The organism is [Ruminococcus] torques ATCC 27756 (assembly GCF_000153925.1).
Taxonomy (GTDB): domain Bacteria; phylum Bacillota; class Clostridia; order Lachnospirales; family Lachnospiraceae; genus Mediterraneibacter; species Mediterraneibacter torques.
Genome location: NZ_DS264367.1, coordinates 1 through 57,671, shown reverse-complemented (window position 1 = coordinate 57,671; position 57,671 = coordinate 1). Strand labels below are relative to the sequence as shown.

At 40.5% G+C, this 57,671-nt stretch carries 45 protein-coding genes, 1 tRNA gene and 4 pseudogenes (1 of these 50 running past the window's edge); 42 read left to right on the top strand and 8 right to left on the bottom strand.

Annotation, left to right across the window (positions count from 1 at the left end; translation table 11 throughout):
• Together RUMTOR_RS10205 and RUMTOR_RS10200 are read right to left on the bottom strand one after the other, a co-directional pair.
• Positions 1-1,034 carry the 5' portion of a YibE/F family protein gene (locus tag RUMTOR_RS10205; RefSeq protein ID WP_004847666.1) on the bottom strand. Its footprint begins 115 nt before the window's first position, so 1,034 of the gene's 1,149 nt are visible here — the first part of the coding sequence; its start codon is at positions 1,032-1,034; the stop codon falls past the left edge of the window.
• Positions 1,035-1,050: 16 nt separating this feature from the next.
• Positions 1,051-3,450 carry a purple acid phosphatase family protein gene (locus tag RUMTOR_RS10200; protein ID WP_044998228.1) on the bottom strand — a complete coding sequence of 800 codons (2,400 nt, stop codon included), beginning with the start codon at positions 3,448-3,450 and terminating at the stop codon, positions 1,051-1,053.
• Positions 3,451-3,965: 515 nt separating this feature from the next.
• On the opposite strand from RUMTOR_RS10200, the gene RUMTOR_RS10195 reads away from it, so the two are divergent.
• A tRNA-Arg gene (locus RUMTOR_RS10195) sits at positions 3,966-4,039 on the top strand.
• A 184-nt stretch (positions 4,040-4,223) separates the two neighbouring features.
• On the opposite strand, the gene RUMTOR_RS10190 is transcribed toward RUMTOR_RS10195, so the two are convergent.
• Positions 4,224-4,922, bottom strand: a complete 699-nt coding sequence (locus RUMTOR_RS10190; RefSeq protein WP_155236780.1) for a phage integrase SAM-like domain-containing protein — start codon at positions 4,920-4,922, stop codon at positions 4,224-4,226.
• Positions 4,923-5,012: 90 nt separating this feature from the next.
• Here RUMTOR_RS10190 and RUMTOR_RS13325 point away from each other — a divergent pair, with 90 nt between their 5' ends.
• From RUMTOR_RS13325 to RUMTOR_RS10165, 5 genes and pseudogenes are all read left to right on the top strand, one after another.
• Positions 5,013-5,195, top strand: coding sequence for a hypothetical protein (locus RUMTOR_RS13325; RefSeq protein WP_147607168.1), 183 nt, complete (start codon positions 5,013-5,015; stop codon positions 5,193-5,195).
• Positions 5,182-5,673: a Spy0128 family protein gene (locus tag RUMTOR_RS10180; protein ID WP_009320430.1), complete on the top strand. Its 492-nt coding sequence runs from the start codon at positions 5,182-5,184 to the stop codon at positions 5,671-5,673. The genes RUMTOR_RS13325 and RUMTOR_RS10180 overlap by 14 nt, the downstream gene beginning before the upstream one ends.
• Positions 5,661-6,110, top strand: a pseudogene (locus RUMTOR_RS10175) (tyrosine-type recombinase/integrase); the annotation flags it as partial. The gene RUMTOR_RS10180 and the pseudogene RUMTOR_RS10175, both read left to right, overlap by 13 nt.
• Before the next feature lie 183 nt (positions 6,111-6,293).
• On the top strand, positions 6,294-7,547 hold the full coding sequence (locus tag RUMTOR_RS10170; RefSeq protein WP_004847661.1) for an ATP-binding protein: 1,254 nt from the start codon (positions 6,294-6,296) through the stop codon (positions 7,545-7,547).
• A gap of 65 nt (positions 7,548-7,612) precedes the next feature.
• Entirely contained in the window at positions 7,613-7,849 is a 237-nt protein-coding gene (locus RUMTOR_RS10165; RefSeq protein ID WP_004847660.1) for a DUF4869 domain-containing protein, read from the top strand.
• 98 nt (positions 7,850-7,947) lie between these two features.
• Here the strand turns inward: RUMTOR_RS10165 and RUMTOR_RS10160 are convergent, their stop codons facing one another.
• The 3 genes and pseudogenes from RUMTOR_RS10160 to RUMTOR_RS10150 all read right to left on the bottom strand — a co-directional run.
• Positions 7,948-8,151 (bottom strand): helix-turn-helix domain-containing protein, encoded by a 204-nt coding sequence (locus RUMTOR_RS10160; protein ID WP_004847659.1) that lies wholly within the window; start codon positions 8,149-8,151, stop codon positions 7,948-7,950.
• A complete protein-coding gene (locus tag RUMTOR_RS10155; RefSeq protein WP_004847658.1) occupies positions 8,123-8,500 on the bottom strand; it encodes an RNA polymerase sigma factor in 378 nt (125 codons plus the stop codon). Before RUMTOR_RS10155 ends, RUMTOR_RS10160 begins: the two co-directional genes overlap by 29 nt.
• A 1-nt stretch (position 8,501) precedes the next feature.
• Positions 8,502-8,768: pseudogene (locus tag RUMTOR_RS10150) on the bottom strand (VaFE repeat-containing surface-anchored protein); the annotation flags it as partial.
• Positions 8,769-8,970: 202 nt separating this feature from the next.
• Between RUMTOR_RS10150 and RUMTOR_RS10145 the strand changes: the two are divergent.
• The 11 genes and pseudogenes from RUMTOR_RS10145 (at position 8,971) to RUMTOR_RS10105 (ending at position 18,238) form a co-directional block, all read left to right on the top strand.
• Positions 8,971-9,264 (top strand): type II toxin-antitoxin system RelB/DinJ family antitoxin, encoded by a 294-nt coding sequence (locus RUMTOR_RS10145; protein ID WP_004847656.1) that lies wholly within the window; start codon positions 8,971-8,973, stop codon positions 9,262-9,264.
• Positions 9,254-9,568: a type II toxin-antitoxin system RelE/ParE family toxin gene (locus tag RUMTOR_RS10140; protein ID WP_004847655.1), complete on the top strand. Its 315-nt coding sequence runs from the start codon at positions 9,254-9,256 to the stop codon at positions 9,566-9,568. Before RUMTOR_RS10145 ends, RUMTOR_RS10140 begins: the two co-directional genes overlap by 11 nt.
• 334 nt (positions 9,569-9,902) lie before the next feature.
• Entirely contained in the window at positions 9,903-10,076 is a 174-nt protein-coding gene (locus tag RUMTOR_RS13040; protein WP_155234463.1) for a hypothetical protein, read from the top strand.
• Positions 10,077-10,274: 198 nt separating this feature from the next.
• Positions 10,275-11,141, top strand: a complete 867-nt coding sequence (locus RUMTOR_RS10135; protein ID WP_022003029.1) for a PRD domain-containing protein — start codon at positions 10,275-10,277, stop codon at positions 11,139-11,141.
• Positions 11,142-11,155: 14 nt separating this feature from the next.
• On the top strand, positions 11,156-12,544 hold the full coding sequence (locus RUMTOR_RS10130; protein ID WP_004847652.1) for a PTS transporter subunit EIIC: 1,389 nt from the start codon (positions 11,156-11,158) through the stop codon (positions 12,542-12,544).
• A gap of 1 nt (position 12,545) precedes the next feature.
• A complete protein-coding gene (locus tag RUMTOR_RS10125; RefSeq protein ID WP_004847651.1) occupies positions 12,546-13,028 on the top strand; it encodes a PTS sugar transporter subunit IIA in 483 nt (160 codons plus the stop codon).
• A gap of 39 nt (positions 13,029-13,067) precedes the next feature.
• A complete protein-coding gene (locus tag RUMTOR_RS10120; protein WP_004847650.1) occupies positions 13,068-14,546 on the top strand; it encodes a glycoside hydrolase family 1 protein in 1,479 nt (492 codons plus the stop codon).
• A 327-nt stretch (positions 14,547-14,873) separates the two neighbouring features.
• Positions 14,874-15,479: pseudogene (locus RUMTOR_RS10115) on the top strand (ATP-binding protein); the annotation flags it as partial.
• Between the two features lie 467 nt (positions 15,480-15,946).
• Positions 15,947-17,407, top strand: coding sequence for a ribosomal protection-like ABC-F family protein (gene abc-f / locus RUMTOR_RS10110; RefSeq protein WP_044998230.1), 1,461 nt, complete (start codon positions 15,947-15,949; stop codon positions 17,405-17,407).
• A 21-nt stretch (positions 17,408-17,428) separates the two neighbouring features.
• Positions 17,429-17,554: a helix-turn-helix domain-containing protein gene (locus RUMTOR_RS14000; RefSeq protein ID WP_081017363.1), complete on the top strand. Its 126-nt coding sequence runs from the start codon at positions 17,429-17,431 to the stop codon at positions 17,552-17,554.
• Between the two features lie 93 nt (positions 17,555-17,647).
• Positions 17,648-18,238: a sugar O-acetyltransferase gene (locus RUMTOR_RS10105; protein WP_004847645.1), complete on the top strand. Its 591-nt coding sequence runs from the start codon at positions 17,648-17,650 to the stop codon at positions 18,236-18,238.
• 158 nt (positions 18,239-18,396) lie between these two features.
• On the opposite strand, the gene RUMTOR_RS10100 is transcribed toward RUMTOR_RS10105, so the two are convergent.
• On the bottom strand, positions 18,397-19,107 hold the full coding sequence (locus RUMTOR_RS10100) for a GntR family transcriptional regulator (protein WP_009242984.1): 711 nt from the start codon (positions 19,105-19,107) through the stop codon (positions 18,397-18,399).
• 163 nt (positions 19,108-19,270) lie between these two features.
• Here RUMTOR_RS10100 and RUMTOR_RS10095 point away from each other — a divergent pair, with 163 nt between their 5' ends.
• From RUMTOR_RS10095 to RUMTOR_RS10045, 11 genes are all read left to right on the top strand, one after another.
• Positions 19,271-20,281 carry an SIS domain-containing protein gene (locus RUMTOR_RS10095; RefSeq protein WP_004847643.1) on the top strand — a complete coding sequence of 337 codons (1,011 nt, stop codon included), beginning with the start codon at positions 19,271-19,273 and terminating at the stop codon, positions 20,279-20,281.
• Positions 20,282-20,692: 411 nt separating this feature from the next.
• A complete protein-coding gene (locus RUMTOR_RS10090; RefSeq protein ID WP_004847639.1) occupies positions 20,693-22,015 on the top strand; it encodes an anaerobic C4-dicarboxylate transporter family protein in 1,323 nt (440 codons plus the stop codon).
• 133 nt (positions 22,016-22,148) lie between these two features.
• The gene (locus RUMTOR_RS10085; protein ID WP_009242985.1) at positions 22,149-22,964 is read left to right on the top strand and encodes a sugar phosphate isomerase/epimerase family protein; all 816 of its coding nucleotides are present in this window, start codon (positions 22,149-22,151) and stop codon (positions 22,962-22,964) included.
• 72 nt (positions 22,965-23,036) lie between these two features.
• Positions 23,037-23,846: a BtpA/SgcQ family protein gene (locus RUMTOR_RS10080; RefSeq protein ID WP_004847633.1), complete on the top strand. Its 810-nt coding sequence runs from the start codon at positions 23,037-23,039 to the stop codon at positions 23,844-23,846.
• 68 nt (positions 23,847-23,914) lie between these two features.
• Entirely contained in the window at positions 23,915-25,450 is a 1,536-nt protein-coding gene (locus RUMTOR_RS10075) for an FGGY-family carbohydrate kinase (protein WP_009242986.1), read from the top strand.
• A gap of 147 nt (positions 25,451-25,597) precedes the next feature.
• Positions 25,598-26,446 carry an amidohydrolase family protein gene (locus RUMTOR_RS10070; protein ID WP_004847628.1) on the top strand — a complete coding sequence of 283 codons (849 nt, stop codon included), beginning with the start codon at positions 25,598-25,600 and terminating at the stop codon, positions 26,444-26,446.
• 5 nt (positions 26,447-26,451) lie between these two features.
• On the top strand, positions 26,452-26,889 hold the full coding sequence (locus RUMTOR_RS10065) for a secondary thiamine-phosphate synthase enzyme YjbQ (RefSeq protein ID WP_004847626.1): 438 nt from the start codon (positions 26,452-26,454) through the stop codon (positions 26,887-26,889).
• A 7-nt stretch (positions 26,890-26,896) separates the two neighbouring features.
• A complete protein-coding gene (locus tag RUMTOR_RS10060; RefSeq protein ID WP_004847624.1) occupies positions 26,897-27,685 on the top strand; it encodes a PfkB family carbohydrate kinase in 789 nt (262 codons plus the stop codon).
• A gap of 132 nt (positions 27,686-27,817) precedes the next feature.
• Entirely contained in the window at positions 27,818-28,705 is an 888-nt protein-coding gene (locus tag RUMTOR_RS10055; protein ID WP_009242988.1) for a fructoselysine 6-kinase, read from the top strand.
• Between the two features lie 128 nt (positions 28,706-28,833).
• Positions 28,834-29,244 (top strand): hypothetical protein, encoded by a 411-nt coding sequence (locus RUMTOR_RS10050; RefSeq protein WP_004847621.1) that lies wholly within the window; start codon positions 28,834-28,836, stop codon positions 29,242-29,244.
• Positions 29,245-29,307: 63 nt separating this feature from the next.
• The gene (locus tag RUMTOR_RS10045) at positions 29,308-29,946 is read left to right on the top strand and encodes an HAD family hydrolase (protein ID WP_004847620.1); all 639 of its coding nucleotides are present in this window, start codon (positions 29,308-29,310) and stop codon (positions 29,944-29,946) included.
• Here RUMTOR_RS10045 and RUMTOR_RS10040 read toward each other — a convergent pair.
• Positions 29,938-30,777 carry a MerR family transcriptional regulator gene (locus tag RUMTOR_RS10040; protein ID WP_004847619.1) on the bottom strand — a complete coding sequence of 280 codons (840 nt, stop codon included), beginning with the start codon at positions 30,775-30,777 and terminating at the stop codon, positions 29,938-29,940. The genes RUMTOR_RS10045 and RUMTOR_RS10040 overlap by 9 nt on opposite strands.
• Positions 30,778-30,885: 108 nt before the next feature.
• Between RUMTOR_RS10040 and RUMTOR_RS10035 the strand changes: the two genes are divergently transcribed.
• From RUMTOR_RS10035 to RUMTOR_RS09970, 14 genes and pseudogenes are all read left to right on the top strand, one after another.
• A complete protein-coding gene (locus RUMTOR_RS10035; RefSeq protein WP_004847618.1) occupies positions 30,886-32,049 on the top strand; it encodes an iron-containing alcohol dehydrogenase in 1,164 nt (387 codons plus the stop codon).
• Positions 32,050-32,064: 15 nt separating this feature from the next.
• The gene (locus RUMTOR_RS10030; RefSeq protein ID WP_004847617.1) at positions 32,065-32,724 is read left to right on the top strand and encodes a cyclase family protein; all 660 of its coding nucleotides are present in this window, start codon (positions 32,065-32,067) and stop codon (positions 32,722-32,724) included.
• Positions 32,724-33,386, top strand: a complete 663-nt coding sequence (locus RUMTOR_RS10025; RefSeq protein WP_004847616.1) for a DUF6198 family protein — start codon at positions 32,724-32,726, stop codon at positions 33,384-33,386. The genes RUMTOR_RS10030 and RUMTOR_RS10025 overlap by 1 nt, the downstream gene beginning before the upstream one ends.
• Before the next feature lies 1 nt (position 33,387).
• Positions 33,388-34,803: an MFS transporter gene (locus RUMTOR_RS10020; protein ID WP_004847615.1), complete on the top strand. Its 1,416-nt coding sequence runs from the start codon at positions 33,388-33,390 to the stop codon at positions 34,801-34,803.
• Positions 34,804-35,302: 499 nt separating this feature from the next.
• On the top strand, positions 35,303-35,713 hold the full coding sequence (locus RUMTOR_RS10015; RefSeq protein ID WP_004847614.1) for an RrF2 family transcriptional regulator: 411 nt from the start codon (positions 35,303-35,305) through the stop codon (positions 35,711-35,713).
• 10 nt (positions 35,714-35,723) lie between these two features.
• The gene (locus RUMTOR_RS10010) at positions 35,724-43,919 is read left to right on the top strand and encodes a Cna B-type domain-containing protein (protein WP_044998227.1); all 8,196 of its coding nucleotides are present in this window, start codon (positions 35,724-35,726) and stop codon (positions 43,917-43,919) included.
• A gap of 31 nt (positions 43,920-43,950) precedes the next feature.
• On the top strand, positions 43,951-45,489 hold the full coding sequence (locus tag RUMTOR_RS10005) for a SpaH/EbpB family LPXTG-anchored major pilin (RefSeq protein ID WP_004847612.1): 1,539 nt from the start codon (positions 43,951-43,953) through the stop codon (positions 45,487-45,489).
• Positions 45,490-45,575: 86 nt separating this feature from the next.
• On the top strand, positions 45,576-46,484 hold the full coding sequence (locus RUMTOR_RS10000) for a class C sortase (RefSeq protein ID WP_009242995.1): 909 nt from the start codon (positions 45,576-45,578) through the stop codon (positions 46,482-46,484).
• Positions 46,474-47,166 (top strand): LPXTG cell wall anchor domain-containing protein, encoded by a 693-nt coding sequence (locus RUMTOR_RS09995; RefSeq protein ID WP_227077111.1) that lies wholly within the window; start codon positions 46,474-46,476, stop codon positions 47,164-47,166. Before RUMTOR_RS10000 ends, RUMTOR_RS09995 begins: the two co-directional genes overlap by 11 nt.
• 112 nt (positions 47,167-47,278) lie before the next feature.
• Complete coding sequence (gene rbr / locus RUMTOR_RS09990; protein WP_004847609.1) at positions 47,279-47,818, top strand: rubrerythrin; 540 nt, start codon at positions 47,279-47,281, stop codon at positions 47,816-47,818.
• Positions 47,819-47,972: 154 nt separating this feature from the next.
• Positions 47,973-49,517, top strand: a complete 1,545-nt coding sequence (locus tag RUMTOR_RS09985) for a D-alanyl-D-alanine carboxypeptidase family protein (RefSeq protein ID WP_009242997.1) — start codon at positions 47,973-47,975, stop codon at positions 49,515-49,517.
• Positions 49,518-49,601: 84 nt separating this feature from the next.
• The gene (locus RUMTOR_RS09980) at positions 49,602-50,018 is read left to right on the top strand and encodes a NifB/NifX family molybdenum-iron cluster-binding protein (RefSeq protein WP_009242998.1); all 417 of its coding nucleotides are present in this window, start codon (positions 49,602-49,604) and stop codon (positions 50,016-50,018) included.
• 315 nt (positions 50,019-50,333) lie between these two features.
• Positions 50,334-56,072 carry an endo-alpha-N-acetylgalactosaminidase family protein gene (locus RUMTOR_RS09975; protein WP_004847603.1) on the top strand — a complete coding sequence of 1,913 codons (5,739 nt, stop codon included), beginning with the start codon at positions 50,334-50,336 and terminating at the stop codon, positions 56,070-56,072.
• A 134-nt stretch (positions 56,073-56,206) separates the two neighbouring features.
• Positions 56,207-57,036 (top strand): annotated as a pseudogene (locus tag RUMTOR_RS09970) (transposase); the annotation flags it as partial.
• Positions 57,037-57,671 lie beyond the last annotated feature (635 nt).

Genomic DNA, 57,671 nt, shown 5'->3' with positions numbered 1-57,671 from the left:
AGATAATTAGAATTGATAAGTTGGTTAAATTGTACTTGATATGAGAGGAACACAAGTAATGTGATGAATGCACTGCCTGTAAATGCAAGGATCAGTGTATTCGTCATTGTTCCGATCATATCTTTTCCTATTTCTATACCGGATCTGAAAATATCTTTTGCAGTAAGAGTCGGATTATGGTGATAAATTTCGTAAAGTGATGAAACGACAGACATTCCGACATCCATGATCGCACCGAGAGAAGAAATTACAACTCCCGCAAAAAGAACGTCTTTAATCTGTAGACCGGTTTCTTCATGTATTAAAATCAAACCTTCGGCATCTGCCGAACTGAATCCGTCCACATGGATCATGGCAGATGTGATAAGGAAAAGAATAAGCGCAAAAAACATTCCAATCATTGTAGATAAAATCGCGGAAAATGTTTTCCCGCTTTGTCCGTTTAACAGAAGAAGAGTAACTGCCGTGGAGAGTATGGCACATATGATACTGGATGCGATCGGCGGCCATCCTGAGAATACGGCAGGCAGGAGAAATTCAATGATAAGAAGCATAGAATAAAGAAGCCCTGCGATTGATTTTAATCCCTTTCCTCCGCCGATACAAAAGATCGCGGCTGCAAGAACGGCGGCACATGCAAAAAGAGAAAATGTGCGGTCATAATTGTATACAGTATAATATGGCTCAATATTATCAGGCTGATCGATATTGATAATAAGAGGCATATGGATTTTCGCATGAACATTATGTGTTTTCGTTAGATAATTTGTTACTTCTATAATTTTACCTTTTTGAATTCCTTCGGACATTTTTATTTTTAAATCCTGACTGCCGAGGTAAATTTTAAGTTCTTTATCATATTCAATGTCCTCATTAGAAATCTCCACTACGACACCTTTGTCGTAGTGGAGTGTATCTGTGCTGTATCGAGAATAGCTTTTAAACCCGAAATTCTGAAGAATAAGTATAGTGAGGACACTGAGGAAAATAAGTATCAGTACAATATAGTTTTGCTTTATTTTTCTCAACATCATTTTATCCTATCTGATCTTAAGCAGATCTCCTTCTTTTTGTAATAAATGCAATAACGGAAAGTGATGCGGCAAGCAGCAAAGCTATCGGAGCAAAAGTGGTGATATCGCCGGTTTTTGCGGACGGAGCAGAAGTATTTGCTTTATTACTGCTGTTGTTATTGTTGTTGGCATTATTATTGCCGCTGTTATTGCCATTGTTGTTATTGCCATTGTTGTTATTGCCGTTGTTGTTATTGCCGTTATTGTTATTGCCGTTATTGTTATCGCCGTTATTGTTATTACCATTGTTATCATTACCGTTTTGATCATCGGTTTTGACAAGATGCTCGTAAGCTGTCTGAAGATCTAAAAGCGATGCATCCAGCATATCTTGTGTGGCATCAGAATTTTTTAACAGTTCTTCTGCTGATGTAAGAGCATCGGAAAAGGACTTCCAACTGTCTTTTGTATAATCAGACTCCGATAAATTCATATTTTTAAGTTCATTTATCTTATTGAGAAGAGCTGTATTATCCGCTTTGTAGATTGTAAATTCATCTAATAAAGATAGATCATCGGCGTAATAAGTTTTCATTGTGTAAGAAGTATCTGTCACTTTAATATCTGTTACCGTTCTTCTGTAAGATTGATCCATCTTAGCGGAATATTCGGCATTCGGAGCTTTGATATCATAGTATTTACTACCGGAAGCAGAGTTTGCGGTAAGATAAAGAATTCCTGTCGGATTTGTAACGCTGCTCTGAACTCCTTTACTTGTGTCAGGAGTTGTTCCGTCCATCATATAAGTTCTTGTGTAAACATGATCATGTCCCATTAATACAACATCAATATCAAGATCTTTGAAAACTTGAGGAAGTTCATTACGTCTTGTAATGATATCGCCGTCGTCAACATGACTTGCAGTTGAGAAAATAGAATGGTGAAAAACAACTGTTTTCCATTTTACATTCGGATTTGCAGCGATTGCTTCTTCGATAAATGCTTTATGTTCTGCGGTGGATCTGTCATTGGAGTTTAAATTAATGAAAAGTGTATTTTCGTAAACAAACCAGTAGTCGCTTCCGGCAGTTGTCTGTCCTTTGTCAGCGCTTTCGTTTGGCAGGTTAAAATGCTGATTATATGCGGCAGAACCTGAGTCGTGGTTTCCGATTGTCGTAGCGCTCGGAAGGGAAGTAAACAACTCATTTATGTATCCTGTATACTGTGTTTCATTTGAGGCCGTGTTTACCTGATCTCCGCCTGAAAGAAGAAAGTCGGCGTTAAATTTTGAAGAAATAGTTTTCAAAGTTTCATTCCATCCTTCAATATCGCTGTCTGTGCTGCCGGCGCCGATCTGAGGATCTCCTACGAAGGCAAATTCATAAGAACCGTCGTTGTTTCCGGAAGTAAAACTATAAATATCACTGATTGTATCGCCATTTTTTACACGATACACATATTCTTTATCAGGAAGAAGTCCTGTAAGAACCGCTTGATTAGAATAGAATCCTTTTTCGTTTGCAGCTGTTGAAGAAGCGGGTACAGTTAAGTAATTTTCAGGGAATGTATCGCCTGTTTTTACCGCATACTGAACTTCTCCTGCCGTTTCTGTGTCGGCGTACCACGTAATTCCCTGACTTGACGTATCGTTTCCTACAGTTAGAAAAATAGATTTCTGCGTTACTTTTTCATCATTGCTTCCGCTGTTATCGCCGTCTGTATTATTTTCATTATAGTTTAAAGACAAATTCTGAAATTCAAAGTAAATATCAGAACTGGATTCACGGTCTTGATGAAGTTCTACAGAAAGAACGTTTGATCCCTCTTTTAAGATGCTTTTCAGTTGATCTTTTGTAAGAACAACTGAAGCTTCTTTAGGAGCTCCTGCGCTTACTCCTGCATAATAAAGATTATTTTCATGCTTTTCATCCGGCATGTCGGCTGAAGTGATCAACTGTCCGTTTAAGTAAACGGCAACAGCGTCGTCATGGAAAAGAGTTCCTGTGACAGAAGTGATCTGATCAATATTTTGTGCATTAAAAGTTGTACGGAAGAAAAATGTCGGAGTACATTTGCTGTTTTCTTGATCTTGATATTGCTGTAAAAGAACTGTCGGAGTAAATCCGTTAAAAGATGTAAGAGCGCCCCTTTTCGCACCGAATTTTCCGGCGGCAGACTTCCATGCAGAGTCATTAAAATCAGGAGTAGTCCAAGCAGTGAGCGAGGACAGCCCGGATGCCGGATCTGTGTTGTTGTCAAGATATTTCCATGTTGTCTTTTCATTGACTACGGTTACATTTTCCTCGGTATTCTGCTCTTTTGCGTAAGCAGTGACCAAAGCGGCGGAACACGGAAATGCATTTATAACGCTTCCCGTTCCGAGAATTGCTGCAATCGCCGCAGCGCCGATCTGTAATTGAACGATTCGTTTTTTCATAATAACCTCCTGTAAAAGTTCCTGTTTTATTCGTATGATGCCGTGACAGTAAAAGACGGTCACATGCCGATAGTTATCGTAGCATTTGAAAAAAACACATACAATAGACCTTACAGTCATTTAAAATAAATGACAAAGATTTAAAATAGAGAGAAAAACTTAACAAAAATAAAAACCAGAATTTAACGTAAAACTAACAAAAATAAAAATCATGGAAAAAATAGTGGAAGCAAAATGATTTCAGAAAAATACGAAAAACGGTTGTAGCAGACAGATGAAACTGTTATAATAGATGAGGTATTTACAAATATTAAAAAAGTAAAATAATTGTAATTAACAGCTTCAAAAGAGCTGATAATTAAAATAAAGGTTGCCATAACAAAAATCCTGAAAACAGAATGTTTTCAAGGAAAAGCGGCATTTGTCTCGTTAGTTAAATGGATATAACAGGGTCCTCCTAAGCGGTAGATGATTCGAGTCTAAATTTTGCATACAACTTAATATTTTTGATAGATGTCTCAGTAGCTCAGTTGGATAGAGCACACGCCTCCTAAGCGTGGGGTCGGAGGTTCAAATCCTCTCTGGGACGCTGGAAACAACGCTGTAAGCCTTTGTTTTCAAGGGTTTACAGCTTTTTTTGTTTAGCTGTACTCTTTAGACAAAACCATTTTTCTTTTATTGGAGGTTAATGTATGTTTATGAGTTGGAACTTATATTTTGCTAATTGGAAACGAACAGAAACGATGTCCTTGCTAATAAAAATAGCTTCCTTGCTAATAGGCAACTGTCTTAGGCAGCCAGACCTTACGGATGCTGGAATCTGTCTTTGGTTTTTTCAGGATTATCCGGGTGCTGGTATTCGGCATTAACGGAGTAAAGATATGGTAAATGTCTTTTTCTCCTAACGTCTCAATCGCCTGTTTGGACGCTCGTGCCAGTTCTGCTTCTATGTAGATATAAGCATTATCAGTTGCTATGTTTTCATCCTCAATATGAACATTTTTCCAGGTTAGTCCAAGAATCTCCCCCATACGCAAAGAACACGCAAAAGCAAGGTTCATGGCAATATACAGTTTACTGTCGGTACACTGATCCAAAGCAAGACGAATCGTTTCAGCATCCCAAATATCGCGCTTTTTATATTCAGTCTTGGGAAGGACTACATTGTCAAAAGGATTTTTTTCAATCAATTCCCAACGAACAGCTTGCTTAAAAGCACACCGTAGAAGTTTGATGATTTTCTCAATCGTTGAGTTCGTGACAAATTCTGTCCGTGCTTTCCTATTCTTCCGAGAAACAGAAGGCGTCTTTTGAAGTGTTTGAATATACTTATCCACCACGCGGGTAGTAATGTCTTGCACTTCCATATCTCCGATAATCGGATTGATATAGTTGGCAATCAGGGCTGTTTGACTGTCATACATAGACACGCCCCATTTTTTCTCCCCATACGTGGAAACAAAATCATACAGAAAATCTGAAACTTTCTGATTATTCGGAGGAAGGAATGTACCATTGTTCTGTTGGTTTTCAACCTCCGCTTTCCGTTTCAGCGCTTCTTTATGGGTATGCCAGGTTTCCCATTTCTGTTTTGTTTGAAGAAAACATCTTTTGATGATAATGAAAGATATGTAACGCTATCTACTTGTACTTCAGAGAGTACAAACGGCAGACATCTTCTAATTGGAAGAATTTTAGAAAATAATGCTGATGAAAAAGGAGAACCGCAATATGAAGAAAAATAGACAGATACTTGTGTTAGCAGCTCTATTGTTTAGCTTCTTGTGTTTTCCTGCTGATAAAGTTTTAGCTGCATCAAATGTAGTAGAGGTTCCGTTAACAGTTAAGCAAAATTTTGAAGAAAATAGCAATGAAAAAGGAATTGATCTTACTGGAACTTATGAATTTCGTGCATTAGACATAGGCATTCCTATGCCGGGAGATTCTGATAACGACAGACATGTTTTTGTACTGGATGGTAATAATGCGGAAAAGATGATTTCATTGCAGTTCCAGCATGGCGGAGTATACCGTTATCATTTGGTTCAAACAAGTAAGGATAAAGAAAATTATACATATGATAGAAGTTCTTATATTATAGCTGTTTATATCAAAAACGGAGAAAATGGGAAATTGGTTCCACAAGTAATTGCAGAAAAAAATGATGGTAAGAAGTATGGAGAATTAATGTTTTACAATTCATATAATAAGAGGAATATATAGATTATAATCTGGTGATGGCAACGACATTTGGAAATCCAATTGGTACAGGGGCAATCCGGGGACAATTGAAAAAACTGATCGAAGAGCATAATCTTCCTCCGGTTGTCTTCCACAGTTTAAGACATAGCAGTGTAACCTATAAATTAAAACTGAATGGAGGAGACATCAAAGCGGTTCAAGGGGATTCCGGCCATTCACGGGTTGATATGGTAACAGATGTATATTCCCATATTATTGATGAGGATCGAAGACGAAACGCAGAATTATTCGAGGAAGCATTCTATGGGAAGAAAAATCTGGATCCAAAGATGCACGATGAAACAGCAACTCAGACAGTAGATGTGCTGGATGATGTAGATGCAGAGCTGCTTGCAAAAGTATTGGCAAATCCGGAAATGAAAGCATTGCTGGCATCACTGGCGAAGGCAATGAAGTAATGAAAAATAGTGAAAAAATAGTGAAATTTTAGTGGAAAAATTCTGCAGGAAATTATTCAATAGAATTACATAAAAGCGTGTCGATGAACATAAAATAGGAGTAGATATTGAAAATCTGTTTTTTCTGTGGTAGAATTTCATTACTAAAAATTGTGCAAATACATAAAAATGAGGAATTAGATAATGGAAATTAAAAGAGATGCTTACTTACAACAGTTGATAGAGCGAAAAGATAACGGAATGATAAAGGTAATTACTGGGATTCGTAGATGCGGAAAATCATTTTTATTGTTTACCATATTTAAGAGATATTTACTGGAAAATGGTGTTGATACAGATCACATTATTGAAATTGCATTGGACGGTATCGAAAATGAAGAATTGAGAGATCCCAAGGTGTGCTATAAGTTCATTAAAGATGCTATGAAGGATAGTAAGAAGTATTATCTTCTTCTGGATGAAGTACAGTTTATGCCACGATTTGAGGAAGTGTTGAATAGTCTGCTACGTATGAGCAATATAGATGTGTATGTTACTGGAAGTAACTCAAAGTTCCTTTCCAGCGATATTGTGACTGAGTTTCGTGGTAGAGGTGATGAAATCAGAATCTATCCCCTCTCTTTTGCAGAGTTTTATTCTGTTTATAATGGAGACTATGACGATGCATGGGACGATTACATGACTTATGGTGGACTGCCGCAGGTCGTAGGTCTTCAGAGCGAACGACAGAAAGCAGACTATCTAAAGAACATCTTTGCTAATGTATATCTGAAGGACGTTATAGAGCGAAACAAGATTCAGAATGTGGACGAGATCGGTATTTTGGTTGATGTGCTTGCTTCCGCAATTGGCGCACCTACTAATCCAACGAAAATTGCCAACACATTTTCCAGTGAACGTCAGATGAGCTATACCAACAAAACAATCTCCAACCACATAGATTATCTGGCAGAAGCCTTTTTGATTTCTAAGGCTAGCCGTTATGATATTAAAGGCAGAAAGCATATTGGCGCTAATTTGAAATATTACTTTACTGATCTGGGATTGAGAAATGCCCGACTGAATTTCAGACAGCAGGAGCCTACTCACATCATGGAGAATATTGTTTATAATGAGTTGTTGATCCGTGGCTATAATGTTGATGTGGGTGTTGTGGAAGTATTTGACAGGAATAAAGAAGGTAAGCGTGTTCGCAAGCAGTTGGAGGTTGATTTTGTAGTAAATCAAAGCAGTCAAAGATATTATATTCAGGTTGCATACGACATGACCTCGGAAGAAAAGCAGACTCAGGAGTTCAATTCTTTGCGTAATATCCCGGATTCTTTTAAGAAGGTTGTCATTGTAAATGGAAGTAAGAAACCTTGGAGAAATGATGAGGGATTTGTCATTATGGGAATGAAATATTTTCTTTTGAATGCAAATAGTTTGGAATATTAGTTTTGCTTGTTTATAAAGGCGCATATGTAATTTGGAGACTTACAAAGATTAAATAAGAGGTCGTTATGTTAAAAATATATTTAGGAAATATGGAGAAAGCGATTTATCATCCTCCGACTTATTTTGATAATCAATATGAGGATGAATGGATTACAAAAGAATTATCAATCAGGATGATTAAAGAAGTTGATAAATCAGATGTGATAAATTCAAGTCTGATACAGAGTCCGGTATTGGGAACAATTTCTGCGAAAGAACTATCAGGTTCTGTAAAGACATTGATGCTAATGGCATTTAAATAAAGATATATAAAGTAAAGATAAAATAATTACAGATTTAATCAATTACCCATTCCATTCCTTTCCGTCCCTCTTAATTCTTTCTCTGACTTTGCTACTCACTACCTGTCAAAACGGAATTGCAGAATAGCTTTGATAAGCTGTGTTTTCAAACGGTCTTGAATATCGTCGTTAATATATCCTCGATATTTGGACAGATATTTAATGCGTGGACTGTAATGTTGTAAAACAAGTTCAATCGCTTCCGGTTCTCCGGCGACTGCCTTTTCAATGACTTCAAAGGGTATCAGCTTCTTGTTCCTCATGTTCTAATCTCTCCATTTCTTTTCGCAGCTGTTTTAGTGCCGCTAATTTCCAGTAATTTGCTGTACTTCTGTTTCGCCCATACTCTTTTCCGATTTGAGCGTCGGTATAACCGAAGAAAAAGTACAGGAACAAAACATTGCGTCTTTGTTCGGTCAATTTCAATAGTGCGTCGGCTAACCGCTTACTTGCGACAACAATCTCTTGCCCTTTTACAGCAAAGACGGTCGGTTGGTCGTACTGCTCAAAATAGGTATCCGTTGTGAACGGTTCAAGCGGTGTTTCGGATATTAAGTATTCAAGCGATACTTCTCGTTTTTGCTTCCGTCCAAAATCACGATAGGCAGTCATTTGTACCTTTTTTCAGACCGTCTAAAGTAACAGTATCAACAATAGTCACACTTTTACCAGCGACGATTGATTTTTCACCTGTTGCTTTATCGGCAGCAGTCGTATGGATAGTGATTTCTGGTTCGTATTCATCTGTCAGCGTACCTAAGTCAATCACGGTCTTATTTCTTGAAACTACCACATCAAAAGCAGGAATCAGCGTCATTCCCTTATTGGAATCGCAGCGCAATTCCTCAATCGTATAGGTATCGTAAGGCAAAGTTGACCGGGGATGTCGTATTAGACGAAGCTACGCTGACTTTCAAAATTATCTAATCAAAACAGGACGTTCATTTACAAAGTGGGATTCTCGGGTTACTATTTACCCCCTAAAATATGATATAAAAACCAATATAAATGTCATATCATTACAAATGTATTGAATTAGAAATGATTAGGCATTATAATAAACAAAAACGGAGGTGTGAAATATGTCAAGTACAATACAAATTCGAGTCGATGATGAGTTAAAAATGAAATCCGATCAGCTTTTTAAAGATCTTGGGACAGATACAACTACAGCAATTCGGATGTTTTTAACGCAAGCTGTAGCAAATAATGGTTTTCCATTTGAAATTAAAAGAATCGTACGAAGTCCATATAGTCCTATGACGGAAGAGGAGATTTTAGAAAAACTGGAGAAATCCAGAGAGTCAGCAGCAAAGGGAAATCACAAATCAGCGGAAGTGGTTGTTTCAGAACTGAGAGGAAAATATGGATTATAAGGTTGTGGTTACATCAGATGCAGAAGAAGATTTGGATAGATTTCTTCAATATCTTCTCTTTGAAAAGAAAAATGAACCAGCAGCCGGAAATATTCTTGACGATTTTGGAGATACATTAAATTGTTTGAAAAATGTTGCAGGAAGTTTGTCTTTATGTGAGAACCAAAGACTTAGAGCGTTAGGTTATCATAGAATTAATTTTTTAAGACATCGATATTTTATGCTCTATAGAATCGAAGAAAATACGGTGTTCATAGATGACATATTTCATGAACTTCAAGATTACGAAAACAAAATGAAATAAAATCGAGATAACAAAATAAAGGAAAAGTGCATTCACACTTTTGGGAAAAGAGACGATTGATTTTTATAATACTTCTGATACCAGAGGGACAAGCCAATTCTATGGTTTGAATTATCAGAAGACAGGTTTTCTGCAGAGAATGACAAAAGATATACACACGAAGAAGTGTTTGCAAATCTTCGGAGAAAAATAAATGGCTAATACAAATTATGAGTTAAGATATTTTGCTACTATTTTACCGGGATTTGGAGGAAAAAATAGTATATATAGCAGAAACTTTGCAAAATCCCCAGGCAGCAAATAATCTGTTGGATGATGAACCTAATGAGGGGTGGTGTATGATGTTGTTAAAACCTATGTAACTGAAAAAATAGGTGACTTAACTGGTTTGGAGGTTATGGCAACATGTCCGAGAAGTAGTCAAAGTAAAATAAGAAAGAGGAACACCGGAAACGGCGTTTCCTTCGGAATAGTAGATTTGCACAAAGAAGTTGAAAAAAATATATAAAAAATGCTCAAAATACAAAAAAGTGTTGACGAAAAGATTGATTTGTAGTATTCTTTTTGTAAAATAAATACGAAACAGGGAATCATAGGCTTGTTACTTAATCTTGGTTATTAAGGCAAATTCTATAATATGACTGTAAGAGTGAGCAGTCATTTATAAAGTTTGTCTTTTTTGTTGTTTTAGGGAGGAGGTGTGATAGTGAAAGAAGATACAGGGCAAATTTTGATTGTGGATAAGATTGTTAATAATAATATTGTGATAGCGAAAGATTTTCGTGGTCGGGAAGTAGTTGCCATAGGGAAAGGAGTCGGGTTTCGTAAACGTAAGAATGAAGCGGTTCACAGATCTGAGATCATGAAGACATATGTGCTGTTGGACAAAGTTGACAGCGGTGTGCTTACGTTGTTTGAGGAAATACAATTTGAAGTTATTGAAACTTCGCAAAAAATTATTGATTATGCTCAGGAAAAGTTGAACGTTAAATTTAATGTAAATTTGTTAATGAGTCTGTCGGATCATATTAACTTTGCATTAATCCAATACCGGCAGGGAAATCACGTACCCAAACTGGTGAATGAGGAAGTAAAGCGTTTTTATAAAGAAGAATATCATATTGGTGAAATTGCCGTCCAAATGATTAATGAAAGATTTCAGATTCTTTTTCCAAAAGACGAAGCAACGGCTATAGCGTTTCATTTGATTACGGCAACAGAGAACAAGTCGAATCATCAGATGATGATTATCATGAAGGCTGTTTCGGATATTGTAAAAATTGTAGAAGACTATCTGAATGTCTCTTTACATGAAGATACCATTGCTTATTCGAGATTTGTTATTCATCTAAAATTTTTGTTTAAAACTGTTTTGTCAAAGCAGAATGTACCGGAAGTTGCAGGGATGGATTTCATTTTTACTCAGATTAAATCAGAATATAAAAATGTTATAGAGTGTGTGAAGAAAATCGCAGATTATATTATGGAAAAATTTAATTACCGATGTACAGACGGGGACTGCATTTATCTTATGTTACATGTTGTACGATTATATGAAACTACATTGAATTGAATGGAGGATGTGCTATGTCAAAAATTGATTATCAGGATTTATCTGCAAAAATTATGGACAATATCGGCGGAGTAAAAAATGTAAAAACAGTTACGCATTGTGTGACGCGATTGAGGTTTTATTTGCATGATAGAAATATAGCGGAAGATAGTGAAATAAAAAAACTGCCGGGAGTCCTTGGAGTAGTATATGGGAATGGACAATATCAGATTATATTGGGAGAGCATTTATTTAATGTTTACGATAATATCGTAAAAAATTATTCTGTAGAAACAGAGGATGCTATTGATGAAAATCTCGATGAAGATTTAGTGCAAAGCAGTGAAAAGAAGAACTTTAAATATTATTTCAGCAAAGTGATCTTGTTTATGGGACAGGCAATGACTCCGTTTATTACTGTTGTTTACGGAGCCGGAATGTTAAGAGTTGTGCTTTCTCTGGTCAGCTACTTTGCGCCGGCTGCTGCGGAGAGTTCTACATATCAGTTGTTTGATTTTATGTCGCAGGCTCCGTTTTATTTTATGCCGATTCTGGTAGCTTATGGAACATCAAAAGTATTGAAAGCAAACCCCGCTTTTTCAATCGCTATGGCAGCGGCGCTTTTATACCCGAATTTTATCGCTATGATGGAAGCCGGAGAAGCAGTGACAATGATGAAACTTCCGGTTTATTTAACGACATACGGAAGTACGTTGCTTCCGGGAATTTTCTCGGCAATACTGGTAGCCTATCTTGAAAAATTATTTTATAAAATCATACCGGGAATGTTGCGGTCTGTATTTGCACCTTTATGTGTTTTCCTGATCGGATATCCGTTGACAGTTCTCGTACTTGGTCCTGCAGGCGCTGTTGTTGGATCATGGATTGTAAAAGCAATCGTATTTATACAGGCTCATGTGGGAGGATTTGCGCCTGGAATTATTGCGGCAACGCATCCGTTTTTGGTAATGATGGGAGTTAATATGTTGATGGTTGCACCGATGACAGAACTTCTGACGAGGGTAGGAAGTGATAATGTATTCCGCCCGGGATGGATTTTGCATAATATTTCAGAAGGCGGCGCATGTTTTGCAGTAGCTGCCAGAACAAAAGATAAAGATATGCGTATGGCAGCATTGTCCGCAGGGATAGGTGCGATTGTATCAGGAGTTTCAGAGCCTGCTTTATATGGTGTGAATTTGAGACTTCGTAAGCCCATGATCGGACTTGTACTTGGTGGTTTTATCGGTGGATCAGTTGCAGGGTTTATGGGTGCAAAAGCGTTTAGCATGGGATATTCAAGTATATTGGGCGTTGTCATTTTTGAAAAAACGATTGCTGCAATTATAGCAGGTGTAATCGTTTCGTTTCTTGTATCATTTATTGTTACATTTGTTTTATTTAACGGAAAGGAAACAAAGTGATATGTTAGGATTTGGAAAAAGAAAATCTGTTTCACCAGGAAATATTGCAGCCGTTGTCAGTGGACAGATTATCCCCATTGAAAAAGTAAAAGACGAAGCGTTTGCGAAAAAAATGATGGGAGACGGTGTAGCGATTGTTCCGTCAGATGATTATATCGTATCTCCCTGTGATGGAACAGTGTCTATGTTGTATCCGACGCTTCATGCTTTTGCCGTTACAAGTGAAGACGGAATGGACATTTTAATTCATATAGGAATTGATACTGTGAAATTAAAAGGAAAAGGATTTCGGAGTTTTGTAAAGCAAGGGCAGAAAGTTCATGTCGGAGAGCGGATCATAAGAGTGGATTCTTATGACATGAAGAATAAGGGGATAGATCTGACAACTATGATACTGTTCCCTTCAGCCGATAAAAAGATAGCTGTAAAAAAAGAAGGCTATGCAGATCAGGGGAAAACAATAGTTGCATCCTATTCTGTATAGGAAATAAAAATAAAACAAGAAGAAAAGGAGATTTAGATTATGCAGAAATTCAGTAAAGACAGAAAAGTTATGGATAGTTTTCCGGAAGATTTTTTATGGGGAGGGGCTACTGCGGCAAATCAGTATGAGGGAGCATATCTTGAAAATGGAAAATTGCCATCGGTTGCGGATGTTCAGCCACATGGTGTATTTGGATATCCGGATCGCAATGCTAAATTTTATCCGACTCATGAAGGTATTGATTTTTATCATCATTATAAAGAAGATATTGCCGAGTTTGGGGAAATGGGATTCAAAGTATATCGTACAAGTATAGCGTGGACGAGGCTGTTTCCTACAGGGGAGGAAGACCAGCCAAATGAAAAAGGAATGGAATTTTATGACAAGATGTTCTATGAATTGAAGAAAAACGGAATGGAAATTATGATTACGATTTCTCATTACGAAATGCCGCTGAATCTGGCTGACAAATATGGCGGATGGAAGGATCGCCGGATGATTGATTTTTATGTACGTTTTGTTAAAGCTATGGTAAAGCGGTGGAAAGGTGTAGTTAAGTATTGGCTAACATTTAATGAAATCGGAAACAATATACATAAAATGGAGTGGATGACTGCAGGAATCGACCCATTGAACGATACACTTCAGGATGTTTATCAGGCGTCACATTATCAATTCGTAGCAAGTGCTCTGGCTGTCAAAGCAATTCATGAAATCGATCCACAGGCAAAAGTGGGATCTGTGATTGAATATAAGACAATATATCCGATGAGTTGTGATCCAAAGGATTCTCTGGTAGTATGCAGAGAAAAGCAAAGAGGTTACTTTTTCTCGGATGTCCAGGTGCGTGGAAAGTATCCGGGATATGCATGGGAGTATTTTAAAGATAATGATATTAACATTGAATATACGGATGAGGATATGGAACTCATTGCAAAATATCCTGTGGATTTCTTGAGCTTTACTTATTATCGTTCACGAATTGCATCGAAGGATTATGTGGAATCCGTCCAAAAAGAGACAAATAAATCGGATAAGGAAGTAGAAGGCGATACATCATATAGAGGAGATGATAATATCGTCAATACAGGAAAAACGAACCCATACCTGAAAATAACGCCATCCGGCTGGTCGATAGATCCGGATGGACTGTTCCTGGCATTAGAAGATCTTTATAGCAGATATCAGGTTCCGATTTTCATTGCTGAGAATGGTCTTGGCGTAAAAGAAGAATTAGTTGACGGGACAGTTGATGATACATACCGAATGGAATTTTTAAGAGATCATATTATTTCTATGAAAAAGGCGATTAGAAACGGAGTGGATTTATTCGGATATGCGTGGTGGGGACCGATAGATCTTGTATCAAACGGTTCAGGTCAGATGTCTAAACGCTATGGATTTATCTATGTAGATAGAAACGATGCCGGAGAAGGAACTCTGAAACGATATAGAAAAAAATCTTTCTATTGGTACAAAAAAGTAATCGAATCAAACGGAGAAGACTTAAGTATTTAAGATCGGAAAATAAAGATGCAGATTTGGCAATGGGAACATTACCGGGAGTATAAGATTTAGTCTGTACCGGGGATGATTTACACATTAGTAACCGTAAAAATTATTCTACTTTTCGTAAGTAGAAAAAATTTTCCTGTGGCGTATGATGTGACTATAGGAGGTACGAATAGATGAGTCAACATGTTACAGGAGCAGTGATTAAGGCGCTTCGCGAGAAATGTCATTATACACAGGCAGGGCTTGCGATCCATTGATTGTCAGACCTGTACTGGCTGGAGTTTGTGAGATTATTTAATTGCATTACATAAAAATGTGTGAATGCACATTGTGCTTGCATCTGCAATCGGAGCACCGATGAATCCCTCAAAGATTGCTAATACCTTTGCCGGTGAGCGCCAGATGATTTATTCCAATAAAACAATCTCTAATCATATCGACTATTTAGCAGATGCCTTTTTGATTTCCAAGGCAAGTCGATACGATATTAAGGGTAGAAAGTATATCGGTGCAAATCTGAAATACTACTTTGCTGATCTGGGGCTGAGAAATGCTCGTTTGAATTTCAGACAGCAGGAGTCTACTCATATTATGGAAAACATTGTTTATAACGAGCTGTTGATCCGTGGTTACAATGTTGATGTGGGTGTCGTGGAGGTATTCGATAAGGATAAATCGGGTAGGCGTGTCCGTAAGCAGTTGGAGGTTAATTTTGTGGTAAATCAGGGAAACCAGAGATATTACATCCAAGTTGCATACGACATGACTTCCGAAGAAAAGCAAATGCAAGAGTTCAATTCTCTGCGTAATATTCCAGACCCTTTCAAGAAAATTGTCATTGTAAATGGCAGCAAGAAGCCTTGGCGAAATGATGAAGGGTTTGTCATTATGGGAATGAAGTATTTCCTTTTGAACGCAGATAGTTTGGAGTTTTAGTCGAAATACTGTACAGAACAGGCAGTATCGATTATCGGCGGTGCGGATGGCCCGACAAGTATTTTTATTCGGCAGTGGTCTGCGCTTTGAGTGATCTGTGACTTGACAAAGTAAATGATTGTGTTTAAACTCTAGTTAATAAACAGAGAGGGCGCTATTGCGTAAGGTGGGAAAATGATTAACAGATAATTTATTTTAAGTAAAACGCAAAATTGTGATTGGTTGCTGCAAGAGTCAGCTCCTTTTGTGTACGCTTAAATTAGATTATCTTCCACCGTATTTGTTATATGAATTGACGGATATTTTGCGTCAATGTATCTGAACATGGTGATGAGAGGCTTTTTTGCGTATGCAAAAAAGCCTTTTTGATGTCGACAAGACAAAGTCCGGACCTGTCCGGGATCTTGCCGGCCGCTTCCGGTGATTCTGTGCGGCAGATAGATTGTAAAACGGAGGAGGAATTTATTATGTCGATGATCCGTGTTGAAAATATTACGTTTTCATATCCTTCAAGTTTTGATCCTGTTTTTGAAAATGTGAGTTTTCAGATTGATACAGAATGGAAACTCGGACTTGTAGGAAGAAACGGAAGAGGAAAAACAACTTTGCTGAAACTTCTTCTTGGAGAGTATGAGTATAGAGGAAAAATAACAGGCGCTGTTACGTTTGATTATTTTCCATTTCCTGTTTCGGATAAAACGCAGATGACAGAAGATATTTTGCGTCAAGTATGTCCGAATGCCCGGCAATGGGAATTAATAAGAGAACTGTCCTACCTTGGAATAGAGTCTGAAGTGTTATGGAGGCCGTTTGAAACAATGTCAAACGGGGAGCAGACGAAGGCGCTTCTTGCGGCGCTCTTTTTAAAAGAAGAGCATTTTCTGTTGATCGATGAACCTACAAATCATTTAGATGTGGAAGGGCGCAGACAGATGGCAGATTATCTGAAAAGGAAAAGGGGATTTATCCTTGTTTCACATGACCGTTATCTTCTGGACGAGTGTGTGGATCACATTTTGTCATTAAACAGATCAAATATAGAAATACAAAGCGGAAATTTTTCTTCTTGGATGGAGAACTTTAAGAAGAGGCAGAATTTTGAGATAAACAGAAATGAAAGTTTGAAGAAAGATATTCGTCGGATGAAAGAATCTGCAAGGCAGGCAAAAGTATGGTCTGATAAGGTGGAGTCGTCAAAGAGAGGCGCGGCGGATAAAGGGTATGTAGGGCATAAAGCGGCAAAGATGATGAAAAGATCTAAAAATGCCGAGGCAAGAAAAGAAAGAGCAGCCGAAGAAAAATCAAAACTGCTTAATAATGCAGAATATGCAGAAATGTTGAAAATAACTCCGCTTATGTATCATAGTGAAAAACTGGTATCTTTTTCTGATGTAGCGGTTATTTATGAAGGAAATCAAGTGTGTGATGCGGTTACATTTCAGATATGCCGGGGTGAGCGTATTCTTATTCAAGGAAAAAACGGAAGCGGAAAAAGCAGTTTATTGAAATTGCTTTTAAAATATCCGATCGAACATACCGGAACTGTTACGAGTGGATCAGGACTTGTCATTTCTTATGTTCCGCAGGATACGTCACATTTAAAAGGAACATTGACCGAGTTTGCTAAGGTTCATAAAATAGATGAAAGTCTGTTTAAAGCGATATTGAGGAAAATGGATTTTGAACGTGTGCAGTTTGAAAAGGATATGAAAGATTTTTCGGCAGGGCAGAAGAAGAAAGTATTGATTGCCAAAAGTCTTTGTGAACCGGCGCATTTATATGTATGGGATGAACCGTTAAACTATATCGATGTGTATTCAAGAATCCAGATCGAGCAGCTGATCAGGCAGTTTTCTCCTGCAATGCTTCTCGTGGAGCATGATGTTACTTTTCAAAAGGAGATTGATGCTAAAGTGATTACATTGTGAAAATGAAAGGCCATTAAATAACTGCATATCCATCGTAATTCGTTTTTATATCGAATCAATAAAATTGAAGAGATTACCGGCGTCGATCTGCGGGAATATCATACGTTTATACATCTTGCGATCAATATTTACATAGAGGAGATATAGAGAAAAATATTCACCCTATTTTTCACAGGGGCGATAGACATCGAATATAAAAACAGCTATAATTTTTACAGCGATGGGAAGGAGAAGAAGGTAATGACGGAAAAAGAAAAAATGCAGTCTCAAAAACTATATGATGCAAATTATGACTCTGAATTGGAAAGGGAAAGAATAGAGTGTAAGGCGTTATGTCAGGAATATAATCATCTGCCGATAAAAGAGACGGAAAAAAGAAGTCGGTTAATAAAAAAGATCCTGGGAAAAACGGGAGAAAAAATTCACATTGAACCTGACTTTTGGTGCGATTACGGATATTGTATATCGGCAGGTGAAAACTTTTATGCAAATCACGGATTGGTTGTGCTTGATGCAGGCGGAGTTTCTTTCGGGGATAATGTGTTCGTTGCTCCGAATTGCGGATTCCATACATCGGGACATCCGATTGATTTCGAGAGGAGGAATCGGGGTCTGGAATATGCATATCCAATTAAAGTAGGAAATAACGTATGGTTTGGCGCAGGTGTACAGGTGATGCCCGGAGTAACGATAGGAAGCAACGTAGTGATCGGCGCAGGAAGCGTAGTCGTGAAAGATATTCCTTCGGACAGCGTGGCTGTAGGAAATCCATGTAAGGTGATCCGTCCGATTACGGAAGAAGATAAAAAGAAATGTTGGGACAGAACGTAAGTACAGTCATAGAGTGTAAGCATAGTGTACAAATGCGGAAGTCCAAGTGTAAAGTGTAAATAGAAATCAGACATAAGTTAAAAAATGCTCCTCATCAAACAGATTTTTATGATAAGAACTGTTTAATGGGGAGCATAATTAAATGTCCAAATGTAAAGTCAGACAATAAAAGTAAATTTATCACCGATACATAACTGCTGACATAAGTTTGTAATCGTGTTCTCAACATCGTGGATCGTGCTTTTGATCCGAAGAAGCGGATAACCTTTATTAATATTAAGCGCCTTTGCTTCCTGAGGAGAAGCGAAGATGATATCTAAAGTTTTTCGTGAGTGATCTAAAATAATATTATGTTTTTTCAGAACTTCAAACAAAGAAGTATCGTTTAAGTCTTCGCCGAACAGGAAGGAAAATGATTCGGGAAATTTGTTGAGTTCGATAATTACCGGCTCATCATCCATATATCTGATTCTTTCCAATACAAGTATTTTCTCTCCGGGTTTTAAAGACATTTCTTTTATTTCACGTTCGGAAGGCTCTTCTAATGCGATTTTGATCGTTTTTGCTCCGGCAGTGGCGTTCATCATACGGCACATATCAGTAAAGCTGATGACTTCCGTTATACTGCGGTGGAGCTTCTTTTCTGCGACAAAAGTTCCTTTTCCTGATTTGCGGTCGAGATATCCTAATTCGGATAATCCGGCAAGCGCTTTCCGAACAGTAACTCTGCTTACATGGTAAGTTTCGCTTAGTTCGTTTTCTGTGGGGAGGCGGCTTCCGGCAGGGCGTTCGCCTGTCTCGATCTCATGCTGAAGCTTTTCTTCTAATTGTTTGTATAGTGGCGTTGCAATCGTATTATTTAATTCCATAAACAACCTCCCGTATAAAGTATTACTGTTCACATTATAATACATTTGCATAAAAATGTATATAATAAATAGAAAATAAATTATATATTGACAATAAGTATTATATTGTATTACACTCTGGTTAGAAACAAAGAAATACACAACAAGAAGGAGATGTAATACAATGTCATATGTAAGTACAGATATTAAGAAAATCATTGCGGAAATTATCGAAAACAAAAAAGAAAAAGGCGGAGTAAAAAATATTTATTTCGTAGGATGCGGAGGTTCTCTGGGAGCGCTTTATCCGGCAAAGACATTTATGGAAAGAGAGGCGCAGGTACTTCGTTCAGCATGGATCAACAGTAACGAGTTTGTTCATAGTACACCGAAGGATTTCGGAGAAAACTCAATCATATGTCTGGCATGTCATAAAGGAAATACACCTGAGACGATTCAGGCGGCAAAACTCGGAAAAGAAAAAGGCGCCGCAGTTATTATCCTTACATGGCTTGAAGAATCTGAGATCATTGAGTTCGGAGATTACATTATTCGTTATACATTTGATGCAAGTTTGGATCACCTTGCGGGAGACATCGATTATGCAGGAGAAAAAACACAGTGCGCGCTGCTCGTAGCTGTTGAACTGTTAGCGCAGACAGAAGGCTATGAGAACTATGAAAAGTTTTATGAAGGACTTGGCATGATCAGCAACATTATTAAAAATGCCCGCAAACATGTAGCAGAAAGAGCGGAAGCTTTTGCAGAAGAATATAAGAATGATTCGGTAATCTACACAATGGGAAGCGGCGCTTCTTACGGAGCTGCTTATATGGAAAGTATCTGTATTTTTATGGAAATGCAGTGGCTTGATTCAAGCAGCATTCATACAGGAGAGTATTTCCACGGTCCATTTGAGATCACAGATGCAAACCGCCCGTTTATGATCCAGATTTCAGAAGGAACAACGAGAGAATTAGATGAAAGAGCTCTTACATTCCTTAAGAAATACGCAAAACGTATTGAAGTTCTCGACGCAAAAGAACTGGGACTGTCAACAATCGACGCATCTGTTGTCGATTACTTTAATCATGCTTTGTTTAACAATGTATACCCGATCTACAACCATGCTCTTGCGACAAAACGTGAGCACCCGCTTGCAACACGCCGCTATATGTGGAAAGTAGAGTATTAAAAACGGATATAAAAACAAATTATTTATGACCAATTAAGCGATATAACTTATTTTATAAAAGGAGTCTGCACAGTGTGCGGGCTTCTTTTAAATTGGGCGAATAGTAATGCTTATGGTATGAAAAAAATTGGAAAATATAGGTAATACATATAAATAATACAAAATAATAGAAATACAGCATCATGCACAAAAATGTAATTAATATTCATATAAAATACACAAAGTTGCAAAAATAAATTGACAAAACAACAAAACAAATATACTATTGTATCAGATACAAAACAATACAGAACGATACAAAAGAATACAATGCACTGGATTGGTTTGTAGAGTTAAAGAATATGCGCATAGTTCTTTAAAAGGAAAACTCAAAATGAGGGTAAACTAAAGAGTGATTTAGGAGGTTAGCTTATGTTTTGGATAGAATTGATTATCGTTTTGGCGATCATTTTTATCGGAGTTCGTGTGGGAGGTACGTTCCTTGCGATGGCAGGAGGAATCGGAATGTTTATTATGACATTTATTCTCCATGTTACTCCTTCTGATCCGCCGATCACAGTAATTTTGATCATGATAGCAGTTATTTGTGCGGCGGCAACAATGCAGGCTTGCGGAGGTTTGGATTACCTCGTCCGCATAGCGGAGAAAATCCTGAGAAAGAACCCGAAAATGATTACGGTACTGGCTCCGGTTGTAGCATATATCTTTACATTTATGTGTGGTACAGGTCATATCGTTTACAGTCTTCTTCCGGTTATCAACGAAATTGCCATTGAGACAGGCGTTCGTCCGGAAAGACCGATTTCCGCATCGATCGTTTCTTCACAGCAGGCGATCACAGCGTGTCCGATTTCAGCGGCAACAGTCGGAATCCTCGCTTTCATGGCAGAGGCAACAAATTATACGAAAGTAAATATCTTCACATTACTTATTGTTTGTGTTCCGGCTACATTGATCGGAACAGTCATTGCGGCAATCGCAGTAATTAAGAAAGGCAAAGAGCTTGCAGATGATCCTGAATTTCAGGCTCGTGTTGAGGCAGGATTGATCGAGGATTTCTCCAAGAAAGTAAAAGAAGAGAAAAAAGTCAGCAAAGAAGCAAAAATTTCCGTTACGATCTTCCTCATTGCCATGGTGGGAATCGTTCTTCTCGGCGCAGTCAGCGGTTTAGTTCCGACGCTGGCAGACGGAAGCAAACTTCCGCTTACGACAGTAATCGAAATCTTTATGCTCGTAGCTGCGGCGGCTATGATCCTTCTTACAAAACTGGACAGCAACAAAGTTCTTGATCAGCCGGTATTTAGAACAGGTATGTTTGCGGTTGTTCTGGCGTTTGGTCTGTGCTGGCTTGTAAATACATTTATCGGAGATCAGTCGTCATTTATTACAGACAATATGTCGGCGCTGACAAATAAGTATCCGTGGATTTTCATTGTAGCGGTATTTATCGTAGGTGCGATCACAACGAGTCAGTCTTCGACAACAATGATCATGATTCCGATCGGAATCGCTTTAGGACTTCCGGCAAACGTAATCGTGGCAGGTTGGATCGCATGTTCATCTAACTATTTTATTCCGGCTTCGGGACAGTGTGTTGCAGCTCTTGCATTCGACTCGGCGGGAACAACGAAGATCGGTAAATTTGTATTGAACCACAGCTATATGATACCGGGGCTTGTATGTACGGTCGTATCAGTAGTAGTCGCACTTCTTATAGGAGCGGTTGTATTCTAAGAAGTCAGAAGACAATGTGCTGCGGCAATATAGAAAGAAAGCTGAAAAGCAAAAAGAGACTGCAGCCTTGTATCCGTATGGAACGGGCGGCAGTCTTTTCAAATTTTAAGTATTGAAACGGAGGAATATGGCAATGAAATTCGCGCCTATGAATTATCATTATTTAAGATATCCGATCAAAAAATTTCTTGATAAAGTGGAACGCTCACCGTTTAACAGCATCGATTTGTATTGTTCGGCACCGCAGCTTAATCTGTTCGATTATCCGCTTTTAAGATTGATCGAATTGAAAAAGGAGATTGAAGCACATCATTTAAGTGTGATGGCGATGACGCCTGAAAACTGTGTGTATCCGGTTAATTTCTGTACGCAGGATGATCTTACAAGAGAGTCAAGCATTCGGTATTATCAGCGAGCAATCGACACGGCACAGTTTCTTGACTGTCCGTGTGTGCAGATCAGTACCGGATTCGGATACTTCGATCAGCCAAGAGAAGAGGGTTGGAAATACTGCAGAGAATCGTTGTGGACACTGGCGCAGTATTGCGAAAAGAAAGACGTCAGGTTACTTTTGGAAGAGTTAAAAGTAACGACGACAAACGTGCTTATCACAAGCAAAGATATCGCAAAGATGCTGGAAGAGATCGAGTCTCCGTCAATCGTCGGAATGGTTGATATGGATCAGATGACATATGCGAAGGAAACGATCGATGATTATTTTGATAATCTAGGAGATAAACTTCAGCATATTCACTTTAACGACAGAGGTCATACTGTTCCGGGAGACGGAGATTTCCCGATGAAAGAATATTATGATTCGATTAAAAACAGAGGTTATGACGGAACGGTGTCGTTTGAAATATGCGACAGAAGATATTATCGCGATCCTGATAAGGCGATCGATGATATTGTCGCATGGATGAAAGCAAATACGAACGAGTTTGATTAATTATAAATTACAAATCTTGTTATATAAAGGAGAATACAACATAGAAACAAATATTATACGGAGGAAAGTGTTATGTGGACACAAGACATGTTTGGAGTAGAGAAACCGATTATAGCGCTGCTGCATCTTGACGCGCTTCCGGGAGATCCGGGATATTGCGGAGATATGAAAACAGTTACAGAACACGCAAGGAAAGACTTGCTGGCGCTGCAGGACGGAGGCGTTGACGGAATCCTTTTTGCAAACGAATTCAGTTTGCCGTACCAGCCGGTAGCGGATATCGCGGTTGTTTCGGCTATGGCGTATATCATCGGAAAATTAAAAGACGAGATCAGCGTACCGTTTGGCGTTAATGTCGTAAAAAACCCGATTGCAACGATCGATCTCGGAGCTGCAACAGGAGCAAAATTCGGAAGAAGCTGTTTTTCAGGAGCATATATGGGAGAATATGGAGTATATGTCTCGAACAGCGGAGAAGCGATCCGTCACAGAAAAGCGCTCGGAATCGAAGATATGAAACTTCTTTTTAAAGTAAACCCGGAAGCGGATGCTTATCTTGTACAAAGAGACGTTCAGGTTGTTGCAAAATCCATTATGTTCGGCGATTTTGCAGATGGATTATGTGTGTCGGGAGCGGCAGCAGGAGCAGAACCGGACGATGTGATACTATCCAGAGTGCATGAAGTGGCGAAGCCGAGAAAAGTTCCGGTATTCTGTAATACAGGATGCAATCACGGAAATGTCAGAGAGAAACTGGGAAACTGTGACGGCGTCTGCATGGGAACTGCATTTAAAAAAGACGGCGTATTTAACGGCAGGGTAGATAAAGAGCGTGTAAGAGAATTTATGGAGATTGTGGCAGACATAAGAAAAGGATTGTAAGGAAAAATCAATAAAGAAGAATCTTTGATAAGAAAAACAGTGAAAGAAGAGTCTTTGAGGAGAAAACAGTGAAAGAATATTATCTGGGAATAGATATCGGTACATATGAGTCGAGAGGAATGTTGATCGATGAAAATATGATCCCTGTTGCAGATTGTTCGGTAACTCATGGAATGGATCATCCGCAGGAAGGTTGGTTTGAACATGATGCGGACAAAGTCTGGTGGGGAGATTTCTGTAAATTATGCAGGCTTCTTCTTGAAAAGAGTAACATTCGTTCTGACGAGATCAGATGTGTCGGGACGAGCGCTCTTGGTACGGACTGCCTGCCTGTAGATAAAGACTGTAATCCGCTGCGTCCTGCAATATTATACGGGATCGATTCGCGGGCGGAAGAAGAGATTAAGTGGTTGACTCAATATTATGGAGATGACGTCAAAAAAATGTTCGGTCATCCGATCTGTACAGGCGATACGGCGACGAAAATTTTGTGGCTCAAAAACCATGAGCCGGAAGTGTATGAAAAGACATATAAGTTTTTGACGGGAAGTTCATATCTCACTGCAAAATTAACCGGAAAGTATGTGATCGATCAGTTTTTGGCAAAAGGATCGTTTCGTCCGCTTTATAATCGGGACGGCACGATAAATAAAGAAAATTGTAGCTTATATTGTCGGCCGGATCAGATCGCGGAGTGCGCGTATTCTTTTGAAATTGCAGGGACAGTGACGGAAGAGGCGGCAAAAGAGAGTGGTTTGAAAAAAGGTACGCCAGTGATCGTCGGTACAGGAGATTCCACTGCAGAAGCGATCAGCGTAGGATTGGTAGAATCGGGAACTGTATTTTTCCAGTATGGTTCGTCTATGTTTTATTACTACTGTGTTGATCGTTATGTTGATGATTATGTGTCGGCAAACGGAAACGGTTCTTTAAAAGGTGGAAAGGAATTTACGATACCGGGAACATTTTGTATCGGAGACGGAACGAATGCGGCGGGAACGCTGACGAGATGGGTGAGGGATACGTTTTATGAGGAAGAATTGAAGAAGGAACGAGCGGGCGGTGAAAATGCATACGCAGTGATGGCAAGAGAGGCGGCAGAGGTAGAAGCCGGATCGGAAGGGCTGATCATACTTCCTTATATCTATGGAGAGCGCAGCCCGATACAAGATGCGAAAGCATCGGGAATGCTATTCGGTTTAAAAGGAACACATACAAGAAAGCAGATTAACAGAGCCGCGCTTGAAGCGGTCGGATATTCGACTCTTCAGCATATGATCTTGTTTGATGAAATGAACCTTCCGCCGAAATCCGTTATTACGGCAGGGGGCGGCACAAAAAATGCGGCATGGATGCAGATTATATGCGATATGATCGGAAGGCAGATATGTATTCCTAAAAGATATCAGTGTTCGGCATACGGAGATGCTGCAATGGCGGCGCTTGGAGATCGGAGGTTTCGTGATTTTACGGAGCTTAGAGATTCTCTTCCGAAAGGGAAAATACTTGTTCCGAATGAAAAGAACCATATATATTACAAAGAACATTACAAGATGTTCAGAGACTTGTATTTGAATAATAAAGATATGATGCATAGAATTTAAACAATTTCAATATAGAAGAAAACAAATTGAAGCAAAAAAATAAAAAGCAACAAAATGAAGCAAAAGAAATAAGAAACGAGATATATAAAAGAAATGCGGCAAATAAAAGCGAAAAATAAAAGCGAAAAATAAGAGGAAGTGACAAAAATGGTAATAGACACACATATTCGTCCGGCGCTTTTCTCACCAATCTGTGAAAATAAAGAGCGCTTTGAAAAGCGATGCGATCAGATGAACTATCATTTGATGAAGCCGTCAAGTATCGAACTTTTGAAAAAGCAATATGCATTGGCAGGAATTGAAAAAGTATTTCTGCTTCCGTCAGATTGTTCGTTTGAAACGGGAGAACCGGATATATCAAACGACGAGATCGAGAAGATCGTACAATGTGATCCGACGTTTTTTGTCGGGTTTGCGTCTGCAGATCCGAGAAAGGAATCGGCGGCAGAAGAACTGGAAAAGGCGTTTAAGTTCCAAAATCTGGCGGGACTTTATATCAATACGGCAAGATTACATATGTATCCCTGTGATGAAAGATTATTTGTGCTGTATGATATATGTAAGAAATATAAAAGGCCGATCATTTTTCAGGCAGGATTGAGTATGGAAAATAACTCTCTGGCAAAATATTGCCGTCCGATTGAATTTGAGGAGGTTTTAAGTAAATATCCCGAAGTGAACATCTGTCTTTCTCATGTCGGCTGGCCGTGGGTTCAGGAAACGGCGGCGTTGCTTTTGAAATATGAGAATTGCTATACAAATACGGCGCTGATGAATTTTGACGGACCGTATCAGATTTACAAGAAAGTATTTACCGAAGATATGGGAGCGCTTTGGGTAGAACACAATATAGCGGATAAGATTATGTTTGGTTCGGGTTCGCCGAGAATTCGCCCGGTCAGAAGTAAAAGAGGATTGGACAGTCTTGGTTTCTCGGAAGAAACACTTGAAAAAATATATGCAGAAAATGCAGAGCGGTTTCTTGGAAGGGAGTGAGAGAGATGGATTTTATACTAAAAGAAGTTCCGATATGTGCGGATAAAGAATTTGAGATGATCAAGATTACAGATGACGTACGCAAGGTTGTGGAAGAAAGCGGAGTCGAAAAAGGAATTGTCTATGTAATTACAGAGCATACAACGACAGGGATCACTGTAAACGAAAGTCTTCCGTGTGTAGAAAAAGATCTTATGGAATGTCTTGACCGGATCGCGCCTGAAGATTATCCGTATCATCATAATCATTACCTTCCGACTTACGGAACGATCGGAGGAAACGCGCCCGGACATTTGAAATCGCTTCTGACAGGAAATCACTGCGTATTTCCTGTTTTAGACGGCACATTAAAACTCGGACACGCAGTCGATATTTATTTTTGTGAATACGATGGGATAAAAAACAGACGTTATATGGTTTATGTAGTCGGGGAAAGGGGTTAAGATCATTATGAAACGGACACTTGCGATGGCAGATAACTGCATTGACGTTTATTATAAACTAGATCGGTACTATCTGACGGGAAACAGTATTGATTTTGCATTGAATTATAAAGATCTTGGCGGTGATGTCACGGAAATGACGATTCTCGGAAATGATGTGTTTGCCGACGCTTTAGAAGAGAGGTTAAAAGAAAGAGAAATTCCTTTGAGGATACTAAAGCGTACCGACCGCCCTACAGCCGCCGCAAAAATGGATCTTGTTGACGGGGATAAAAAGCATCTGCATTTTGAAGGAAATGCGATGGAAGAGATCGAACTTCAGGACGATGATCTGGAATTTGTAAAACAGTTTGATATTATTTATGCGGAGCGTTGGGCGAAAGTCGGCAGATATATAAAAGAGATCAGGCAGGAAGGGCAGATATGGGTATATGATTTTTCTAAACGTTTGGAACAGGAAAGTAACGACGAGATCATTCCGTATCTTGATTATGCATTCTTTTCTTATGATCGGGATGACGAATATATAAGAAATTTCATGGTGAAGACGAACGAAAAAGGGGCGAAAACAGTCGTTGCCATGCTCGGAGAATACGGAAGCCTTGCTTATGAGAACGGGAAGTTTTATAAGTTGGATGCAGAAAAAGTTGAAGTAGTAAATACGGTAGGAGCAGGTGATTCTTATATCGCGGCTTTTACATACGGAGTCAGCTTGGGAGAAGATATCATGCAGTGCATGCGGCGCGGAAGACAACGTGCGACAGAGATTATACAGCAGTTCAATCCTTATAAGTAGCGAAAGATATCGTGAAATGCCGGAAAACAAAGAAACAAAATACGGCATGAAAAAAGAGTAACAATTCAGCGGTGACAGTTTCGATTAGGCGATCTGTTGCAGAAAATGTCAGAAAAGAAAGGAATCGGAAAGATGGAGCATTGTAAGATTATTGCAGTTGGAGATAACGTATGTGATAAATATTTGTCAAGAGGAAAGATGTATCCGGGCGGACAGTGCGTTAATACATGTGTTTATGTAAAGATGAACAATATGGAGTCTGCGTATCTTGGAAAATACGGAGATGATGAAGTGGCAGCTTGTGTTCAGGATACGTTGAAAGAAATCGGAATTGATGACAGTCACTGCCGTCGTTATGAAGGTGAAAATGGATTCGCTCTTGTAACTTTGAAAGAAACTGACAGAGTATTTTTAGGTTCAAATAAAGGCGGTATCGCAAAAGAGCATGATTTCGGATTTACAAAAGAAGATTTAGAGTATATCAAAGGTTTTCATCTTATTTACACAAATCTGAATTCTTATATTGAAAAAGAACTTCCTGTTTTATATCAGACGGGCGTTCCGGTTGCATATGATTTTTCTACTCGTTGGACAGACGAGTATTTGAAAGAAATATGTCCGTATGTAACAGTTGCGATTATGTCGTGCGCGCATTTGACAGATGAAGAGCGGGAAAAAGAAATGAGAAAAGCACAGTCTTACGGAGTGAAAGTTGTTCTCGGAACGATTGGAGAAGACGGATCTTACGTTCTTTATAATGATAAGATCTTATATGCGCCTGCAGTACACGCCGACGATGTGATCGATACAATGGGAGCAGGAGATTCTTATTTCTCAGCATTTTTATGTTCGCTTCTTGAAACGTCAAAGGAAGGAAAGATCGTTGAGGGAACAGATGAAGAAATGGCAAAAAGACTTCAGACGGCAATGGGAAAAGGCGCGGTATTTGCGGCGAAAGTATGTGCTTTAGAAGGAGCTTTCGGATACGGAGTTCCGATCTTGGGAAAGACAACTGTGTAAAGATCCAAAGGTAAGATACAAAAGGATAAAAGAAAAGATAAAAAGGATAGCTATAAAAAGATAACTGTAAAAGAGAGATCAACCAGTTAAAAATAATGAAAAATATAGTATAATAACGGAGGAAAAAAATGAGACCGAATGTATATGAAAACAAAGAAGAAGGAATCAAATGTGTATATACGAATGAAAAATGGCTTGTAAGCATTAAAAACTGGAAGCCGGATAATGATATCGAAGGACTGAAACACCTGGAGATTCATCATACGACAGATGAACAGTTTATCCTTGTAAACGGAAAAGCGATTCTGATCACGGCAGAAAGAAAGGACGGAAAATTTGAAACAGAACTGACACTTATGGAAAAGGGAAAAGTTTATAATGTTCCGAAAGAATGTTGGTTCTATTCGATCACACAGAAAGATACAAAGATGGTTTATGTTCAGGATTCGGGATGTTCTATGGAAAACAGTGATTTTTGCGATCTTTCAGAAGAAGAAATCAAAAAAATCCAGGAAGAAGCGCGTCATTTATTCGCCTGATATTCCATAGGGAAAGTAAGGAAAATAGATCAGAAGCAATCGGGGATCGGAAAAGGAGCGGTTATGAAGAAAAAATATGTTTTATTTGATTTTGACGGTGTAATTGCAGATACGGAAGAAAGCAACAGTCATTATCTCGGTCTTGCACTGAAAGAGTTCGGAGTTGAGCTGACGGAAAAAGACAAGCAGAGGTTGATCGGTACGCATGATCAGGAACTTCTTATAGAATTCCTGTCGCGGGCGCCTCGCAAAGTGACAGTAGAGCAGCTTACACGGAGACGAAAAGAACTTGGAAATACATATGAAAACGGAAATATTGCTCCGATTCCCGGAATTGTTCCGCTGATACAAGGGCTGAGACAAAGCGGAGTGAAAACCGCGCTCGTATCTTCTACTGCAACCCGTCTTATTATTATGGGACTGAATCGGATGCAGATGACGGACTTGTTTGATGTGATCGTCTGCGGCGATATGTGTGCCGAGAGAAAGCCTGATCCGGAATGCTATTTAAAGGCGATGGGATTATTAGGCGCTGTGCCGCAGGAGTGTCTTGTGTTTGAAGATTCGTCTGTCGGCATTCACGCCGCGAAACAGGCAGGGATCGAAGTCGCGGCATTTACCGGTTCAGGGAACGGTCAGGACGTAAGCGAAGCGGATTATGTTGTTTCATCATATGAAGAAAGTAAAAGGGTCTTAATCTGACCCCTTTACTTCTTTTATTTTAATGGATATCTGAGTAATGTAGTTTGCGGGATCTGACTCCGTAGTTTCGTCTATTAAGCTTTCGTCGTAGATCATAGATTCGATTTCAAAATGGTTCTTTCCGGCATAATCTATCATAAAAGGATAAGCTTGATAAGTTTGGTTATACGGACCTTTATGATACATTACGATATAAGTTCCGCTTTCAATAATGTCATAATCTTTTTCATCGTGATCTGACGGAAGGATTGTATAGTAATATTTATATTGAGTTTTATTGATATTCGGATTCAGCGCTGTTTTCATATCTACGATTCCGGCGACCGCATGTCCTAAGCTGTAGTCTTTTTCCTTGCGGTAGGCCATATGTTCTCCTAAGATTTTATATTGGAGTGTATCGCTTGCATCTGCGGGGATTTCTTTACTTTTAACAATTTGGATGGCGGGTCTGTATTCGAGATAAATCGTATCTAATAAGACAGACTTCGCCTTATTTATCAGATCAAGTTTTACGTGCATCATCTCTATTGTCCGATTGTATTTATTGACTGTTTGTTTCAGAGGGATCATTCTGTTGCTGTATAGATCATAGATCAAGTCGGCGTTTCTGTTTTCTATATAATTCTGAATTTCTTTGAGAGACAAGCCGATTGTCTGTAAGGCCTGTATAGTTACTATAATATCAAGTTGTTCTAAACTGTAAAATCGGAATCCTTTTTCATTTTTAAATATCGGTTTAAATACATTTTTCTTTTCGTAAAAAAGTAAAGTTTGCTTGGAAACTCCTGAAATACTGGAAAATTCATTTGGATTTAATAGATTTTCGTACATAATAGCAATCCTTTCCTGCGTAAAATGGAAATTTTATAAATAGGCTTGAGTATATAGTAACAATATACCATATAATAATACGTATAGAAACAGAAAAGGAGTAAAAGTATGTTGGAAGTTAATAATTTATTTCATGCTACACGTATTATAGAAGGGTATGGAGTAATAGAAACGACAGGACAAGAATGTGCGAATCTTGGTTTTGGAAAAGTGTTGGTTATTACAGATCCGTTTTTAGCGTCTTCCGAGCATTATAAAAAACTAAAGAAAAGTTTGGATGATGCGAAAATCGAAAACTTTTTGCTGACGAATGTGAAGCCGAATCCAAGAGCGGAAGATTGTGACGAAATGGCAGAGTTTGCGAAAAAGAATCATGTTGATGCACTGATCGCGTTAGGCGGGGGATCTGCGATGGATCAGGCGAAAGCTGTCGGCGCGGTTGTCACGAACGGAAAATCCACTGTAGAGTGGGGAGATACGGAATTGGATACAAATATACTTCCGCTGATCTGCATTCCGTCTACTTCGGGAACAGGAGCAGAAGTGACATGGTGTGCCGTTATAACAGATACAGAAAGACAGTACAAAATGACAGTCGGAGATCCTGTTCATATGATTCCTGTCTTAGCGATCTGTGATCCTGAAATTACGATCGGACTGCCGAAATCTTTAACTGCGGCATGCGGTGTCGACGCTTTAACACATTGTATCGAAGCGTATACGGTTCAGTTACATCAGCCGATCACAGATGCTCTGGCGCTGAAAGGGATTTCTATGATCGCAGAGAATCTGGAAAAAGCATACGAGAACGGCGAAGACAGAGAAGCAAGAAGAAACATGATGATCGCAAGTACGATCGGCGGTATGGCGTTTATTTCTTCAAATGTCGGAGCGGTACATGCTTTTGCCGAGACAGTAGGCGCTTGGTTTGATACGCCGCACGGTGTGGCAAATTCACTGTTTCTGCCATATATCATGGAATTTAATATTCCGGCATGTCCTGAGCGGTTTGCAGATATTGCGGATGCAATGGGAATCGAAAGAGAAGAAAGTATGTCTGACGAGCAATACGCATTGAAAGCGGTAGAATATGTGAAAGCTTTGAACAGAAAATTAAACATTCCTACAATTAAAGAAATCAAAGGAATCACGGAAGAGAGATTTGAGGCGATCGCGGAAAGATCTGCTAACAATGTTTTATCAAATGACAATGCCAGAAAAATTACGAAAGAAGATTACTTGGAGCTGTTAAAAAAAGCTTACAATGAATAATGAGGATATGAGATTATGAGAAAAATTAAAAAGATTGTAGATTTATCATGGGAATTTACTGCCGAAACACCGATATACCCGGGAGATCCGGAACCGTCTGTTACAGTTGCTACTACACTGGAAAACGAAGGTTACAATCTATCTACATTGGTAATGGGAACACAGACCGGTACTCATGTAGATGCGCCGTATCATTTTTCAAACAGCGGTGAAACGATCGATAATATGGAATTAGATTTCTTCTTGGGAGAAGCTGTTGTTGTAAGAGTAACGGATAAAAAGGCTGACGAAGCAATTACATTAGAAGATATCGAACCGTATAAAGAAGAAATTTGTGAAGGAAAAATCGTTCTCTTTAATACAAACTGGTATAAAACAAGAGGTACAGATGAATTTTTCCACCATCCATATGTAAACGGAGATGTAGCAAAATATTTAGTTGATAATGGGGTTCGCTTTATCGGAATTGATACGATCAATGCGGATCAGACTGGTGGAACGGAATTTCCGGTACACGATCTGTTCTCTGAAAAAAGATTGATGATCGGAGAAAACTGGGCATTTTTTGATCAGATCGATTTTGAACGTCCGTATGTTATCGCACTGCCGATGAAACTTATAGGATGCGACGGTTCGCCTGTAAGAGCGATCGCGGTACAGTGGGAGGAAGAATAATGGATGCGAAAAAAATCTGGAGTTATGCCAGAAGGCTGCTCGCAATTATCCCTTCTATTTTCATCTGTGCTCTTGGAGTAGCGCTTTTGGTTTGGCCGGAATGGGGATGTGATCCGCTGACAACATTTGAGATTGGGTTATCAAATGTATTTCACGTTCAGTTTGGTACTGTTGCTCTTGTGTTTGAAGGAATCATGTTTTTTGTATTTTTCTTTGTAAGAAGAGATTTGGTACATTTAGGAACTCTTGCATGGTGCTTTTTAATAGGACCTTTTGAAAATTTCTGGTTAGACGTTCTTGCACCGATGCTGCCGACAGCTCCGGAAATGAGTGTCGGACTGAAAATAGCGTGTATTTTAATAGGTTCGATCATTATTATTTTGACATTGGCTTATTATATCCCGATCGGTTTAGGATATCAGACATCCGATATATTTGCGTTTATGGCGGCTGATCTTGTTAAAAAGAGTTACGGAATCGGTCTGATCATATCTTATGCAATCTTATTTGTAATCGGAGTGGCGTTAGGATCGTCATGGGGAATCGGAACATTGATCGCAGTTGTTGCATACGGACCGATCATAGACAGGCTGATGGGGATTATTGAGCCGTTCTCATTTGCTGTGGCAGGAATGAAAAAAGAAGATAAGAAAGGCAAGTAAGATGAAAAGGATGTCACCTGCAAGGGCGATAGCATATGGACTGCCCGGCTTGGCAACGCTTTTTACATTTACCATGTTTACGACATATGGCTTGTATTTTTTTACAAATGTTGTCGGATTGTCAGGAAAATTCGCGGGTCTGATCATGACGATCGGAACTTTATGGGATGCTGTTACAGATCCTTTGGTCGGAATCATCTCAGATAACCGCGATCCCCGTAAAGGGAGAAGAAGACCGTTTTTATTAGTATGTGCGATTCCGTTTGGAATTGTAACGTGGCTACTGTTTACGGCATGGGATTTTGTTGAAATTCAGCAGAAAATTTATTTTATTATAGTTGCTTTGTTATTTTATACATTTCAGACTTTGATCGACGTTCCGTATACTTCCTTAAGCGGCGAAGTTACCGATAACTATGACCTGCGAAGTAAGCTGGCTACAATAAGAACGTTTTGGGCGATCATCGGAGTGGCAATCGGCGGCGGGATCATGGCATATACCGATTTTTTAGAGCCTGTTGTCGGCGGCAGCAGACAAGCTTGGTCCGTATGTTTTGCATTTTTCGGCATTATCTGTACGCTTAGTATCTGGATCGGTTATAAGGCGAGTGAAGGATACGAAAATAAAGATATTATTACAAAAAAATCTTATTCCATAAAAGAAATGCTGGAAGGTCCTCTTCGGAACAAGCCGTTTCTTCATTTAACGATTGCGTTTATATTTGCAATTTTGGCACAGGCGATTTTTCTCGGAGTATTGGTATATTATCTGAGATATAACCTGAACCTGAACGACACGCAGGTATCCCTTGTGAATATCATTATGTGGATCGTAGCGTTGTTTTGGGTTTTTCCGATAGATCATTGGTCTACGAAATATTCAAAAGTTGTTTCATGGACGATTTCTATGGGAATCTGGCTTTTGTGTATGATCGTGTTCCCTTTGTTCTTCTTAAAGCCGGGTTCAACCGCAGCGCCGATCATTATGACGAGCATTCTCGTAGTTGGGTTAAACGCACTGTATCAGGTTATTTATGCTATGATTTCTGACTGCGTAGAAGTCGATGAATTGATGAGCGGTGAAAGACGGGAAGGGTTGTTTTATTCTATGGCAACCGTATCCCAGAAATTAGCCGCTGCGTCCGGCGTCAGTGTTTTAGGGATGATTATAGATTATGTCGGATATAATCCGGCGGTATCCGTGCAAAGTATGCAGACAGTTCAAGGGTTTCATAATATATTTGTAATAGGAACTTCTGTCTGTCTGCTGCTGTCCATTGTGACAATGGCAACAAACCCTTTGACGAAAAAACGTTATTCCGAAGTGTTGGAAGCCGTGCGCTTGAAAAGGGCAGGGAAAGAGATTGCTTTAGATGAATTTAAAGATTTATTGTTTATAAAAAAGAACCGAAAATAATATAACATATGAAAACTCTCTTTTTGCATTTTATATAAGGAAGGAAATGCATATGACCTTCCTGTGTTGAGGTGGGAAAGAGAGTTTTTATATTTTAAGGGAGATGTGTGGGGACTGTGATACAGGTTTAAATTTTGTAAAGAAAATGTAAAAAAACTGAAAAATATACAAAATTCACATTTCGTATAAGTAAAAAGTGGAATAGTAGAAAAAAATAAATTATTTTACATAAATTGAGGGCGAAAACTTGACAATTTTTCATGGGGGGGGGTATAATTTTACTGTAGTATAAAAATAGAACAGAGGAAAGAATTCAGCGATCAAAGCTTTTAAATGCCTACATAGTCAGATATGTGGGCATTTGTTATGTTAAAAAATATAATACCTACCTGAGAGGTATTATATAAAAAGAGATTTATATATTGTAAGTATGATGGCGGCATTCTTTCACATGGAGGTCGTTTTTTTATTTTGTATATAACTTATGAGGAGGCGGACTATGCAGCTTAACGTGACAACAGATTATGCGATCAGAACTGTTTTATATCTGGGGCAATGTAAAAAGATTGCTTCCGCTACAGAGATATCGAATGAAATGGGAATTCCAAGAGGATATCTTGAGAAAGTGCTTTCAAAACTGAAAAAGGCAGAATATATTTCCGCAGATCTGGGAGCCAGAGGCGGATATCGACTTAATAAGACTTTAAAAGATATTACATTGGGAGATGTGATACGCCTTATGGAAAGCACGACAAAAATAAACCGATGTCTGGAGGATGATGCTTATTGTAGTCGAAAGGCGGTAGATTTTTGTGCGGTGCGAAGATATTACGCAAAAGTTCAGGAAAAATTAGAGACCCAATTTTTCAGTATTTCATTGAAAGAAATTTTGGAACAAGAGGGAGCGTGAAAAAAAGACAGTGAAGAATAGAGACATAAAAAAATTATTTAAGTGGAAAATATGGAAAAAGGGAACTGCATGTCTGTTGGTATTTTCTGTATTGTTGCAGACGGTGACTGTTTCGGCGCAGGGAATAGCGAAAGGGCCGCCGATCGATATGCAGCTCATACAGCAGCTGCAGGAAGCAAAAATGCCGATGCAGTCAGACGTGTCAGAAGAAGGACAGATCGTTCAGTCGTCGGGTGAGCAGTCAGAGCTGACAGAGAATGGACAGACAGATCAGCCGTCAGGCAATCAGTCAGGTTCGATGGAAAACGGGCAGACAGATCAGCCGTCAGGCGATCAGTCAGGTTCGGCAGAAAACGGACAGGCAGTTCAGCCGTCAGGCGATCAGTCAGGTTCGGCAGAAAACGGACAGACAGATCCGTCATCGGATCAGCAGTCAGAAGACGCAGATTTATATGAAAACGGCATTATTAAGATTTACAACATCGAACAGCTTCAGGCGATCGGTACAGGAAGTTCTGTGCGGATGAACGATACAGAGAAAGAACTGTTCGGCACAGGCGAAGAAGTTGTTGACGGCGGAAATGCGGTTACATATGCGTCAGATGCGGATTACATGCTGATGAATGAAATCCCGCTGACTGCGAAAACGATGTGGACTTTGCCGGAGGGATTTACCGGAACATTTGCAGAAGCGCCGAAAGAGGATGCTCCGTTGTATGATAAAGAAAGCGATACGGTTTATGTTTACAATAACTATCAGCTTCTCTTGATCGCTTCGGAAAAATCGGCGGAAGAACCGATCATGTCTTATGATATGATCCCTGAAAAAGTGGGAATAGGTCAGCTTCTGTATAAAGACGGAACTTTGGCAGACGAGAGCGCGGAATCGGCGCAGGAATATCTGACTTACAGCAAAGAACATAATTATGTGTTAAGTCCGTCCTTTACAGAACAGATGCCGGAACTAAAGGCGGAAAAGATTAAGAAAGAAGCAACGGTTCAGGCAGATGCGGGACAGCTTGGAGGGCGTGAGTATCTTGGTCAGGTTTATACCAAAGTTGAAGGAGAGCCATATATACTTATCGGAAACGAATGGCAGCTTAGAGCAATCGGACAAGATGCGAAGCCTAAAGAAAAAGGCAATCAGTATATGCAAGTAACCCCAATGCTCTATGTGAAATCCATAGTAGACCTAGGAATATGGGGGGATGACAAAATAACATATACTCCATATTATCCCGGCGATGCCGACTTCAATTTAAAACAAGGCGAAGCTTTGGGAGAAAGTGGGATTGAACAAAAAGATTTCATCTATTTTTCAGAAGCAAATACAAACAAAACAGAAGGTTTGATGAATATCGAATATGATAAAGAAGGATTAGTTGGATTCTTGCTAGGACCACTGGGAGAACTGCTTGGTGACATTTTACATGCACTGTTAGGACCTTTGTTTGATATACCGATATTAGGGAGTCTTTTAGAAAAACTTATCGGTGAGCGGACAGATGATATTGTTATCGTGGATAAGGAATTTAATCAAAACAACGTTCAAAGTTATCCTTCTCTATCAGAAGCAAGCAATGAATTAAAATCGCTAAAATATTCTCCGGATGCCAATTATATTATTTTTCGAGATATTGATTTATTGCAGGGAGAATATTCCGACGGAAAAGAGGATGACTGGACACCGCTTCACTTTTCGGGAAAAATGGAAGGACGCCTGAATATGCAGGAGGGCAGCGTGCCTACCATTAGTAATATTCAAGTGAATCAGACAGGGGAACTGGATATCCAAAAAGACAGCGGAATTGGATTTTTCGGAACGATCTCTAATGAAATGAAAAAAAGTGGGAATGGTGGTTTCGAGTCTGCGGGGAAGGCGGGAGTAAAAAACCTCCATTTAGATCAAGTTACAGTTAATAATCAATCTGTGACAGTAAATAATGATCCAAAATCATTAGTAGAAGGATTGTTGGAAGTGCTGGGTGGATTGTTGGGTGGAATTCTGGACCTGATAAGTGGAATCCTTGAAGGACTGGTTCCGGTAATCGGAAACTTAAAACTGGGAGATGTCATTAAAGACTTATTGACATTAAAGCAAAGCAGTCCGGATATGTTTGCGACCGGAAGCTTTGCAGGACGTATTGTAGGGGATGTTTCTGTTGAAAACTGTACGGTAACCAACGCTTCTGTAACGAATGTAAAAGGAATGACAGGAGGATTTGTCGGATATACATCAGGAGAAGCAACCTATATTCTCGGAAATGTGACAGCGGGAGTCGTAGAGCTATTATCAACCTTGCTGAATATTCTTCCGGGCGTGGGACTGGGAGATTTGATTACGATTCTTTTGAAAAATGATGTTCCTCTTGGACAGTTATTGCCGAATGGCTATTATAAGCCACTGATCCAAAACAGCAGTGTTTCTCTTTCAGAGGGATCGATCGGAACGACAGGAACGGGGAAAGAAACTGTCAATTACAACGGCGGATTTGTGGGAAGCCAGACAGGAACAGATATAAATAACTGTTCTGTAACCGGTTTGAATCAGGTAGTGGCAGATATCGGAGCCGGAGGCTTTGCCGGAATCGAAAAAGATGCACAGGTTAAAGGATTATTAAGTGATCTGGGAGCGGAAATCAAAACATTTGATATTCGTTCTACACAGAGAAATTGTCATGTAGACGCAAGCGACCTTTCAGTTACGGCGACAGATAGTTATGCCGGAGGTTTTAATGGCGTAATGGCAAATAGTAGCAGCATCGAATCAAATGTTTCGGGAGTGAAACTGGTTAAAGCCAATCAATATGCCGGAGGTTTTGCGGGAAGAGCTACGTTGGGCTATGGAATGGCCGTAGGTTCAAAAGATGAACAAAATGATACTTTATTGCAATCTGTATCAAAACTACTGGAACAGTTACTTGTTTCGGGAAATGAAGAAGAACTAGGTGTGCTTCTTTCTTTAAGCGGTGCACAGCCTTCTGAAATAAAAGGAAGTTCTGTCAGTGGAACAAACTTTAGTGTTCAGGCAGCGGCAGATTATGCCGGCGGTCTGATCGGACAGGGAGACGGCGTACAGATCACATCCTCTGGAACTGAGAAAAATACGATACAAGGGGTAAGTTTTGTAAAAGCAAATAATTATGCAGGCGGAATTTCAGGAGCAGTTACTGTAGCTGATGCGGTCGGCGTATTGAACGATACACTGGGAATCGGAAGTTATCTTTCGTTTACTGTATCGAATGTAGATCTAGGTGGTAATGATCTTCAAATCGAAGCATCGAATAAGTATGCTTCCGGCGGAGCAGGTTTAATGCTTGGAGGAACAGCAGAGCAGATTAAAATTGAAGGTATTCAATCTGTGACTGCCGGAAATTATGCCGCCGGGTTTGCCGGACGGGCAGGAACAGGCAGTCTTGCAAAAGAAGGCGGTCTGGATCTTCTGGGCCTGGGATTGATTAAAGTTGACAGCTTACTTAGTCTGGTTGATGGTGTTGCCACAAAAGTTTCCAATGTATCTGTGAGCGGAACAGAGAACGGCGCAGTCATCAAAGCCAGTGGACAGGTTGAGATAACGGAAGGCGAATCTATTCTTGCCGGAGGCTTTATTTCCGAAGCAGAAGGGGTACAAATTGCAGATTCACATGTGACAAATCTGAAGGCAGTTTATGCAGAAGCTACAAAAGATAAAGAAGGTTATGCCGGAGGCTTTGTGGGAAGAAGCCACACAGGCGGGCTGGCAGGTCTGGCCCAGGAAGACAAAGACGGAGCATTGAAACTTCCCGGAATTGTAAATGTCAGCGGGCTGTTGGATTTAGTTCCGTATTTGATACCTCAATATACAAATACTACCGTTACATTTTGCTCAGCTAATGAAGAACCTCAGGTCAAGGCTGATTATGCCGGCGGATTTTTTGGAGAAATGCAAAGCGGTAAGGTCGATAACAGTACAAGGACAGAGGCTTATGCAGTTTATGGTCTGGAAAAAGTCAAGGGTGAATCTCACGCCGGAGGCTTTGCCGGAAAAGTTGACGCAGGGGCAACGGCTTCTTCAAATGGACTGAATCTTCTTGGTGGTATTTTAAACCTTGATATCGGTCAGCTGCTCGATGTACTTCAAGTTTACATCCCGATCATTCAATCGGCGGGCGTGAAGTCGACAGAAAAAGGATTTACTGTAGAAGCGACGGATACAGACAGCTATGCGGGAGGTTATCTTGGATATGGCGGCGGTGTGCAGATTAAAGATTCGGATGTGACATCCTTAAAGCATACAAAGGTGACGCCGCCGGGCGATAGTCTGGAATCTGCAAATGGAGACAGCTATTTCGGAACGGATTCACAATATGCAGTCAAAGGTGGAAAATACGCCGGAGGTTATGCAGGATGTGTGGATATTGATTCCGCGGCAGCAGTCGGAGGCGGATTAAAGCTTCTTGGGAACATCGAGCTGACGAATCTTTTGAAGGCGCTGGATGTAGTGGCGTCTACCATTGAAAACTCCGATGTCAACGGATGTGTCGGCGGTTATTCCGTACTGGCAGATGGCAGAGATGATAAGAATCAGAAGTTAGGAAAAGCAGGTGGATTTATCGGAGAAATGTCCGGTACCATCATCAAAAACAGTGATGCGAATTTATTCAACTATATTATCGGACGCGAGGCAGCCGGAGGTTATGCCGGTATCATGGAACCGGGAAATGTTGCTTCCGTAATCGAAGATGCCGGTATTTTAGATGGACTGTTAAATGTAACAGATAGTCTTGCCAGTCTGGTGCAGTCTTTCATTCCGATTATAGAAGACAGTCAGACGAGCAGCGTGCCTTGCGGCGGCGCGGTTCGTGCCGACGGCATCACTGACACCCAGTGTGTGAGAGGTCTTGCCGGAGGCTATGTAGGTTATAACCATGGTGGAAGAATTAAAGGATATGCGGCAGAAGGCGGCGGGAAGGAATGTGCCACGATTCGTATTCGTTCAGTCTACGGCGGCGAGTTTGCCGGAGGATTTACCGGATTGATGGAAACGGCGGATCTGGCAGGAACAGGAAACTTACAGCTTCTGTTTGGCTTACTGAAAACAAGTAATGTGTTAAGTCTTCTCGGAGCTGTTTATCCGACAGAAACGAACACAGCCGTTTACGGACCGCTTAGAAAAGTGGATATGGACACATGGAACAAGTGGGCGGAGGCTGTCGGCAACAACGGTGTTTACGGAGATCAGTTCACAAGTACACCTGTTGAGAATGAAGAACAGTTACAGGCATTAATCACACAATATGCCTATGGTTACAATGTTAAGGCGGGCAGAACGAGCGTCGGCAGACAGGATATGGAAGCAGGCGTAGCCGGAGGCTACGTCGGACGCATGAAAGCAGGAGTGGTTACCAATGCTCATGCATGGGATGCGAAATCTGTGATGGCATACAAGAGCGCCGGAGGATTTGCCGGAGAAATGAAAACCGGCGGCGTTGCAGAAGTCGGAAAAGTAGAGTTGATTGGTTTGGATATTGCAAATTCTATCAGCGCCGTGCAGACTTTCGTTCCGGTTATAAGAAATTCGGATATTACAGGTTTCCAGTCAGGAATGACGGTGAAGGCAACAGGAATCCCGGTTAAGGATTCAACCTTGAAAATAGAAAAAGTCGGTTATGCCGGAGGGTATGTCGGTCATATGGTTGGCGGACAGATCTGGGGCAACTGGTCTGAAAAAGCGAATACGTACAGTGCAACAGATGCCGTACCTGATCCGAATAATAAGCGATGCTTCGTGGCTAATTTGAGAAAAGTGGAAGGTACGAAAGCAATCGGCGGATTTGCAGGACAGATCGATCCGGCAAGCGCAGCGAATTTAGACACGGCAAGCAGTGAAGGATTACTTGGCGGATTGCTTCAGTATCTGATAGGAACTCCGGGAGATCTTGCACGGTTATTAGATGCAACTATTTCTACAGTGCGAGGCGCAGATGTCAAAGCGTGGGATGACTGGGGAATCATTATCAACGGCGCTTATACAAACGGTACAGGCAATACAGCCTATGCAAAGGCGGCGGGCGGTTTCGCAGGAGAGATCAACGGAGCTGTTATCGGAGAAATGAATGAGTCAGAAAGCGGCGTTCATGTGTCGAATGTCAGAAGTGTGACAGGAGGAGAATACGCCGGAGGATTTGTCGGCCTTGCAGATGTATCTGCAATATTGCAAGTTAGCAATGGGAATACAAGTATATTGAGCGCCCTATTGACTCTTGGAGGAACAAGCGTATTAGATACGTTTAGAAGTTATGTTTATCATTCCGATGTGTCCGGTTCTGCAGAAGCAGGACTGGAAGTACAGGCAAGAGACAGTAAAAAATCAGAATATGTCAACGATCCTGTTTATTCGGGTTCAGCCGGAGGATTCGGAGGCGCATTGCTTAACGGTTCTGTCAAAGATTCCAAAGTGACAAATCTTCGCAAGGTCAACGGTATGAACTACACCGGAGGATTTATCGGACATCTCGGAAAGAGCGGTACGGTCGATTTGGACAATTTAGGTGCGTTGGGTGATTTATTAAGCGCAGGTGCAGGTGTAATGGATGTATTCGGTTCTCATGTAGACCGATGCAGTGTCGAAGGTGTCAACGAAGGCTTTACTGTACACAGTAATAATACGATAGACCAGAAAAATAAATCAGAAATCGCCGGAGGATTTACCGGATATGCAGATCTTGGAAGATTGTCAGAAAATAAAGTCACCGGGTTAAAACAGGTGACAAGCGGTCAGATCGCCGGAGGGTTCGCAGGAAAGACAACCTTTGCTTATCTTGCAAATATTAATCTGGATTCCGAGTTGGTTAAAGGATTAGTGACGGTTGTGAATCAGATTTTGAAGGCGCTTTGGTTAGATGAACTTCAAAAAGGTCAGGTAATTAAAATTGATTTAGGCATTATTGAAATTGATGCTTTATATGATGGGAAACTGGTATCTCTGAATCTGCTTGGACTGGATATTAAGGTTGGCTTAGCAGAGGATAAGAGTCTTGCGACCATCTATATCGGAGACAGTAAGATTGAGATCAACTGCTCAGAGAGCGGTACGATCGATGAAGAAAGCCTGAAAAATGAAATCAATATTTCACTCATAAAGGCAAACCGTACAAAGATTGATAAATGTACAGTGACAGGTATTGCAGACGGCTATGACGTCTATGGAGGCGGCGCCGGAAACAATGCCAACGGCACAGGTCAATACGGTATTGCCGGAGGTTTCGTCGGATGGAATAACGAAGGCTTACTTGAGAACAACAACATGTTCTTTGCAGACGTTATCCGAGGTGCAAAGGATCTGACCGGACCGTTTACCGGAAAGTCAAGTCTGAACTCCAACTGGGAATTTAACGATGTGAAAGGCATTGAAGGCAATGAAAACTATTACCGGATCTATCGTAATGGTGATACCGCATATGAGAAGCTGTTTGGTAAATCGGGCAAGGAACTTCAGCACAACTACGAAACATCTGATGCATGGAAGAATGTATATACAATCCGGCATATGACGAAAGACAAAGTTGTGAAGTTTACCGATCTGAAAGACGCTATGATGAGCGGCAGCGCAGGGCAAATACCTGTCAATGTTTATCAGGAGGACGGCGCGATGGCTGTTCTGATGAACAATACGGCAAGCAGCCCGACAGAACCGGGTGGCAATGAGGAAGCGCCGGATGTTCAAGACCCGTGTAAGGATCTTATTGAACTTCGTCTGAAAAAGGTTTGGAAAAGGGACGAGGAAAAAGATCGTCCGAATGAGGTCATCTTTAACATTACAAGAAGCTATGAAAAAGACGGAAAACCGGTTGTAGATACAAACTTCAATAAAGAAGTTATTTTGACAAAAAAAGATGCACAAACATCGGACATATGGGAAAAGGTTCTTACGGGAGCTGAATATACAGCATATCATGTTGGCACGGATGGAAAGAAATATTATTACACATATCATGTCAGCGAGATGAAAGTGGACGGATATACAACAGAAATAACTTACAAAGGCGATCGTCAATACAGTATTACGGTGACAAATACGAAAAACTGGTTTGACAGCCTTCTTCCGGAAACAGGAGGAATGGGAAAAGCTTTGCTCTACACGTTAGGTGTTCTGCTTCTTTGCTTAGTGACAGCTACGGAATACAGGAAGAGAAAAAGCACAAGAAGTCAGAGTAGCTATAAATAATAAAGAACAAAAAGAAAAGGAGACACAAAGAATGAGAAAAGTAAAAAACTCAATCAAAAAGATGATGGCATTGTGTTTAGCAGCCATCATGACACTGGCAATGGCAACAACTGCTTTTGCCGCAGACAGAATAAAAACAGGAAATTTGACAGTAAACGTCAATGAAGGAAACACGTTAAAGGGTCAGACAATTAAAGTCTATAAGCTCTTTGATTTGAGTGTAAGCGATACACATTATGCTTATACAGTCAATGCGGACTATAAAAATGCAATCGCAACAGCTTTAGGATTATCGAAGGAAGCAACAAGTGAACAATTATATAACAAACTTGCTGAGTATAAGGAAAATCCTTCAGGAATTCAGAAATTCGCAAATGACTTTACAGCAGCTGCATTGAAAGCAGGAACGGCAGAAACTGGAACTTCCGGAAAAATTACAAGTGCAGAGAAGAGTTATACATTCAATAATTTAGCATACGGTTATTATCTTGTATATCAGACAGGAACAAAGGAGATTCAGTCATCTCTCGTATCTGTGGATAAAGATAGCAAAACAATTACTTTAAAAGGTAAAGCGCCGAGCATTGAAAAAGAGGCAGACAAAACAACAGTTGAAATTGGACAGGTTGTAACTTATACAATTACAGGAACAATTCCGGATACAACAGGATATGCGCAGTATACATATAAAATCCACGATACATTGACAGAAGGTCTTGATTTTGTAGAAGATACAATGGGGAAACTGCCAACAGAAAAAAAATATGAGGTATCCGTTCAGATTGAAGGAGAGCAAGACTCAGTAATAAAAGAAGCAGATATTGATCCGGATAATGCCAGAAAGATGACATTGGATTTATCACAGTGGATTAGAGAGAATCAGACACATAAAGGAAAGACTTTTACAGTTACTTACTATGCAAAAGTTAATGCTGATGCCGTAGTACAGACAAACAACAGCGCTCACTTAGAGTATGGTAACGATCCGGATAACATAACTACAACAACACCGGACGTAGTAACAACACCAACTTATCCGGTACAGATTCACAAATTAATCAAAGATCAGCAGAATAGCTACCTTGCGGGTGCAATATTCCGTCTTTATAGAAGCGAAGAGGATGCAAACAATAATCAGAATGCAATCGCAGTTACAGGTTCTAACGGTACTTACACAGTAGACCCGGTACAGGTCGGCGATAATAAGATGTACGATATGGAATCTATCGGTGACGGGACAACAGTAGGCACAGGAATGAACTTAAAGTTAAACGGTCTTGCGGAAGGAAGCTACTGGTTAGTGGAGACACAGGCTCCGGACGGTTACAACAAGTTGACAGCTCCGGTTAAAATTACAATTACAAAATCTGATACTACGAATGTGGATGACTGGACAATCAAGCAAAATGATGGGGTGGTGGATGATAAAATCATCGACATTGAGAATACTACAGGAACACTTCTTCCGGAAACAGGTGGAATGGGTACTGTAATTTTCACAGTGATTGCAGTTGTGATGATTCTCGGTATTGCGGTAAGCTTCGTGATCAGCAGAAGAAAACGTGCTTAATCATTTATAATTCAGACATATGGATGAGAGGGCTGCCTTCGGGCAGTCTTCCCATTCGTTATAACAGCAGGGAGAATGAAATAAAGATGCGCAGAAAAAAGACAGAGAAAAAACAATTTTATATTGGGGATATTTTTCGCGTGATAGGATTGATTATTGCATTCTCCGTACTGTTATATCCGACAGTCAGCAACTATCTTTATGAAAAGAACGGCTCAAAAGTGATTTCGGCTTATGATGAAAACGCAGTGCGGTTAAGCGAAAGTGACAAGCGTGAAATGCTCGAGGCAGCAAGACAGTATAACGAAGAGCTTTTGGGAAATATTGAGTTATTAGATCCTTTTTCATCTATAAAGAAAGAGGTAGACGAGAGATATCAAAGCCTGTTAAATGTAAACGGGTCGGGAATGATCGGATATATCCGTATTCCTAAGATTAATGCAGAACTTCCGATTTATCACGGAACAGAAGAAAAGGTGCTTCAGTCGGGGGTAGGCCATTTTGAGGGGACGTCTTTACCGATAGGCGGGGAAAGTACCCATGCAGTTTTAACCGGGCATCGGGGACTTCCTTCTAAGTTGTTGTTTACGGATCTGGATAATTTGGAAAAAGGAGATATCTTCTATATTAAAGTTCTCGGTGAAACATTTGCCTATCAAGTGGATCAGATACTTACTGTGCTGCCGGAAAATACAAAGGAGCTTACGATCGTACCGGGAAAAGATTATGTTACATTAGTTACTTGTACACCCTATGCGGTGAATACACACAGGCTTCTTGTAAGGGGGTATAGGATTCCTTATGAAGAGGCAGTGGAAAAAGTTCCGGATGAAAAAATCGCAATAGGATTACCGTTCCAGATGAAAGTTTTATTTATAGGACTTTTCATTTTGTTTCTTATTTTGTTCTTTTGCGGTGTTGCTGCGTATGTGAAAAAGAGAAAGAAAAAGAGAGAAAAAACACGGAGGGAAGATCATGTTTCAAATGAAAAATAGATGGAAAAATATTCTTGTAGGTTGTTTGACTGTATTCGGAATACTGATTCCAAGTTTATCCTGCAGGGCGGAAAATGTAGGCTCTATCCAGATTGAATATCATGGAAGGACACAGGAAAATGAAGAGGTTGTATTTGCGAATGCGGATTTTTCTGTTTTTTTTGTCGGAAAGATGGAGGATGGAAAGTGGACGCTTGCAGGAGATTTCGGTAATGCGGGAGTTTCTCTGGAAGGAATCGAATCTTCTGAAAAAAACGAACAGGCAAAGCAGTTATACAACTATGCGGTTCGGCAAAGTATACAGGGAAACGCTTTGAAAACGGACGAGAATGGAATCGCAATGATCGGCGGATTAGAACAGGGATTGTATTTGATTGCCCAGACAAAGGTGTGGACCGATGAGAAGCAGGGCAGTTATCAGGCATCGCCGTATCTGATCAGTATTCCGGAAGAAATAGACGGCAGCTATATATGGGATGTTGTAACGAAACCAAAAAGCGAGTGGATCACGGAAGCGCCGCAGCATCCTGAAATGCCGGATAAAAATACGGAAACGGAGAAGACGGAAGGAGCGAAAACAGGAGATACAAGCTCGGCGGCTTTGTCATTGCTTTTACTGATATTCAGTTCGGGAGCGTTTATAATTCTATGTAGAAAAAGAAGAATATACAGGAAGGACTGACATAATATCCGGCATTTGAATGTTAATTGTTTAATATAAGCTGACTGTGTTATAATAGGATATAAAAAAGGAAAGGCTGTTTCTTTTGAGAGGAGCAGAAAGGGTGAATAACATGGGAAGTAAATATGCAGGAACAGAGACGGAAAAAAACTTAAGAAACGCTTTCTCGGGAGAGTCGGAGGCGCGCAATAAATACACGTATTTTGCGTCTGTGGCGAAAAAAGAAGGGTATGAACAGATTGCCGCGTTGTTTCGGGATACGGCGGATAACGAGAAAGAACATGCAAAAATGTGGTTTAAAGAATTGAACGGGATCGGAGATACGGCAGATAACTTGAAAGCGGCGGCAGAAGGCGAGAACTATGAATGGACAGAAATGTATGCCGGTTTTGCGGAAACTGCCGAGAGAGAAGGATTTCCGGAACTTGCTCAAAAATTCCGTCTTGTGGCGGAGATCGAAAAGCACCACGAAGAGAGATACAGAGCGCTGCTGAAAAATGTAGAGACGGCATCAGTATTTGAAAAAAGTGAAGTGAAAGTGTGGGAATGCAGAAACTGCGGACATATTGTAGTAGGAACTGCGGCGCCGGAGATCTGTCCGACCTGTGCGCATCCGAGAAGTTATTTTGAAATACATGCAGAGAACTATTAAAATGCTGAAACCCATCCATGAAAATTGACATCCCTTCTGGAAGCGGATGAAAATACTTCGGAAAATCTAAAACTTGTAAAACAAAAAGAATATCGTTATAATAAATTATTAGAGAAAAATAATCTGAAGGGTTATATCGATGTGGAGGGTTATAATGAGGGAATATAGAAACCGTATATGTTCGGCAGTGCTGGCAGCAGTCTGTGTGATCGGCACAGCATTGATTCCGTCAAGAGCCGTACACGCAGAAGATGTAGTTGACCCGATCGCGGTGCAGAAACAGGCGGCATATGATGCCGTTCCTGAGACAAACGGTTTGGAAAACTGGCCGCAGGGACCGCATGTATATGCAAATTCGGCGATTGTTATGGAGATGAACAGCGGGGCGATTTTATACGGGAAAAAAATAAACGATAAGCATTATCCGGCAAGCATTACAAAACTGTTGACAGCGCTTGTGGCGTTGGAAAATGCGGATCCGGATGACGAAGTTTATTTTTCCGAAGACAGCGTTTCGTTTCTGGAATACGGAGATGCGAGTATCGGGATGAGACCGGGAGAAATACTCAGTATGAACGATGCGCTGTACGGTATGCTGCTTGCATCTGCCAATGAGGTGTCTTATGCAATCGCAGAAAGTGTCGGCAAAAAGATGGGCGGAGGTTTTGAGACGTTTATCCAGAAAATGAATGAACGTTGCGAGGAACTTGGATGTACGGGATCTCATTGGACGAATGCAAATGGTCTGCATGATGAAAACCATTATACGACGGCGCATGACATGGCGTTGATCGGATCGGCAGTCTATCAGTTTGACAAGTTTCGGGAAGTAACTCAGACTTTAAATTATACGATTCCGCCTACAAACCTTGTGAATGAATCCAGAACGTTCCAACAGAATCACAAGATGCTTTGGGTAGGGGCACATTATTCTTATGATTATTGTACGGGCGGCAAGACCGGATATACGGATCAGGCAAAAACGACTCTTGTGACTATGGCAGATAATGCAGATATGCAGCTTGTTGCGGTTGTCTTGGAAGATCAGGGAGATGTGTATGTAGATACAAGGGCGATGTTTGATTATGTATATGCGAATTTTTCCAAAGTGTTTTTGAATGAACACGACAAGCCCGATGGCGTCAGGAAGTTTAAAACGGAAGATGCATATGTTGTTCTGCCGAAAGGAATTGACGTTTCATCTCTGGAGCATGAGATTACGATTACTGACAGGCAAAATGCCGCCGGAAAGCTGACCTATTTATACAAAGGTCAAAATGTCGGAACTGTAGAAGTGAAACTGACGGCGGATTATATTAAGGAAGAAACAGGGTATAATATTGAGCCGGAAATGAAATCCGTCGGGAAGAAAAGTACGGATAAAGAAGAAAAAACAGAGATGCCTATATATGTAAAGCTGTTAATAGCGGTAGTTCTTTTGGTAATCATTTTGTTGGCAGTTCTTTTCAGTCTGCTGAAATATCGGCAAGTGAAACGAAGGAGAGCAAGACAGCTTGCAAGAAAACGCAAAAAGGCATTAGAGCGCCGGCGGTCAAATACAGAGCAGACGGGAGAAAATGCTTTCCGACGACAGAGCAGTGCCGGCAGGAGAAAAAATACCCAAATAAGAAACCGTCAGGTAGACGACAGAAGAAGCGGAAGTTATCGCAGGCGAGACAGAGAAGGGCGGTACAGATAAATAAATTTACAGTATTCGCTATGTCACGGCGGAATCATTACGCTTATGAAAAAGGTTATATTATAAAGAAAGAGGATGAATAAAATGAAAGTAGCAGTAACTTATGAAAACGGAGAGGTTTTTCAGCATTTCGGACATTCGGAAGCTTTTAAGCTTTATGAAGTTGAAGGCGGCGAAGTGAAATCATCGGAAGTTGTTCCCACGAACGGAAGCGGTCATGGAGCTTTGGCAGGATTTTTACGGGAAAGAGGCGTAGAGGTTCTTATCTGCGGAGGAATCGGCGCAGGAGCGCAGAACGCACTTGCAGAGGCTGGTATCAAACTGTATGGAGGAGTTTCAGGTTCTGCGGATAGTGCGGTTCAGGCGCTGATTGAAGGAAACCTTTCATATAATCCTGACGTAATGTGCGACCATCACGGAGAAGATCATCATGGCGATCATGAAAACTGTGGAGGACACGGAGAAGGTCACGATTCCTGCGGCGGACATTGCGGACATTAGATACATTAAGATCAATAAGGACATTACAAGAGGGAGTTTTTCACTGAGATATTAGAGGGAAGCTCCCTCTTGTTGTATAAAGAACAGAAGAAATATGTGATATAGTTACAAATTGAGAGGTAATATATTGTGCAATACATACAAAAATCGAGGTGAAAAATGAGTACAAATAAATAAAACAAACAAAAGATCAACATTAAAGATAAAAAGTGTAAATACTGAAAAAAGTGAAAGAGTTATGATATATAAGATAGGATGCTCTTTCTATGTCCTGAAGGAGCTAATATTAAAATTTAAAGAAAGGAAAAGAGGATAATGAAAAAGAAGTGGAACAAAGTAACTGCAGCTTTACTTATGCTCGTGATGGTAGTGACGACAGTGCTCGGCGCTGCTCCGGCATTATCTGTCAAGGCAGAGCCGGTCACGATGGGACATCTGAAATCCGGAAGCGGTAATGCAAACGGACATTTCGGAAGCGCTACACCTGAAGCATTTGTTTTGTCAGAAAAAGCTGATTATACAAATCAGGCATATAGTTTGAAACTTCGCATTAACAGCGACGTAGACAAAACAAGGCTTCGTATTGTCACAAAATATAAAGATGACAATAACTGGGCTTTTCTGATGTATGATGTCGGAAGCTGGAAGTGGCAGTACAAAAAGGACGGAAACGAGGCTTGGCAGAATGATACGCTTGCTCTTCCGAGACTTGAAAAAGGTCAGTTGGCAGAAATTAAGTTAAGCTATAAAGATAATGGCCTTGAAATTGACGTCAATGGAACAAAGGCAACTGTAACGGAGGCGAACTTTGTCGCTCTTAAAGACGTTCAGGGTAAAGTCGGAGTCGGAGGCGCGACATTCGGAGATGCATACACAGACGTTTATTTTAATGATGTTGTTGTAGGAGAGACAAAAGAGGATCTCAATACATGGAAATTGTATAAAGATAATCTTGCAGGTCAGGAATGGGATCCGGCGGCACAGTACGAAGAAACAGTTCCGGCAGGACGTAAATGGATCACGATCCGGACAGGCTCTCAGAACGGCGGAGGACATAGCTATGCGGGAGCAACAGGACCGGCGCTTCTGCTTGACAAAGATCGCACGATCAAGCCGGCAGACGTATTTAGTCTGTCATTTACACCGATCAACAGCGGAAACTTCGGTTTCTTCTATTCATATGTAAATGATAATGATTTCCTGTATATCGGATATGATTCATATTCCAAGTGGTACTGGCAGAACGGCTCAGGCTCATACGGAAGTTTGAACGGAGATTTCGAGACTCCGGAAAACGGAAAAGAGATGACGTTCTCTGTTACGATGAGCAGGGAAGCTCTGACAGTTACAGTCAACGGAATCAGCGGAACAACGAACAATCAGAACGCAGGAAACTGGCTGGAAACAAACGCAGGAAAAGGTCATCCGGGCGTGATGGTGAAAACGGCAAACCAGTCTTTGAAATTTGCAGATGCGAAAGTAAATGAGACTGCATGTATGGAAGATACATGGGAATTTGCAAAAGACAGAGACGGACAGTCACAGTCTTCAGAATATATCAATCTCGCAACTGTTTCCGGAACTGTAACGGCAAAAGACGGAGGAGCGGCATTAAAAGGCGCAACGGTTCGTTTTGGTTCAAAATCAGCAAAAACAGATGATAACGGAGCTTATCAGATCGAAGATGTTGAAGTGGGAACTTATACAGCTGCGGCAAGTTGTCCGGGATACGAAGCAATAACACAAGAGGTTGAAGTTCAGGATGCGGCGGAAGGAGAAAATGTATTTAACTTTACACTTTCCGAGAAAACGCCGATCGACCTTAAGAATTATAAATCCATCGAGTCTGATTACATGAAAGTGTATGTAGGACCGAACTTCCCGGTTGTTGCAAGATATGAAGTAAAAGGAAAAGATGACGTTTACTTCCGTGGAAACGAATCAGATCTTGCAAAGGTGAATACAGTTGTGATCAACGGCAAGGAGATCACTCCTGAAGTGAAGGCTAAGATTGAAGGGGCGAAAGCTTCTTATGAAATGACCCTCAAATATGAAGGTGAAGATGAAGAAACAAAAATTAATATCAATATGAACATGACGGTCGAGATCAGTGTAAAAGACAATGATCTTACATGGGAGATCACAAAGATCGACCGCAAAGAAGGAACGGATAAGATTGCTTCTATCGACATTCCGCAGTTGAATCTTCTGTCTGTAGATCAGGTAGAAGAAAACGCTTCATTTGCAGGCGCTGTTAAGAGCACGGATACAAAGAAGAGCGGAGATAAGTTTATTACATTTGACGATGGATTCGTAGCGCAGAAATCTGTAGGATATGTATACGGATTCCTGACAAACAAGAATTTAAGCGCAGGTCTGTTCAGCAACTCAGAGGCAGAAGACGATCTGAGAGTCATCATGAACAGCGGAGCTGACACAATGAGCCTTACAAGCGCTCAGTGGTATTACGAGGCGGGAGATAAAGGCGGACAGGCACAGGCAGCTACATATGACTACCCGCTTAGTGAACTTCCATATGCAAAAGTTTGTATCGCAGAGGATATGAACGAAGACAAGACGATCGACTGGCAGGATGCCGCAGTTGCTTATCGTGACATCATCAATGTTCCGTATGGATCAGAGGATGTGAAAGACCTTGTAAACTACAGAATCGTTATGAACTTCGGAAGCGCTGTAACAAACCCGTATTCGGTGACAGCGGACAATATCAAGAAAGTTGCTTTGGCAACAGACGGACTTCCGCAGGCTGTTATGCTGAAAGGTTACGGAAATGAAGGTCACGACTCTGCGAACTCCGAGTATGCGGATATCTCCGAAAGAGAAGGCGGCGTGGATGATTTCAGAGATCTTCTTGACGTTGCGCATGAGTATGATACAGAAATCGGTATCCATGTCAATGCACAGGAAGCTTATCCGGAAGCGAGATCTTTCAACGATGATATGATCATGGGACCGCAGCAGGGCGGATGGGGATGGCTTGACCAGTCCCGCGTGATCAATAAGATCTGGGATTTAGGAACACAGGCAAGATATAAGAGATTTGCACAGTTATTTGACAGAATTAACAATACGAACCTTTTAAGTCTCGACTGGGATAAAGGCGAATATGTAAAAGATTCACAGGGAACACTTGCATCGGCGGATGAGATTGCGGCAGCAGTGAAAAAAGCAGGCGCCGACAATATGGACTTCATCTATCTTGACGTATGGTATCAGAATGCGTGGGAGACAAGAAGAATCGCAGAAGAGATTAACTCTCTCGGATGGAGATTCTCCACAGAGTTCCCGTACGAAGGCGAGTATGATTCCACGTGGTCACACTGGGCAACAGAAGGACCATACGGCGGATCAGCTACAAAAGGTTTGAACAGTGACATCATCCGTTTCCTCAGAAACGACATGAGAGACGTACAGGTTCTTAACTGGGTAGGACATGGCGGAGCGGCTGACAACCCGCTTCTCGGCGGATATAAACTGGAAGGATTTGAAGGATGGGGCGGAGATCAGGATTTCAATAATTATCTGTACCTGACATTTGCCGAAAACCTTCCGACAAAATTCCTTCAGCACTATCAGGTAATCGATTGGGAGAACTACGCAGAAGGCGAGTCACCGGTCGGAAACCAGGAAAAACAGATCACACTGAAAAATGGTGATGATAAAGTAGTTGTAACAAGAAATGAAGCACAAAGATCTGATGAGATCATCGAACGCGAGATCACATTGAATGATAAAACAGTTTTAAGTGCGACAAACGATCATTTCTATTATCTGCTTCCGTGGACAGATAGCGACACGAAAGAGACGAAACTGTATCACTACAATCTGGAAGGCGGAACATCTACATGGAATGTGCCGGACGGATTTACAGGAAATCTTACAATGTATGAGCTGTCAGATCAGGGACGTGGAGAAGCGATCGCGGTTCCGGTTTCAAACGGACAGATCACGCTTGAAGCAAAAGCAAAAACAGCTTACGTAATCGTGACTGACGGAAAAGAAATGCCGACAGCCGATACAGTTAACTTCGGTGAGACGACATCAGTGAAAGATCCGGGATTCAACTCTTATGCAGACGGCGACAAAGTGGATGCAGACGTTTGGAGCGGAGCAGACAACGATGCCGTAAAAGTTACAAAAGCATGGACAGGCGATCAGCGTCTGACAATCGAAAGCCCGGCAGAAGACGTTGCAGTCAGCACAAAACTGACAGGGCTCAAAGCAGGCAAAGATTATGTTGCAGAAGTTTATGTTGATAACAGAAGCGACAGTAAAGCGACGGTAGAAGTAAATGCAGGAACGATCAAAGAGTCTGCATATACGACGAAATCAATCGCTCAGAACTATGTGGCAAGTGATCAGAAACATGCAGGCGGCAATGAAGCTTCCTATATGCAGAGAGTTTACGTTCCGTTTACAGCGGAAAAAGAAACTGCAACATTGACGATCAGCCGTGCGGCAGGTGATGGAGCAACATACTTTGACGATATCAGAATTATCGACAAGAAGATTGAAAACTATAAAGAAGACGGTTCTTTCGAGCAGGATTTTGAATCCGTAACATCAGGATATTATCCGTTTGTTTTAGGACCGGCACAAAGAGGCGGCGACGGACAGCTTCATCTGTCTCAGGATAACGGAAAATATACATCTGTCGGCTGGGGCGGTTATGTGATCAATGATGTAATTGAGGGCGAATGGTCGCTGAAACAGCACTGCGACAGTGGAAGCGGTTCGGGAAGAACAGGTCTTTTGTATCATACGATTCCGCAGAACTTCCGATTTGAAGCAGGAAAGACATATAAAGTAGAATTCGATTATGAGGCAGGATCATCTGCATATGCGGTTGTGCTTGGAGATGGAGAGAGTTTTAACAACGCAACAGATAATGATTACCTTGCGGCAACGGCAGGAACAGGTAAAGCAAGTCATCATGAGTTTACGGTTACCGGAAGCGAGAGCGGACAGACATGGTTCGGTATTTATGCAAACGGTGCAAAACAGCCGGGAGGAGCTTACGGACAGCAAGACCTCATTCTTGATAACCTGAAGATCACTCCGGTGAAATCAGGCGAAGTTGATACAACAAAATTGGAAGCAGAATTAAACAATGCAGACAAAGTTGTATTAGACGCATTTGAAGATGGAAAAGAAAAAGCTGCATTTGAAGCTGCATACGCGGCTGCGCAGAAAGTTCTTGAAAATCCGACAGATCAGGCAGCAGTAGATAAAGCAGAGAAAGACTTAGAGGATGCAAGAAAAGCGCTTCTTGCAACTTCGCCGAAGCCGGAAGAAGATAAAGAAGCTCCGACAAAACCGTCTGATCTGAAAGAAACAGAGACAACCACGACAACTGTGAAAGTTGAGTGGAAAGCATCTACAGATAACGTAGAAGTAACAGGATATAACGTATATGCAGACGGAAAACTTGCTGAAACAGTAAAAGGTGATGTTCTTACAGCAGAGCTGAAAGATCTGAAAGCGGGTACAGAGTATACGATCGAAGTAGAAGCATTTGATGCAGCAGGAAATAAATCAGAGAAAGCATCTGTGAAAGCGACGACGAAAGAAGAGCAGAAACCAGATCCGAAGCCGGAAGAAGATAAAGAAGCTCCGACAAAACCATCTGATCTGAAAGTAACAGATAAAACTGATACAACAGTGAAGATTGAATGGAAAGCATCTAAAGACAACGTAGGAGTGACAGGATACGAAATCTTTGTAAACGGCAAGTCAATCGGAACAGTAAAAGACGATGTTCTTACAGCAGAGATCGCAAAACTTACTCCGAAGACAGAGTACACGATCGAAGTTGTAGCATATGATGCAGCAGGAAATAAATCAGCGGCAGCATCTGTGAAAGCGACGACGAAAGAAGGAAAGACACCGGAAACACCGACAACGCCGGAAGTGAAACCGGGAACTGTTCAGACAGGAGACGCAACACCATTTGCAGTACCATTTATGATGATGTTCATAGCAGTGGCAATGTTTGCGGGCGTTTCTGTAATCAGAGTAAAAAAAAGAAAATAAAATAGACACTTCAAAAAGTTGAAATGTCGAAAAAAAGGGGCTGTCGCACTAAGTAATTAGTGCGCGGCCTCTTTTCTATACAAAAAATTACAGCCAGGCTTTGAAAAGTCTGGCTGTTGGTGTAAAATATAAGTATGCAAACCCCTATATTATTACACAAGAATTATACTTTAAATGAGGAGGGATATCAACTAAAACTCCCTTTAAACTTAGAAACCTAAACTTAGAAACAATTATTCCGGTAGACGATTCTGTGCGGTTGCTGAGTCAGTTTGTGGAGGCTATGGAATTAAACTGTAAACGGGATATTAACTTTATGTATCTTTTAGAAGGTAAACCAGTTCCTGATTATGCCACTTTTGCTCGTTTTCGCAGTATTCATTTTGCACCGTGTGCGAAACGGATTCTCGCTGAAATGTCTAATCTTCTTTATGAGCTTGGAGAAATTTCCGGAGAATCGATTTTTATAGACGGCACAAAAATCGAAACCTGTGCGAATAAATACACATTTGTGTGGAAAAAAGCAGTAACAAAAAATCAGGAGAAGTTATTGATTAAAATCGCAGATCTTATTGCAGAATGCGAACAGCTTTACGGTATTCAGATTGTTTACGGTGATACTGTTAAAATGAAACATGTAAAACGGCTGCGAAAAAAGCTGTATGCATTAAAACAGGAAGAAAACATTGTATTTGTACATGGTATCGGGAAACGAAAAACTCGGCTGCAAAAGAATATCGAAACATTAGAAGACTATCTGGACCGTTTAAAAGGATATACAAAAAAACTGCATATTTGTGGAAAAAGGAACAGTTATTCTAAAACAGATCCAGATGCAACCTTTATGCGGATGAAAGAAGATGCAATGGGAAATGGACAGTTGAAACCAGTATTTAATTTACAGCATGGAGTTGACTCTGAATACATTGTATGGCTGACAGTCGGACCGCAGCCTACAGATACCCAGTTTTGGATTGTGTTAAAGTACGGCTTTTTTACGAAAAAAACTATCGTTTCAATAGACACAGCGCAATTATATAGAGAAAATCGAGAAAAAGGAAGCTGCCGCTTCACGATTTACTAATCGTTAAAGCGACAGCCCCTTTTTGCAGTTCCCGTGCTCCTATGTTTTTTAATGAGTGAAGGCTAAAATCCACTTTTTGTTTCAGTGTTTTTTCTAAATGGAGTGGATGAAAAATATTATTGTTTTTAGAGGATAGATATGCTATAGTAAGTCTACTCACAGAAATTCTTTCTGTGAAAGATACCGGCAGTTTCGCCGGTCTGAGGAATTCCCTCAAAATTACCCGATACAATACAACAACAGTTTTTGCGTGGATAGTCTTGTAGAACAGTTCTTTTTTTCGTATACTGATTTTTAAGAGAAGGTCTTAAAAAGGGAAAAGTTTTCTTTTTCAGAGGAAAAACTTTTGGCGAAAGTAAACCTAAAAGCAGCAAGCTTAAAAGCATTTTCCCGCCTGTACTACAGGGTTCGTTCATGCACATGAAAGGAGAGCCTATGGCAGGAAAAGAAAACAGAGAAATTAAAAACAGTGTCTTTGTAGATCTGTTCTATGAGGATGAATCAGCAGAAGCAAA

Coding starts and splice junctions, on each gene's coding strand:
- RUMTOR_RS10125 (WP_004847651.1), top strand. CDS start 12,546: ATGTTAGGATTTGGAAAAAGAAAATCTGTTTCACCAGGAAATATTGCA.
- RUMTOR_RS10145 (WP_004847656.1), top strand. CDS start 8,971: ATGTCAAGTACAATACAAATTCGAGTCGATGATGAGTTAAAAATGAAA.
- RUMTOR_RS10090 (WP_004847639.1), top strand. CDS start 20,693: ATGTTTTGGATAGAATTGATTATCGTTTTGGCGATCATTTTTATCGGA.
- RUMTOR_RS10030 (WP_004847617.1), top strand. CDS start 32,065: ATGAGAAAAATTAAAAAGATTGTAGATTTATCATGGGAATTTACTGCC.
- RUMTOR_RS10060 (WP_004847624.1), top strand. CDS start 26,897: ATGAAACGGACACTTGCGATGGCAGATAACTGCATTGACGTTTATTAT.
- RUMTOR_RS10155 (WP_004847658.1), bottom strand. CDS start 8,500: ATGACTGCCTATCGTGATTTTGGACGGAAGCAAAAACGAGAAGTATCG.
- RUMTOR_RS10165 (WP_004847660.1), top strand. CDS start 7,613: ATGTTAAAAATATATTTAGGAAATATGGAGAAAGCGATTTATCATCCT.
- rbr (WP_004847609.1), top strand. CDS start 47,279: ATGGGAAGTAAATATGCAGGAACAGAGACGGAAAAAAACTTAAGAAAC.
- RUMTOR_RS13325 (WP_147607168.1), top strand. CDS start 5,013: ATGGGTATGCCAGGTTTCCCATTTCTGTTTTGTTTGAAGAAAACATCT.
- RUMTOR_RS10020 (WP_004847615.1), top strand. CDS start 33,388: ATGAAAAGGATGTCACCTGCAAGGGCGATAGCATATGGACTGCCCGGC.
- RUMTOR_RS10100 (WP_009242984.1), bottom strand. CDS start 19,107: ATGGAATTAAATAATACGATTGCAACGCCACTATACAAACAATTAGAA.
- RUMTOR_RS10040 (WP_004847619.1), bottom strand. CDS start 30,777: ATGTACGAAAATCTATTAAATCCAAATGAATTTTCCAGTATTTCAGGA.
- RUMTOR_RS10000 (WP_009242995.1), top strand. CDS start 45,576: ATGCGCAGAAAAAAGACAGAGAAAAAACAATTTTATATTGGGGATATT.
- RUMTOR_RS10050 (WP_004847621.1), top strand. CDS start 28,834: ATGAGACCGAATGTATATGAAAACAAAGAAGAAGGAATCAAATGTGTA.
- RUMTOR_RS10140 (WP_004847655.1), top strand. CDS start 9,254: ATGGATTATAAGGTTGTGGTTACATCAGATGCAGAAGAAGATTTGGAT.
- RUMTOR_RS10120 (WP_004847650.1), top strand. CDS start 13,068: ATGCAGAAATTCAGTAAAGACAGAAAAGTTATGGATAGTTTTCCGGAA.
- RUMTOR_RS10035 (WP_004847618.1), top strand. CDS start 30,886: ATGTTGGAAGTTAATAATTTATTTCATGCTACACGTATTATAGAAGGG.
- abc-f (WP_044998230.1), top strand. CDS start 15,947: ATGTCGATGATCCGTGTTGAAAATATTACGTTTTCATATCCTTCAAGT.
- RUMTOR_RS10105 (WP_004847645.1), top strand. CDS start 17,648: ATGACGGAAAAAGAAAAAATGCAGTCTCAAAAACTATATGATGCAAAT.
- RUMTOR_RS10015 (WP_004847614.1), top strand. CDS start 35,303: ATGCAGCTTAACGTGACAACAGATTATGCGATCAGAACTGTTTTATAT.
- RUMTOR_RS09995 (WP_227077111.1), top strand. CDS start 46,474: ATGAAAAATAGATGGAAAAATATTCTTGTAGGTTGTTTGACTGTATTC.
- RUMTOR_RS10170 (WP_004847661.1), top strand. CDS start 6,294: ATGGAAATTAAAAGAGATGCTTACTTACAACAGTTGATAGAGCGAAAA.
- RUMTOR_RS10005 (WP_004847612.1), top strand. CDS start 43,951: ATGAGAAAAGTAAAAAACTCAATCAAAAAGATGATGGCATTGTGTTTA.
- RUMTOR_RS10065 (WP_004847626.1), top strand. CDS start 26,452: ATGGATTTTATACTAAAAGAAGTTCCGATATGTGCGGATAAAGAATTT.
- RUMTOR_RS09980 (WP_009242998.1), top strand. CDS start 49,602: ATGAAAGTAGCAGTAACTTATGAAAACGGAGAGGTTTTTCAGCATTTC.
- RUMTOR_RS10200 (WP_044998228.1), bottom strand. CDS start 3,450: ATGAAAAAACGAATCGTTCAATTACAGATCGGCGCTGCGGCGATTGCA.
- RUMTOR_RS09985 (WP_009242997.1), top strand. CDS start 47,973: ATGAGGGAATATAGAAACCGTATATGTTCGGCAGTGCTGGCAGCAGTC.
- RUMTOR_RS10070 (WP_004847628.1), top strand. CDS start 25,598: ATGGTAATAGACACACATATTCGTCCGGCGCTTTTCTCACCAATCTGT.
- RUMTOR_RS09975 (WP_004847603.1), top strand. CDS start 50,334: ATGAAAAAGAAGTGGAACAAAGTAACTGCAGCTTTACTTATGCTCGTG.
- RUMTOR_RS10025 (WP_004847616.1), top strand. CDS start 32,724: ATGGATGCGAAAAAAATCTGGAGTTATGCCAGAAGGCTGCTCGCAATT.
- RUMTOR_RS10045 (WP_004847620.1), top strand. CDS start 29,308: ATGAAGAAAAAATATGTTTTATTTGATTTTGACGGTGTAATTGCAGAT.
- RUMTOR_RS10085 (WP_009242985.1), top strand. CDS start 22,149: ATGAAATTCGCGCCTATGAATTATCATTATTTAAGATATCCGATCAAA.
- RUMTOR_RS10055 (WP_009242988.1), top strand. CDS start 27,818: ATGGAGCATTGTAAGATTATTGCAGTTGGAGATAACGTATGTGATAAA.
- RUMTOR_RS10160 (WP_004847659.1), bottom strand. CDS start 8,151: ATGAGGAACAAGAAGCTGATACCCTTTGAAGTCATTGAAAAGGCAGTC.
- RUMTOR_RS10130 (WP_004847652.1), top strand. CDS start 11,156: ATGTCAAAAATTGATTATCAGGATTTATCTGCAAAAATTATGGACAAT.
- RUMTOR_RS10180 (WP_009320430.1), top strand. CDS start 5,182: ATGAAGAAAAATAGACAGATACTTGTGTTAGCAGCTCTATTGTTTAGC.
- RUMTOR_RS10095 (WP_004847643.1), top strand. CDS start 19,271: ATGTCATATGTAAGTACAGATATTAAGAAAATCATTGCGGAAATTATC.
- RUMTOR_RS10080 (WP_004847633.1), top strand. CDS start 23,037: ATGTGGACACAAGACATGTTTGGAGTAGAGAAACCGATTATAGCGCTG.